Raw genomic sequence first — 56,431 nt, forward strand, 5'->3', positions numbered from 1 at the left:
CAGTCGAGCCGTCGTTCGATCGGCAGGCGTGACCGCGTGAGCAGACCGACGCCGAGCATGCCGACCAGCGGCACCACGGCCAGTGCACCGAGGACGGTCCACGGGACGACGATGGGGTACGGGTCTCCGCTGGGCCAGCTCCGCAGGTAGGTCTGGTTGATCGCGGTGAGGATGACGGCGCCTGCCATGAGCCCGACGGTCATGCCGAGCAGGGACCCGACGCCGGCGATCGTGCCGGACTGGCTCAGCGATAGCTTCCGGCGCACGATCGGGCTGGCGCCGACGGCGGCCAGGATCGACAGGTCCGGTCGGCTGTCGGCGGCGGTGAGCCCGGTCGCGATGCCGACCGCGCCGAGGGTGATCAGCCCGGCCGCCACCGTCAGGATGATCAGGACCGGGTCGTCCGACGTCGCGGGGCCCCGCTCCACCCTGACGTGCAGGCCCGGGGAGAGGGCGCTGACCTCGGCGCGGAACCTGTCCTCTGTCGCCGTGTCGGGAGTCGACGTGGCGATCACGAAGCCCCACTGGTGTGCGATGAGCCCGGAGCGGGCCAGCGCCGCCGGCGAGATGATCGTCCGGTCCGACGGGATTCCGGTGGTGAGGGCGTACCCCGGCAGCTTGAGAGCGGCTGGCTGTTTGGCCCCTTTCAACGGTCCTCCCGGCTTCGGCACCGCGGGTGGGCGCACCGTCACCGTTCCGTCCACCACGTAGCGGGCATCGGTGACGACCAGGCCGCCGGCCCGCAGCGTGGCGACGGCCCGGGAGAGGTCGTCGCCATGGGCTCCCGTGAGGGGCGCCACCGCGCTGCCGTCGTCGACGACAAGGGGAGCGTAGCTACGTGAGTACGTCGCCCGGGACAAGCGACAGCGGGCGTCGGCGCGGGCGTCGCGCTGCTCCTGGGAGGTGAGGGGCCGTTGTGTGCCGAGGAAGGGACACTCTCGCTGCGGCGGAAGCACCACCTCCACGGAGGGGTTGGGGCACTCGCCGGGCTCCCAGCCACGACAACCGGGGACCCGGATCTCGGTTACCTGGGAGGCGGGCAGGGCACGGTTGGCGATCGCCGCGAGCCGGTCGGCCCGGATCGACGGCTGATCCCGTCGGAGCGGATTCACCACGGTCACGTAACCGGCTGGCGTGTCCGGGCGATAGGTCGCCACTGACCGGGCGTCGCTGCTGTTCTGGTAGACGCCCAGGCAGATGGTTCCGGCCACCGCGGCCATCACGGCGGAGATCGCGGGGGCGGTCGCGGCCCGGTTGCGGCCGGCGTCGCGGAGCGCGAGCCGCGGCGTCAGCGGTAGGTGCTGGCCGAGCCGGGCGAGCAGGCCCACCAGGGCCGGGGTGCAGAGCACCAGGCCGAGTTGGGCCAGCACCAGCCCGGCCAGCAGCAGGTTCGTCGTCACGTGGACCGCGGCGTACGCCGCCAGCCCGACACCGCCGGCGGCGAGCGCCAGCCCGACGGCCACCCACCGCCGCCGAGACCGCGTCACGCCCCGACGTCCGCTCAGCGCGACGACCACGTTCTGCCGCGCCGCCACGATCGCGGGCACCAGCGCCGCCGCCACCCCGGTCAGTACGGCCAGCCCGGCGACAGCGAGTAGGGCGAGGGGGAAGAAGCGGTACCCGCCGGCCCGCGCGTGGGCCAGGTGCTCCTCCACGAGCGGACGCCCGGCGACCGCCAGGAGCGCGCCCAGCAGGATCCCGGCGGCGGCCCCGATCAGGCCCAGCACCACGCCGTCCGCGAGCACGATCCGGCGCAGGTGGGCGGGACTGCCGCCGTTGGCGGCGACCAGAGCGAGGTCGCGTTGGCGGCGCCGCGCACCGATGGCGAACGCCGGCCCGGCCAGCAGCACGATCTGCATGGCACCGAGCCCGCCGAGCAGTACGCCGACGCCGACCGACCGGGCATCCACCTCCGACTGGGAGTCCTGCGGCACCGACGGCGGGTCGAGCAGCACCACCCGGGAGATCACCGTGATGCCCTCGGTGTTCAGCTTCCTAACCTGGTCCCAGCCGATCGGGGCCGGGGCGTCGACCAGCCACGCGCTCGGGGGATCGCTGCGGGCGGCCGGGGGTAGCACGATGACCTCGCCGAGGTCGTCCGGAATCTCGACGACCCCGACCACAGTGAACCGCCGCGACCCCTCGGCCAGTTCGACCGTCCCGCCGAGGGCCACACCGAGCCGGCGCAAGGCGGCCTCGCTGGCGGTCACCTCGGTCGCGCTGGTTGGCGCACGTCCCGTCCGTAGGCGCGCCATCCCCTCGGTGACCGGGTCCGCCAGGTCCAGCCCGTACGACGGGATGGGGCCGAGGCCGTCGGCCGTGCGCCAGTCCCACTTCTGTTCGTTCCAGACCGGGACGACCCGGCTGCTGGACGGCAGGGCGGTGGTCACCTCGGCGGTGGTCGCCGGTTCGTGGTCGGCGGTGGCGCTGCGGTGGAAGCCGGTGGCGGCGAGGAGGTCGCCATCGGGACTCTGCTCGATGGCGCCGACGTAGTCCCAGGTCAGCCTGGCGTCGGCGGCGCCGAGTGTGCGTTGCAGCCGCTCGGCGGCGGTGAGCCGGAACATGTCGTAGGACGCGGCGGCGAAGCTGAGCGCCAGCACGGGCGTCGCGATCAGCGCCACCACCAGCGCGCTGCGTCCCTTGGCCCGGCGGCATTCGCGCCACGAGATGCGCAGCGCGGTACGCCAGGAGGTCAGGGCGTCCGACAGGCGGTTTGGTCGCCGGGTCATCGGGCCGTCCCGTCCAGCAGTCGCTCGGGCCGGTCCAGTGGCCCCGACCTGGCGGTGACCACGCCGTCCTGCATGAACACCACCCGATCGGCCCAGGCCGCGTGTCGCGCCTCGTGGGTGACCAGTATGGCGGCGGCCCCGGCGTCCACCCGGGCGCGGAGCACCCGCAACACCGCCTCGCCGGTCTGCGAGTCGAGCGCCCCGGTCGGCTCGTCGGCGAGGACCAGCCGGCGCCGGCCGATCAGGGCGCGCGCGATCGCCACCCGCTGCTGCTGGCCGCCGGAGAGTTCGTCGGGGAAGCGCTTGGCGAGGTCGGTCATGCCCACCTCGGAGAGGGCGGCGGCGGCGCGCCGGCGGGCCTGCCGTACGGAGCTGCCGTCCAACTCGAGTGGCAGCGCGACGTTCTCCACCGTGGTGAGGCCGGGCAGCAGGTTGAGGTGTTGGAACACGTAGCCGATCGAGCGTCGGCGCAGCGCGGCGAGCCGTCCACGGTCGAGCGTGTCCAGCCGTTCGCCCTCGACCCATACCTCGCCCTGGGTCGGGCGGTCCAGCCCGCCGGCGAGGTTGAGCAGGGTCGACTTACCGGAACCCGAGGGCCCCATGACGCCGACGAGTTCGCCGGGGCGTACGGCGATACTGACACCACCGAGCGCGGTCACCGCCGCGTCGCCCGTGCCGTGCCTCCGGAACGCGTTACGGATCTCCAGCACGTTCACCGGGCCGACTCCAACAGTGGGGTGGCGGGCGCGGCTTGCGCCAGCGTCGAAGCCGATGGGCGCAATCCGGGGACGTTCGGTCGGCGGGCGGACCGGGCATGAGGGCAGAGGTTCACACCTACTGAGTATGCATACCGGGTATGTAGAACGCAATGATGGAAGCCGGTGTGAACAGTGGCTCGATCCACCGAGCAGCCGAACGTCCAGATCAGACCTGAGCACTTCCATCGCGGCCAGCGCGCGCCCGCGCCAGTCCGCCATTTCCATAAACTATGAATATAAAGATGCTATGCTTCGAGCGTGAGTCGTCAAGACACCGCTCCTGCCGCGTCCGCCGCCATCGGGGCAGCCCTCTACGGCCTGGCCACCAGGGCCGCGAGACGCCTGCCCCGGGACATGAGCCTGACGTCCGCCGCCACCCTGGCCACCCTGGACCGGACCGGCCCGCGGCGCATCACCGATCTGGCCGCGGTCGAGGGCGTCACCCAGCCCGCGATGACCGCCCTGGTCCGGGTGATGGAGGAGTCGGGCCTGGTCGAGCGGCGGGGCGACGCGTCCGACAAGCGGGTCACGCTGGTGTGCCTGACCGAGGCCGGCGCCTCCTATGTCCGGACGCGGCGCCAGGCGGGCGTCCACGCGTTCGAGCGGTTGATCGGCGCGCTCACCGGCGACGAGGTCGAGGCGCTGGTGGCGGCCCTTCCGGCGCTGAAGCATCTGGCAGAGCTCGAAAGCCAGGACCGCGAAGGACCGAAGCAGTGACCGGGCAGCCGGTCGGCAGGTCGGTGAAGGCGTTCCCGGTGGCGCGTTCCGAGGCGCGGCTGCTGGTCCCCGCCCTGGTGTTCATCGCTCTGGTCGTGGCGGCGGTCGCCAGCCTCGGGACGCCGCTCATCACCAGCGTGGCGACCTCGTTCCACGTCTCGCTCGGCAGCGCGCAGTGGACGCTGACCGTCGCGCTGCTCAGCGGCGCCGTCGCCACGCCGGTCCTGGGCCGGCTCGGAGCAGGCCCGCACCGGCGGGCCACGATCCTCGCCACGCTGGCGGTCGTCGTCGCCGGCAGCGCGCTCACCGTGCTGCCGCTGCCGTTCGCGTGGCTGCTGGCCGGCAGGGCCGCCCAGGGCATCGGGCTCGGGCTGACGGCGCTGATGATGGGCGTGGCCCGGGACCACCTCCCCGAGGAGCGCAGCGCGGCCGTGATCGCCCTGATCTCGGTGGTCTCGATCATCGGGGCCGGCGTCGGCTACCCGCTGGCCGCACTGCTCGCCGAGCTCGGCGGGGTACGGGCCGCCTACGGCCTCGGCCTGGTCGTCACCGCCGCCGCCCTCCTGACCGCGTGGCGCTCCATGCCCGAAGCCCCCGAAGGCCGCTCCGCCCACGTGGACGTGGCAGGCGCGGTCGTCCTGGCCGCTGCGCTGCTCCTGGTGCTGTTCCTCGCGGGCGAACGGAACCTGTGGAGCCGGCACCTCGCCGTGGCGGCGGGCATCGCCGTCGTCGCGGTGGTGCTGCTGTGCGTCTGGGCCGTCATCGAGCTGCGCAGCACGACGCCCCTGGTCGATGTGCGGGCGGTGCGGCACCCGGCGGTCGCCGGGGCGAACCTCGCCATGTTCGTCGGCGGGATCGGCATGTACCTCCTGCTCACGCTCATCACCCGGTACGCGCAGACGCCGCACGGCGCCGGCTACGGCTTCGGGCTGACGACCTTCGTCGCCGGGCTGGTCCTCATCCCGTTCTCGGTGCTGGGGTTCGTCGCCGGCAAGCTCACGCCGCGGGTCCGGACGCGGATCGCCGACCCCCTGCTCCTGGCCGGCAGCGCCGTCGTGGTCGGCGGCGGGTTCGCCCTGTTCGCGGCGGCCCGGTCGGACCTGGCCGAACTGTTCGCGGCGATGGGCGTGCTCGGCTTCGGCGTCGGCGGCTTCTCGGCCGCGATGCCCGGCGTCATCCTGGCCGTCACCCCCAAGAGCGAGACGTCGAGCGCCATGAGCTTCAACTACGTCGTCCGCAGCGTCGGGTACTCCCTGGGCAGCGCCATCGGCGGCCTGATCCTCGCCGCTGGCACCGGGCCCGGCCACCTCTTCCCCGACGACAGCGCCTACACCACTGCGGCGCTCGTCGGCATCGGCGCGATGGCGATCACGACGCTGACAAGCCTCGCTCTCGCCCGCCGACGCTCGTCCGAGACCAACCCGTAGGTCAGATGCACTCATCCCGACACTGGAGGTTCCATGCCCAAGGGCTACTGGGTCAGCGTCTACCGCACCATTTCAGACCCTGAGAAGCTGGCTGCTTACAACAAGCTGGCCGGTCCGGCCGTCAAGGCCGGGGGCGGTCGGACCCTCGTCCGTGGCGGTCGGGTCGTGGCGCATGACGCCGGAATTGCCGAGCGCACCGTCCTGGTCGAGTTCGACAGCTTCGAGCAGGCCGTCGCGGCGCACGAGAGTGCGGCCTACCAGGAGGCGCTGGTCGCCCTCTCCGACGGCGTCGAGCGCGACTTCCGCATCGTCGAAGGCATCGACTGACCGAGGTCCAGAGAGTACGACAGCGGCCTGCCGCCGGTGTCCTGTCTCAGGACCTGCGTGACAGGTCGGTACCAGGACCTGGGTGACACTCCGCCAACCCGCTCGTGTCTCAGCTAGAGATGGGTTCGACCGCATCCCCTAGTGCGATACGACCAGGGCGTTCGACTGTGGCCCACACGCCAAAGGTCATGTCGTGGTGATCGGCGACAGTTCTCAGGAGATGCCCGTGCTCCGGGGCGTCCTCCTGAGCGAGGTCGATCATGACGCATCGAGTAAGCCGCTGGCGTGGTCTCAAGACGACATCGGAACCGATGCGAACAGCTCTTCCGAGCCATCCGTCTTCAGGGAAGTCGCTTCCCGGCACATCGACAAGCAGGTTGGCGCGGAACCGCAACGGCTCAACCGGCTCCCCCAGGAGATCATGGAGTCGTCGCAGGGCGGCGGTGCTGATCAGGCTTACCGGTCCCTCGTCGTGGTGCATGACCTCAGCCTGACGCTCGATCGTGACGCGACGGGCGAGCACCTTGCTGACAGCCTCATGCCCTGCTGCTGCATCGGCGGCGAAGCGGTGTCCGTCGGGCAGCTCGACGAGCGGCACCGGATCACCGAAATGCCCGCGGAGCGTGAACAGGCCCGGCATCCGTCGGAAGCGACGGGTGTTCTTCCCGCTGCCCAGCTTCCCGTCTGCGTCCCGCACGGCCCACAAACGGTCACCAACTAATCCCCGCTGGTCGACCTCCACGGCGGCGAGCTGCTCGCCGAGTAGCGACTTGATCGGATACCGGCGGATCTCGGCTAGCTCCATCGGCGTCACTGTAGGTGGCCGGACGAAGGACGGCTGGCCGCTGCCGGCCGATTGATTTCGTACAAGAGCGACAGCTGACGGTACGCCAATATGGGGGCATCCCAGAGCAGAGGAGCGCCCCATGGGCAAAGTAGTCATGTACAGCTCGGTGTCGGTGGACGGCTTCGTCGCGGACGAGAATGACCAGCCCGGACCGCTGTTCGACTGGTTGTCCAGCGGTGACGTGCCGTTGGACTCCAGCGGCGAGGTGACGGTGTCGCAGACGTCCTACGACTACACCCGGCCGTACTGGGACCAGATCGGCGCGACAATCGTCGGCCGCCACGTCTTCGACATGACGGACGGCTGGGACGGGAAGCCTCCGGGCGGGGTAGACCACGTGGTCGTCGTGACGCACCGGCCGAAGCCCGAGGGCTGGGACCCCGAGGCGCCGTTCCACTTCGTCGACGGCGTCGACGCAGCCGTGGCCAAGGCGCAGGAGCTTGCGGGTGACCGCATAGTCGAGGTCGCGGCTGGCGACGTCGGTGGCCAGGTACTTGCCGCAGGCCTGGTCGACGAGGTGCGCATGGACGTCGTACCCGTCGTGTTCGGGTCCGGCAAGCGCTACTTCGGGTCGGTCCACGCGCAGCACCTGTTGGAGGATCCGGACGTGGTGATTCCGGGCAACCGGGTGCTTCACCTGCGCTATCGGGTGCGCCGTTGACCGATCCGAGCGGGTACGCGAAGAAGTCCACTGCGAACGGTGACACGTCGGCTCTCCTGACCGCCAACTTGCTGCTTTACTATGGTACTAGGAAAGCAGAAAGGGCTACCGTGTTCGTCTTCCGGCTCGACACCCACTCCGGCGTGCCGCCGTACCTGCAACTCGTCCAGCAGGTCCGCCAGGCGGTGCTGCTGGGCTTTCTCCAACCCGGTGACCGCCTCCCGCTCATCCGCGAGGTGGTCGAGGACCTGGCGATCAATCCGAACACCGTCGCCAAGGCGTACCGGCAGATGGAGCAGGAGAGCCTGGTCACCGGCCGGCCCGGCCAGGGCACGTTCGTCACTGAACAGCAGTCGGCCGCGATGTCGGCATCGACGTACACGTCGCTGCGCCGCGGCCTGACGACCTGGCTGCGCCGCGCCTACGGGGCCGGCCTCGACGAGCAGGCGGTCAACGCGCTTTTTACCTCCGTCCACCAGCAGACGAGGAATGAGGACGTGGCGTGACAGCGACCGAGTTCGCGCTGCGCACCGACGGTGTGGGCAAGCGCTACCGGAAGGGCTGGGCGCTGCGCGACTGCAGCCTGGCCCTGCCGGCAGGCGGCGTGATCGCCCTGGTCGGGCCGAACGGCGCGGGCAAGACCACGCTGCTGCGCCTGGTCGTCGGGTTGCTGGCACCGAGCACCGGCACGGTGGAGGTCCTCGGCCACGACGTCACCGCCAGCACCCCGCAAACCCTGTCCCGGGTCGGGTTCCTGGCCCAGGACCACCCCCTGTACAAGCGCTTCACCGTCGCCGAGATGCTCCGCTTCGGCCGGGCCTGCAACCTGCGGTTCGACCAGGGGCTGGCCGAGCGCCGGCTGGCGAAGCTGGGCATCCCGCTCGACCGCAGGGCCGGTACGCTCTCCGGCGGGCAGCAGGCCCAGGTCGCGTTGGCTCTGGCCCTGGCGAAGCGGCCGGACCTGCTTGTCCTCGACGAGCCGGTGGCCAGCCTCGACCCGCTGGCCCGGCACGAGTTCCTGCAGGTCCTCATGGGCGCGGTGGCCGAAGGCGGGGTGACCGTCCTGTTCTCCTCCCACGTCGTGCACGAGCTGGAGCGCGTCTGCGACCACCTGGTCGTGCTCAACCACGGCCGGGTCACGCTCACCGGTGCCATCGACACCCTCCTCGCCGAGCACCGGCTGCTCGTCGGCCCGCGCACGGCCACCGACCTCGACCGGGCCGGCACCGTCGTGGAGGCCGTCCACAGCGACCGGCACACGACCCTGCTGGTACGCGACGGCGCGATCCCGGCCGCGCCTGGGTGGCAGGCCCAGCCGGTCGCGCTGGAGGACCTGGTGCTGGCGTACCTGCGCCGGCCGTCCGAGCCGAGCGCCGCGGTCACGTCGGGGGTGGCGGCATGGCGTGGTTGATCTGGCGCCAGCACCGGACCGAGGTCTGCGTCCTGGGTCTGCTTGTCGGCATGTTCGGCATTGCCCTGCTCGTGCTCGGGACGCAGGCCCACGACCTGTTCCCCGGCGGTCCCGCCCGGTGTGCGGGAGAGGCCGGTATCAACGAGGCCTGCGCGGCCTCCTTCCGCCGGCTCGACGAGGAGTACGGGTACGTCGAGAACCTCCTGGCGGGCTTCTATCTGGTCCCCGTCGTCATCGGTGCGTTCCTCGGTGCGCCACTGCTCGCGCGCGAACTGGAGGACGGCACCTGGCAGCTCGCCTGGACGCAGGCCGTGCCGCGGATGCGCTGGCTGGCGGCCAAGCTCGCGGCACTGGCCGGCGTCACCGTCACGCTCACCGGGATGTTCACCGCGGTGCTCACCTGGTTCCGGCAGCCATTCGACGCGTGGGAAGGGCGGTTCCAGTACGACGCCTTCGACCTGGAGGGACTTGTTCCGGTGGCGTACGCGCTGTTCGCGTTCGGCGTCGCCACCGCCGCGGGGGCGATCCTGCGGCGCAGCCTGCCCGCGTTCGGCGTCGCGTTCGGGGCGTTCCTCGCCGCCCGGATGTCGGTGGCGCTGTTGGCCCGTCCCGCGTACGCCACGCCGCTCACCACCATGGAGCCGGTCCCCGTCGGCGGCTCGAAGGACCAGGCGGGGCACTGGCCCGTGCCCAGCTTCGCTGACTGGATGATCGAACACGGCTACGCGGACGCCACCGGGCGCAGGCTGAGCTGGACCGAGTACTACGAGCTGGAGGGCGCCGCCAACCGGGCCGGCGCCAACCTCAACCAGTTCCTGCACGCGCGGGGCATCCAGCAGTTCGGGGTCTACCACCCGGCCGACCGGTTCTGGACGTTCCAGCTCATCGAGGCGGCCCTGTTCATCGCCGTCGCGGCGGTCCTGATCGGGGTGGTGGTGTGGCGGGTACGGCGCCGCATGATCTAGTGCCCTGACCACAAACGTTCACGGTGTTGGTTGACACGCTGTTCGGCTTGTCGGCCGGGCGGCGTGTCGACGTTCACGCTGTGTGGATGGCAGAGCTGGCCGTCTTGCCTTAGCGGTGATTTCCGTCGAGCGTCGGTAGCAGCGGGTAGCGGCACCTCAACCCGCCGTGACTGCTGTCGACCAATCAGGCTCGGCGCTGCTGGAGACGGATGTCATTGGCGGCCGACCACTGAACCACACCGGTGTTCCGTCGGCGAGCAGTGCGCCGAGTTCAGGACGGCTTCGGCGCCGGCGCTCCGCCCGGCTGTCGACGAGTTCGTCCGACAAATTCGCTACTCGGCGGCCGGAGCGCAGTGATACACAACCGAGGTGCAAAACATTGTGAAGTTCCCCGAGGTCCTGCGGATGATCGAAGACCGCTCGGCCGCGTTCCGCGCCGCGATCGCGTCCGCCCCCGACCTTGACGTCCAGGTCCCGACCTGCCCGGACTGGACGCTGCGCGAACTGGCGCAGCACCTCGGCGACGGCCGCCGCCGCCAGGCCGCCATCATCGCGGCGGGCCCGGGCGCTGAGCCCCCGGCGAGGACGGACCCGAAGGGCGCCCCGACCGCGCCCCGGGACCGCGAAGCCCTGGACGCCTGGCTCGCCGAGTCGACCGAGCTCATGCTCGACGTGATGCGCGAGGCCGGCCCGGACCGCGGCTGCTGGACCTGGTGGGGCCGCTCGCAGGCCCCGGAGACCAGCGGAGCCGTGGCCCGGCACCAGATCCAGGAGATCGCCGTCCACACCTACGACGCCCAGCTCACCCAGGGGGCCGCACAGCCGCTGCCGACGGACGTCGCGGTCGAGGGCGTCGACGAGTTCCTGACGACCGTCTCGGCGACGACCGTCCCCTGGCCGTTCAAGCCGGCGACCATCGACCTGCACACGACCGAGGGCCGCTCCTGGCGCCTGACCCTCAACGCCGACGGCGTCCGTTGCGACGACCTCGCCGCCGACGCGGAGCCGGGCGACATGGCGATGCGAGGCGCAGCGAGCGAACTGGTCCTCTACTTCTACGCGCGCGTCCCGCTCGACGGCCTGGAGACCACCGGCGACACCGAGCCGATGGAGCAGCTCGCAGACTGGGACCCGAACGCGTAAGACCCGCACGTGTGACGCATCTGTCGGTGGTGCGCGCGCTCCTGCGGGCGCCACTGGGCCCGGGGTTAGCGCAGGGCCTCGTGGCCGATGCGGATCACCCGGCCGTGCACCCCTGCGCTGGAACTCGGTTGCCGCCTGTGTTGGTGCTCCCCGGCGCACGATCCGTTGGTAACTGCTGGCCCTCCTGGTCGGTCAGCCTCCTGATCTCGACCAGCTCCGCCACGACGCCCCCACACCCGTCGGATGTCCGTCTCATCCAAACCGGTTCCGGCCCCGCCGCCAACCCGGTAAACGTTGCCGGTCAGAGCACTAGCCGGGTGGTGACGGCGGGTCGGGCGGGCGCCCGCGGGCGCGGGCTTCCTCGGATATGGCGATCCCGGTCAGGACGAGGGCAGCGGCGGCGGCGACCACGACTGGCTGCAGGGGGAGCATCGCCGGCGCCAGGGCGGCCAGCGCAAGGACGCCGATCGGCCGGGACCGGGACACGCGGCCGAATACCGCGTGCTCGAAGCGGGCGCGCCCGACCAGGTACAGCGCTGGTCCGCCGAGGATGACGGCGATCCAGGCCGGTGGGGTGTGCCCGAGTGGATGGGCGATGACAAGTTCGGCGCCGACGGCTGCGGCGGCCACGCCGGCCACCATGGCCAGGTGGGCGTACGACGCCCATCGGGCGAGGCGGACCGGGTCGGTCGACGCGGCAATCGCTTCCGCCAGGACCTGCCCGGCGCGGTAGATGTAGATCCGCCACAGCAGCACGGTGGTCGCGATCGACACTGCGAAGGCGGCAGCCGCGTCCGGCGCGAAGCCGCTGCTGCTCAGCGCCAGACCGGTAACCAGGATCAGCTCGCCGAGCGCGATGATGAAGAACTGCCGGTAGCGCTCGGACAGGTGCTCGCCCGAGATCACCAGGTCCTGGCTTGGCGTATGGCCCGCCCTCGGGGTGGGGAAGCCGATTCTGCCTGCCGTGTGGTCCAGGACCACCGCGAGGGCCCACAACGCGCCACGCGCCGTACCGTGCACGAGCGCCCCCGCGATCCACGGCAGTGCCGACAGGCTGTACCAGAACAGCCCCCGGGCGACGTGGCGCTGCAGTTCGTGGCCACGGAGAGCGACCATGAGGACGAGCCCGCGGCTGAGCTGGACGGCGACGTAGGCGCCCGCGAAGATCAGGCCCGTGTCGCCGAATGCCTCGGGCACCGCCGCCGCCATCACCAGGCTGCCGACCATGGTCGCGATGACGAGCGCCTGGATGACCGGTCGTTGCGGGTCCGTGCGGTCGGTCAGCCACGCGGTGCTGGACCAGACCCACCACATGGCCGCCAACAGCACCAGCGTCCGGAAGACGCCGCTCCAGCCGAGATCGTCGGCCAGGCCGCGCGAGAGCTGAGCGAGCGCGAGGACAAACACCAGGTCGAAGAAGAGTTCCAGGAACGTGGCGCGCTGTGGACCCCCGGGTCTCCGCAGCAGCTCGGCCGCCCTGCTCGTCGTCATCCGCTCGCCCGTTCTACCAGCCTTGCCCATCTTGTGGCATTTTGCCACTGCGTCAGCGGTCGTGGCCGCGGACGTGGTCAGCGTTCGCGAGGTCGGCCGGCCCGAGGACCGGGCTCCGTCCACGCCCGATCCCCGGGTCACCGCCCCGCGCCTCAGGTCAGGTCGATACGAGGACCCGCGTCGTCAACCGCGGCCACGCAACTCATGCGCCAACGTGCGGGTCTCCCTCGATCAGTCGCCGTCGGGATGTCACCATCGCCTGTCAGCCTGGCGGAGCATGTCGTCCTGTTCGGCGTCGGGCATGAGCTCCCTGACCTCCTGCGCGCAGCGGCACGTGACGGCGATCTTGGCAGCCCACGCCAACGCTTCCTCGCGGGAGGCCACGTCGACGACCGCGAACCCGCCGATGACCTCCTTGGTTTCCGGGTAAGGGCCGTCGGTGACCATCCCGTCCGTGGCCACAACGCTCGCCTGCTGCCTTTCCAGCCCGGCGCCGAACACCCACACGCCGGCGTTCACGGCCTCCTGGACCACCGCGTGCGAGGCCTTGGCCACGTCGGGCATCTCCTCGCCGGGGATGTGGTCCATCGCGCCGTCATTGAACGAGATCAGGTAACGCGTCATCCCATGACTCCCTTGTCCTGTCGGCCTTCTCCGGCCGCCTCTCACCTGTTCTACGAACGACTCGCTCCGGATCCGACGCTATGCCAGGAGAACTTTCCGCGTGACCCCCGCCGCTCGGCGCCTGCGCGGTAGGCCGCCCACTCGCCGGTCCACAGGGCGAGGTCGGGTACCCAGCTCTCGGTGCTCTGCCGGGCTTTGGCCGACCACTTCGCGCGTTCCTTGACCGAAGTCGTCCAAGACCTCGCGGTCGGTCACGCTCCACGCGGCGGACTGGGCCAGCCATTCTTCTGCCTCGCCGGCGCTGTGGCCACTGCCGATCAGCCCGGAGATGGGCAACGCGGCGGCCACGGAGTGGTCGATGTCGGCCGCGAGGGGAGCGAGGTTGCGCGCCTCCACCGCCGTGTATTCGGCCAGGGATCCGTTGCGGGTCCAGTCGGTCAGTCCGAACACCCGCTGGCCCACGGTGAGCGGGCCGCTGCTTGAGCCCACTTCACCAACCTCATCGGTACGCTGCTGAGCCCGCGTCGCGTCAGCTGGGCCAGGGCGAGCCGGCGATGCGCTGAACCGTCGTCACCCGCTGGAATCCGGGGATGAAGTGTTCGAGCACGTCGGAGTTCACGGTGCCGTTCGTTGTTTCGGGCCGGTTCTTCAGCCCGTCGACGTAGGTCCGCAGAAACTCGTTCTTGAAATCGCCTCGCGGATGGACGGCGAGGATGTCGTCCAGCTGATCCTGCTCCAGTCCGTCCAGGCCGAAGCCGAGCACGTCGGTCAGGACACCGAGGTACGTGGTCGCGATTTCCGGGGCCATCCGGTCGGGGATGCCCGGCGTGGTGTGCAGCGCGATCGCCGTCCACACGGTCTCCGCGGCGGCCGTCGAGAAACCCCGGTCCAGGAGGAACGAGCGCGCGTGGTCGGCCCCGTCGACTTCGAAGCGCTGCTCGACGTCGGAAAAGGGAGTCAGAAGGCCGGTGTCGTGGAACATGGCCGCCAGATAGAGCAGCTCCGGGTCCGGTTTCACGCCGAGCTTCCGGGCGTGGATCAGGCTGAAGAAGAAGACCCGTCGGGAGTGATGGTAGATGAGAGGACTGGTCGTTTCCTGGATGCGCCTGGTCGTTTCCGCGACCGCCGCCGTCTCGGGAACTTCCAGCCCCGCGATGACCTCTGGCATGATCTCTGACCTTCCCTGAAGAGTGTGGCCGGCGTCCATGCTGCCCACCGATCGTCGTACGGCGCCGCCTTCGTCCGGCCAGGAAACCCTCATATCTGGACAGGCCCAGCCGGGCTTGATCAGCTGAAGATCACGGAGTTCGCCTTCCTGCAACGGTGGCGTGCTACCAATAGGCGGTGCCCACACCTCCCGTTCCGGCGACCGGACGGCGGTCAGAGCCGGGGTCGGGCCAGACCGCGCGCCGGGGGAACCGGCGCGGTGAATGCCGGCCCTCATCGCGTCGCGGTCTTCGTCTACGACGGAGTGACATTGCTGGACGTCGCCGGTCCCGCGGAGGTGTTCAAGGAGGCGAACCGGTTCGGTGCCGACTACCGGATCGTGCTGCTGTCGCCGACCGGCGCGGACGTCACGTCGAACCTCGGGGTCCGGATCGCGGTCGACGGCGCCGTCTCCTCGGCGCCGGCGTCCGACACGTTGCTGGTGGCCGGGTCCGACCGCTATCCGCGCGCTGGTGTGCCGGCCGACCTGGCGGACGCCGCACGGATACCGGCGGCCGTGGCCGGTCGGGTCGCGTCGATCTGCACCGGCGCGTTCGTCCTCGCCGCCGCGGGCCTTCTCGACGGCAAGCGCGCGACCACCCACTGGCAGGTGGCGCACGAGCTTGCCGCCCGGCACCCGACGTGCCGCGTCGAGCCTGACGCGATCTACGTTCGCGACGGCACGACGTACACGTCGGCAGGGGTGACGGCCGGTATCGACCTGGCGCTCGCTCTCGTCGAAGAGGACCAGGGGCCCGGCGTGGCGCGCAGGTCGCCCGCGCCCTGGTGGTGTACATGCAGCGTGCGGGCGGGCAGTCGCAGTTCTCGGCACCGCTGCAGGGACCACCGCCCCGGTCGGCGGCTCTCCGTAAGATCACCGACCTGGTGACGGCGAACCCCCGCGGGGACCACTCGCTCGGCGAACTCGCGAGACACCTCAACGTGAGCACGCGGCACCTCAGCCGGCTCTTCCACGACGAGCTGTCCACGACACCGGCCCGCTACGTGGAGAGCATCCGATTCGACCTGGCCAGGGCGCTGCTCGACCAGGGACACAACGCGACTCAGGCCGCGACGCGCGCCGGGTTCCCCAGCTACGAGAGAGCCCTGATCGAGCTTGAACGACAGACCGTCGGGGTGGACTGAACGCGTATCGAGCTGTTTCCGCCGGCCTGCCCCAGGTCGTCCCGGCCGCGCGCTGTCTCCGGTTCCGGCTCCTGGCGGGCGGGCATAACGGCCGGTCCGGCGGGCACTCACCTGCGGAATGCCAGAAGTCGAAAGCGTGCACCACGCCAAGGCCGCACTGCAACGCGCATCTCGACAACTGACATCTGCGTCTGCGGGTCATCGGATGGCGCTCCTGCAACGGCGGCGACATGTGCTGTGACCGGGCGGGTGGAGCGGAAAGCTTCGCGGGCCCGGCGCGAGGGAGGAATCAGGGCATGACGGCAACCAACCAGAGCCGGCCTCCAGGCGGCGGCACGGGGGAGCAGGCCCGGCAGCAGGCGTCCCGGGTCGGGCAGCACGCCATGCAGACGGGTGGCCAGGTGGCGCACGCCGCCACCGAGCAGGGCGGGCAGGTGGCCGCCGAGGCGGCGCAGCAGGCGCGGAACCTGACCGGGCAGGCCACCACGCAACTGCGGGACCAGGCTCGGACGCAGCAGCACCGGGCCGCCGACGGTTTGCGCGACCTCGGCCGTGAGCTGGGCTCGATGGCCGAGCAGAGCGGCGAGTCCGGCATGGCCGGCGAGGCCGTCCGCCGGGCGGCCGACGCGGCGCAGCGCGCCGCCGGATGGCTCGACCAGCGGGAGCCGGGCGACGTCCTGGACGAGGTGCGAGGGTACGCCCGGCAGCATCCCGGAACGTTCCTCGCCGGCGCGGTGGTGGCGGGCCTGCTGGTCGGCCGGCTCACGAGAAACATGACCGGCTCCGACGGGTCGGGCTCCGGCGCCCAGCCGGCCCAGCCGGCGTCGCCGTCGTCCGAGCGGGCGGTCGAGGCGCCGCACATCGGAGACCAGCCCTACACCGGGGTGGCCCGGGCGCAGAACGTGTCGCCGGCCGGCCGGCCGGAGCCGGAAATCCCGGGCGGGGTGGCACCGTGAGCGCCCCGGAGAAGGAACGGACGCAGTCCTCCGTCGGCGAGCTGCTGGGCGACGTGACCCGGGATCTCTCCACACTGGTCCGCAAAGAGGTCGAGCTGGCCAAGGCGGAGCTGCGCGAGGAGGCGACCCAGGCCGGCAAGGCCGGCGGCATGTTCGGCGGGGCGGCGCTGGCCGGTTTCCTGGCCGTGCTGTTCGTGTCGTACGCGGTGTGGTGGGGTCTGTCGAACGTCATGGATGAGGGATGGGCCGCACTGATCGTGGCGGTCGTCTGGGCGGTTGCCGCCGCCATCCTGCTCGCCAACGCGCGGACCAAGATGCAGCAACTCCGTGCGGTCCTGCCCCGGACGAAACAGACCGCGCGGGAGATGCCGCAGGCCATGCGAGGACGGTGACCGAGCCAGAGGGGAGCGGATCATGTCCAACGATCCGGATCGGATCCGATCAGAGATCGAGAGCACCCGGAGCGACTTGAGCAGCGACGTGGATGCGCTGACCGACAAGATGAACCCGCGTCGGATCGCCGGTGAGCGTGTCGGGCAGGCTCGCGGCGCGCTGACCCGAGCCAGGGAGAAGGTGATGGGCGCGCAGACGGACGGGCACGGTGCCGGCCAGCGGATGTCGCAGGCTGCCGGTTCGGTCCGCGAGGGGACGCGATCGCTCGGGCACCAGTCCCGCGCGCAGGCGCAGAGCGCTGCCGGCATGGTCCGGGACGAGGCGCGGTCGCTCGGGCAGCAGTCCCGGGCGCAGACCCAGGGCAACCCGCTCGCGGCCGGCCTGATCGCCTTCGGCGCCGGACTGCTGGTGTCCTCCCTGATCCCGCCCAGCCGCCCGGAGCGGCAGTGGGCCGGACAGGCCCGGGGCATGGTCCAGGAGCACTCCGCCGGGCTGCGCGAGCAGGCGAGCCAGGTCGGTAACCAGCTCCGGGACGACCTGCGCGAGCCCGCGCAGCAGGCGGCCCAGTCGGTGCGGTCCACCGCCGCCGAGGGCGCGTCCGCCGTCCGCGACCAGGGCCGATCGGCCGCACACCAGGTTCAGGAGGACACCCGGAACGCCGCCGGGGAGGTCCGGCACCGCTAGATCGGCGTGGCCGTTCGGGCTCTGGCCCGCCGTCACCATGGTCTGCTGCCTGTCTGGCAGCAGACCATGCTCGTTTGGGGCGGGGAGGGGCCGACGGGTACGCAGGTTTTGCCGCACCAGGCCCTGGGTCAGAGGAGCCGCACATGCTATGGACGGGGGCGTGCTCGACCCTGCGCGGCGGGGCCGTCCGACCCGCGCGGGACCTCGCCGGCAGCCGCGGCGGCGTAGCTCAGGTCGGCCCCGGGCGGGGTTTTCTTACCGCCCGGGGCCTGACCGGGAACACTCTCGCGAACCGCGTCCCGGCTTCCTCCCGGTATGCCCACCCGGACCGCGTCGATGCGTCCCGTCACGTTCGTCGACGATCATCCGCGCTAGGGTCGGGCGCGCTGCCCTCCCGTCTCCGCGCGGGCACCTGATCGCGCCGGAGGACATCGTGAGGAAGGGAAACCCGTGCCGACCTACCGCCATCCGGGCACCGTCATCACCGACCACAGCTTCCGGGTACCGCTCGACCACGCGGACCCGGCCGGTGAGCGGATCGAGGTGTACGGCCGCGAGGTTGTGGCCGCCGGCCGGGAACGGGAGTCACTGCCCTGGCTGCTGTTCCTCCAGGGCGGGCCGGGCGGCCGGTCACCGCGCCCGGTGGGCCGCGACAGCTGGCTGGACCGGGCGTTGGACGACTACCGGGTGCTGCTGCTCGACCAGCGCGGCACCGGCCGCTCCACGCCCGTCGACCGGCACACGCTGCCGGAGCGGGGTGACGCGGCCGCGCAGGCCGGGTACCTGGCGCACTTCCGGGCCGATTCGATCGTCCGGGACTGCGAGCTGATCCGCCGGGATCTCCTCGGCGAGGCCGGGCGGTGGAGCCTGCTGGGCCAGAGCTACGGCGGCTTCTGCACCCTCACCTACCTGTCGTACGCGCCCGACGGTATCCGCGAGGCCTTCGTGACCGGGGGCCTCCCGGGCCTGCGCAGCACGCCCGAGGCCGTCTACCGAGCCGCCTATCCGCGGGTGCAGCGCAAGGTCGAGGCGCACTACGCCCGCTACCCGGACGACGTCGACACCGTCCGCGCCCTGGTGCGGCACCTGCGGGAGCAGGAGGTACGGCTGCCCGGCGGCGGGCTGCTGACCGCCGAGGCGTTCCAGGCGCTCGGCATCATGCTGGGCACCAGCTGCGGTTCGCACACGCTGCACTACCTGCTCGAGGACAGCGTCCTGCGCGGCGGCCGGCTCTCCGACCCGTTCCTCGCCCAGGTCGAGGGCCACCTGTCGTTCGCCGGCCGCCCGCTCTACGCCGTCCTGCACGAGTCGATCTACGGCCAGCGGTCGGCGTCTCCGCACGGCACGGGATGGGCGGCCCAGTCGGTACGCGCGGAGTTCCCGCGGTTCGACGCCGACCGGGCGCTGGCCGACGGCGTCCCCGTGCTGCTGACCGGCGAGATGATCTATCCGTGGATGTTCGCCACCGACCCGACGCTGGCCCCGCTCGACGAGGTGGCGGACCTGCTCGCCCACCGGGGGGACTGGCCGGACCTCTACGACCCCGCACAACTCGCGCGCAACGAGGTCCCGGTGGCCGCGGCCGTCTACCACGACGACATGTACGTCGACGCCGACGACTCGCTCACCACGGCCCGCGCGGTGCGCGGCCTGCGCACCTGGGTCACGAACGAGTACGAGCACGACGGCCTCCGGGTCAGCGGCGGGCCGGTCCTCGACCGGCTGATCCGGCTGGTCCGCGGCGAACTCTGACGCCGCGAGAGGACCGTCGGGCCGGGCTCGCCGGGCGCGCGTCCGCTGATGCCGACCTGTTGATGAGGCGGAGCCGGACGTGCTCGGGTTGCTCATCGGAAAACGCGGCGGTGTCGGCGAGCGCGGCGATCAGGGGCAGCGCGGCCTCCGGCGGTGGCTGAGCCGACACCGTGTTGGTGCTGCCCCGGTGTGCTCCCGCGGTGGCTCGGCCTCGGGGCGCTTAGGCTGTGGTGCGGATCGTCCGTGCTGGGAGGCTGTTGTGGATCTGCTGATGTCCGTCCGTGCGGGTCGGGGTTGGACCGTGGTCGAGGTGCGCGGCGAACTCGACATGGCGACCGCCCCGCAACTGCGCGATGGGCTGCAGCAGTTGGTCGATGCCGGTGACCGGCAGGTGGTGCTCGACATGGCCGGGGTGGGGTTCCTCGACTCCAGCGCGCTGGGCGCGCTGGTGCTGATCTTCAAGTCGCTGCGTGAGGTGGGCGGCCGGCTGGGTCTGGCGTCGGTGCAGCCCGCCGTGCGCAGTGTCCTGCGGGTCACCTCGGTGGATCGGGTGATCGACGTCTACGACACCGTGCAGGCGGCCGAAGCCGACGTGCAGTCCGTGGACGGTGCGACCGGCGGATAGTCAGTCGGACGCCCCGCTGGCTCGCTGCGGATCGGCGCCGGCGCTGGTACGCCGGCCCCGCCGGTGCCCGCCATACCAGTCGAGAATCAGCAGGGTCGCGTCGTCGGCCAGGGTCGGCCCGGCCACCTCGAGCACCGCGTCGGCCAACGCCCGGACCGCCTCGCGCGGGTGCAGATCGCCGAGCGACCGCAGCATGGCCAACAGGTCCAGGCTGGCGGCGGTGCGCTCGCGCATGCCGTCGGTGACCAGTACCAGGCGGTCGCCGGGTTGCAGTGTGATCTCCCCCTGGTGGTAGTCGGCCTCGGTGAACATGCCCAGCGGGAAGTTGCGCGGGAGCGGCAGCGGCTGGGCGTCCCCGCCGCGCACCAGCAGCGGCGGCACGTGCCCGGCATTCAGCAACGCGCACACACCGGTGCGCAGGTCGAGGCGGCCGAGCACCGCGGTGACGTAGCTGCCGCGCACGGCGGTGTGTTCGGCCACGGCGGCGTTCGCGGCGTCGGCCTGTTGCACCAGGCCGGCCGCGCGGCGGCGGGTGTTGCGCAGGCTGCCCACGCCAAGGGTGGCCGTCAGCGCGCTGGCCACCCCGTGGCCCATCGCGTCGGTGACGCTGAAGTGCAGCACGTCGCGGCCCAGGCTGTAGTCGAAGGTGTCCCCGCCGATGCTGGCGGCGGGCTCCAGCCAGCCGGACAGGGTGAATGCGCTGGCCTCACAGGTGAACGAAGCCGGCAGGAGGCGGCGCTGGATCTCCGCGGACAGAGTGAACGGGGTGGTGCGTTGCCCCCACTCGAACAGGTCGGTGTGCCGGCGGTTCGCGATGACCACGAACGCCAACGCGTGCGCCGTGCGCGCGATCTCCTCCAGCGTCCGCCCGGTCGGCTCCACGGGCAGCACCATCTCCAGCAGGCCGATCGCCTCACCGCGGTCGGTCACCGGCGCCAACACCGTCCAGGCGTCGGGCTGGGTGAGGACCTGCACGGTCTGGCTGCGCAGCGCCTGCTCGGCGGGGCCGCCGTCGAACGGCAGCACGGTGGCGACCTCGTCACCGTTGCGGCGGGCCCTACCCGCGTCGTCGAACGGCACGTGAGCCAGCCGAACCAGGGCCCGGCCGCCGAGGTCGGCGATCAGGAACGAGACGGTGTGCGCGGCGAGCGCCGCACCGAGCTCGCGGGTGACCGCCTCGACCGCATCCACCGGCGAGGCGTCCTCCGCCGCGTCCAGCATGCCCGCCAGGACCTGACCTTGACTGCTCTCCACCCCCGGAGTCTACGAGTGCCCCGCCGGCCGTCGCTGAACGCGCTCGGTCCGTCGAAGGCCCCCACCGGGGCCGGCCCGGACCGCCGTCGTGTTCAGCGCAGCCCGGCGAACAGGTCGTCCTCGCGCGCCGGCGCGCCGGTGGTGTCGCGGACCCGGACGAAGGTCTCCACCCCCATCAGCTCGGTGAACCGGTCCTGCCCCAGTTGCAGGAAGAAGATGTTCTCGGCCTGGCTGGCGTGCGCGGCCAGGGAGGCGAACTTCTGCGCCCCGTAGGCGCTCGTGTCCACCCAGGTGGTGATCTCGTCGTCGGGCAGGCCGAGCTGCGGCATGTCCTCCGACTGCGCGTCCGGCTCGGGGAACTCGACGCCGATCTCCTTCATGACGCGGCCGAACTCCTGGAAGGCGCTGCGCGGCACGGTGGTCCAGTAGACCTTCGCGGGGATGCCCGTCCGCTCGACGGCGGCCATGGTGATGCGGTGCGCCTGGATGTGGTCCGGGTGGCCGTAGAAGCCGTTCTCGTCGTAGGTGACGACGACGTCGGGCCGGTAGCGCCGGATCAACTCGGCCAGCCGGTCGGCCGCCTCCGTCACCGGCGTGTTCCAGAACGCGCCGGGCAGGTCGTTGGTGGCCCAACCCATCATCCCGGAGTCGGCATAGCCGAGCGTCTCCAGGTGCGTGACCTTCAACGCCTCGCAACTGGCCTCCAGCTCGGCCCGGCGCATCGCCGCCACGGCCTCCGCGTCGTGCCCCGGGTCGCCCGGCTTGATGCCGCCGGGGCCGTCGCCGCACCCGCCGTCCGTGCAGGTCACGAGAACGGTCGTGACCCCCTCCGCCGCATAGCGGGCGAGGATGCCGCCGGTGCTCGTCGCCTCGTCGTCGGGGTGCGCGTGCACCGCCATCAGGGTCAGGGTTCTGTCAGCCACCCCATCACCATACGAGGGCGGTCCGACGCATAGCATTGCCGCGGTCCGGGACGGCTCGGTTGAAACGAGGCGACATGCGGTGGCTCCAGCGGTTGCTGGGTGGCGGGCGGGTCCAGCTCGACCCGGAGCGGCAGCAGAGCCTGCTGGAGGAGGTCCGGCACCGCTACGGCGCCCGCGCGCGGATCCGGTTCGCTGACCAGGTCGACGGCGTCACCCGCATGCTGGACGGCGACGACGGCCTCGTGGTGGCGGCCCGGATCGTCGGCGAGGTCGCCGACGAGGCCCACGCCGACCTGCGGGCCCAGGCCCACGACGTGCACCGGCGGACGGGCCGGCGGCTCCTGGTGCACCGCCGGAACTACCGGCCGCTGTGGAAGGAGGCCGGCCCGGCGTTGCGGTGGCCGCTGTTCGCGCTGCCGTGCGGCTTTCACCCGTACGCGCAGGTGGCCGCCGCCGTCGCGGTGGTCGGCGGCGGGGCGTCCCGGCTCGACCGGGTGACCGACCCGATCCCGGTCGTGACCCGCGTGTTCGAGCTGCTCGACCTCACCACCGCCGGCTGGGAGTACGGCCGGGTGCGGGTGGACACCGACGCCGCCGCCCTGGCCACTCGCCTCATCTCGACCGCGGGGCAGGTCCTCGCGGCCATGGACGACCCGCCCCGGCTGCCACCGGCGATCCGCGAGCTGATGCGCCGCAACAACACCCTCGACGTGTACGACCCGACCGGTCCCCGGGTCGTCGACCGGATCAATCCGGGGGCGACGATGCGGGAGACGCTCCTGGCGTGAGGGCGCCCCGGGAGGTGGCCTCCCGCGTACGGCTGGCCGTGGGTGCCGGCTCGCGGTCGGGCCCGACCGGGCGATCCTGACGGCGGGGCAGCAGCACCGGGCTGGCGAGGATCAGCAGCCCCGCGACGGCGATAGCCGTGCGGGGGCTGGTGGCGTTGGCGAGCAGTCCGCCGAGCGCACTGAGGACGGCGATGGTGGCGCTGCTGCTGATCGACCAGGCCGAGAGGGTGCGGGCGACGCGGTCTCCGGGTGTGTGTTCGAGCCGGTAGGTGGCGAGCACCGGGTTGTACAGGCTCATGCTGATGATGATCGCGAGCTCGACGGCGATCACCGTCGCGAGGCCGGCGATGCCGGGCTGGACGAAGGCGAGGCCGATCAGCCAGACCGCGCGCAGCGTGCCGACGGTACGGAGGATCCGGTGCTGGCCGTACCGCGCCACGACGCGGCGGGCGAGGCGTGAGCCGATGAGTCCGCCGACGCAGGGTGCCGCGAAGGCGAGGCCGTACTGCCAGGGTGGGAATCCGAGCTGGCCGAGCAGGAGCACGGCCAGCAGCGGCTCGGTGGCCATGATCAGCCCGCCGACGAGCAACTGGTTGAGGTAGAGCGCCCGCAGGCCGCGGTGGGTCAGGAGGTGCCGCCAGCCGTCGAGCAGCTCGCCGGCCCGGACCGGCTGCCGGTCGTCGCGCCGCCGGTGTTCCTCCCGGCCGCGGATCGCCGTGATGCCCAGCGCGGACAGCAGGTAGCTGAGCGCGTCGACCACCACGGTGGTCACCGGCCCGACGAGGCCGACGGCCGCGCCGCCCAGCGGCGGCCCGACGGCGATGGCGCTCCACGTCGTCGACTCGAACCTCGCGTTGGCGACGAGCAGGTCGTCCGGCCGGACGAGGGCCTTGAGAAAGGCGCCGCCGGCCGCCTGGAAGGTGATCCTGGCGGCGGCGACCACGGCCGAGACGATCAGCAACTGGACGAACCCGAGCCGGCCGACGGCGTACGCGATCGGGATCGTCATGAGGACCGCGAAACGGGTCAGGTCCATTGCGATCATCACGGGTCGCTTGCGGCGGAACTCCACCCAGGGCCCGAGCGGCACCGCGACGAGGGCGCCGATCGCCGGCCCCACCGCGGACAGCGCGGACACCTGAGCGGGGCCGGCGTGCAACACCAGCAGGGCGATCAGCGGCATCGCGCCGAAACCCAGCGCGGAGCCGTAGGCGCTCACGGCGTAGGCCGCCCAGAGCCATCCGAACTGCCGGCCGAGGGACCGTCTGACCACCACGCTCCGCACCTTCCGCTCGGACGTGTGCCGTTGACGGCGGTGATCACAGCAAGGACGAGGAGGCGGGATCAAACAACCGCACTGGCGGCGAGCCACAACGGTTGGTTGCGCGACTAGGGTCGGCGGGTGGATCTCGACGCCGTGCGCACCTTCGTCGCCGCCGCCGACGCAGGCCAGTTCCAGGTGGCGGCCGGCGCGCTGTCGATCACCCAGCAGGCCGTCTCCAAGCGGGTCGCCGCGCTGGAGAAAGACCTGGACGTGCGCCTGTTCACCCGTACGCCCCGCGGGGTGCAGCTCACGGTCGACGGCCAGGCGTTCCTGCCGCACGCCCGGGAACTCCTCCGGGTGGCGGACCGGGCCGACGCCTCCGTGCGTCCCGGCCGGCGCGCCCTCCGCGTCGACGTCCACAGCCGGCGCACCGCGCCGGCGGTGCTTCTGCAGGACTTCCACCGGACGCATCCGCGGATCGAGTTGGACGTCGTGACCCTGGACGCCGACGTCCATGCCGCGATCGCCGCCGTCGAGGCGGGGACGGTCGACGCCACCTTCCACGCCGTCGCCGTCCCGGCGCGCCAACTACCCGCCGCGATCAGGACCGCCCGCGTGATCGACGAGCACCACGAGCTCCTCGTCGGGCCACGCCACGCGCTCGCCGACGCCCCCGCCGTCACGCCCGCACAACTCGCCGAACACCGCATCTGGATGCCCGGCATGGCCGCCGGCACCGAATGGGCCAGCTACTACGACGAACTCGCCGCCGCGTTCGGGCTCACCATCGACCGGGCCGGACCGGTCTTCGGGAACGAGGCGCTGCTCGCCGAGATCGCCGAGTCGCCGGACCTGGCGACGCTGGCCGGCGAACGCACCCGATATCTGTGGCCGGACAGCTATGACCTGCGGCGCATACCGGTGCGGGACCCCGCGCCGGTATACCCGATGTCCCTGATCTGGCGCGACGACAACCGGCATCCCGGGCTCACCACACTTCGCGACCACCTGGCGGCCAGGCGGGCGGACGCACCCCACACCGAGGTCTGGACGCCGACGAGGTACGAAGGTCAGGGCCTCAGACCGTGCCGGACAGGTACTCCCGGCGTCGCTGCGGTTCGAACTTCTCGATCGCGTACCGCAACATGACCCGCGGCATGGCCCGGTACCGCCGGGCCAGGAACTCCTCCTCCGCCGCCCGGTCACGGTTGCCCACCTCGCGCAGCATCCAGCCCACCGCCTTCTGGACGAGATCGTGCGGGTCGCCCAGGAGCCGTTCACTCAGGCGGAAGGTCCAGTGGAAGTCACCCGCCCTGATGAAGGCGAAGGTGGCCATGACGGCGATGCGCCGGTCCCACACCAGGCTCGACCCCGCCAACCGGTCCAGGACGCTCCGGTCCTTGTCGAGCAACCAAGGCCCGACGATGTACGGAGCGGACGAGTCCACCAGGTCCCAGTTGTTGATGCGGGCCGTGTTCGCCAGGACGAGGCGGAAGATCCGGCCCCGTTCCTCCTCGTCTCCCCTGGTGAACTTCCGCACCAGGATGAACAGCGACGTCAGCCGCTCCTCGTGCACGCCACCGGCCAGCAGGTCCGCCGTGTCGGCCAGGGAGAGGTCCCGCCAGTACCGGGCAGCCACCCTGCGCTGCTCCGGCACCGGCACGCCGATGGTCCGATCGCCCTCGCCGTACCCGCCCGGGGTCATCTGGAGGAACCGGCTCGACGCCTCCGCCCGCCGGGGATCGGCGAGGCGGGCGAGGTCGTGGCGGACATCGGCGGTCGTGGCCATGACTGTGCAACCTACCGCGACCGCCTCCGGCACCGCGGAAATCCCGGGGACGTGGGCGGCGCATCCGGCTAGCCTCCACGGACACCCCGCGCGGAGGAGGGCTCGAATTGGCCGGTGGCCAGATGCACAAGGACGAGGTACGGACGGACGCCGCCCTGGTCCGACGGCTGATCGCCGGGCAGTTCCCGCAGTGGGCGGACCGGCCGCTCACACCGGTGCCCTCCGCCGGCACGAACAACGCGATCTACCGGCTCGGCGACGAGCTCACGGTCCGGCTGCCGCGCATCGACGACGCGGTCGAGCAGGTCGAGTTCGAACACGAGTGGCTGCCGGTCCTCGCGAAGCACCTGCCGGTGGCGGTTCCGCAGCCGTGCGCCGTCGGCCGGCCGGCCGACGGCTATCCGTGGCCGTGGGCGGTCCACCACTGGGTCGACGGCGAACACCCGACCGAGGGCAACATCGATCCGCGGGGCTTCGCCGCCGACCTCGGCGAGTTGGTGGCCGGCCTGCGGCGGGCCGACACCGCCGGGGCCCGCACCGGATACCGCAGCGGTCCGCTCAGCGGCCGTGACGCCTACCTGCGGGAGTGGACCGAGGCCGCCCGCGGCATGGTCGACGTCGACGCTGTCCTGGCGGTCTGGGAGGACGCGCTGGCCGCGCCGGCCTGGGACGGCCCGCCCGTCTGGACCCACGGTGACCTGCTCGCCGGCAACGTGCTCGTCCGGGACGGCCGCCTCCGTGGCGTGCTCGACTTCGGCGCGGCGGGCGTCGGCGACCCGGCCTGCGACGCGATGGCGGCGTGGACCCTCCTCGACACCGACTCGCGAGATCTCTTCCGCGAGACGGCGGGGTTCGACGACGCGACCTGGGCGCGCGGCAAGGGCTGGGCGCTGACCTTCATCAGCGCGTTGACCTACTACCGGGAGACCAACCCCACGATGTACGCGCTCGCGAAGCGGGCGGTCGGCGCCGTCCTCGCCGACCGCAACTGACCGCGGAGCTACGTCTTCACCACGGCCGCCGGCTAGCCGCCCGAGCCCGGCGGGATTCCGTCGGTGGCGGTGCGGCTGCGCCCCAGGGCGTCGATCCGCCCCCATCGGCCGGGGATGTCGAGCAGTTCCAGCCGGCCCAGCCCGGGTGGGAGTGCCGGGTCGATGATGAGGTGCTCGCCGTGGGGTTGCAGGCCGAGGATCACCCGCAGCAGGAGCAGCGGGGTTCCCGCCGACCAGGCCTGGGGGCTGCACGCGGTCGGGTACTCCACGGGGTAGGTGGTGCGGGCCCGCGGGTAGCCGGCGAACGCCTCCGGCAGCCGGCCCTGGAAGTAGTCGGCGGCGTCGAAGACGGCCTGGCAGATGGTGGCGGCCTCGCGGCGGTAGCCGTAGCGCCAGAGCCCCCACGCGATGATCGAGTTGTCGAAGGGCCACACGGTGCCCACGTGGTAGCCGAGGGGGTTGTAGCGGGCGCAGTCGGTGGCGAGGGTGCGCACGCCCCAGCCGGAGAAGAGCCGGTCGCTGAGCAGCAGCTCGGCGATCCGACCGGCCCGGGACTCCTCGACGATGCCGCTCCACAGCAGGTGCCCGATGTTCGAGGAGAGCGCGTCGACCCGGCCTCCCTCCGCGTCCAACGCGAGGGCGTAGTAATCGCCGTCGGCGATCCAGAAGTCCTCGTTGAACCGGGCCTTCAGGTCGGCGGCCTCACGTTCGAGGCGGTCGGCGTAGGCGGGGTCGTTCCAGAACAGGCGGGCCAGCCGGGCGCCCCGGATCTTGGCATCGTAGGCGTAGCCCTGTTGTTCGCAGGTCGCGCGGGGAAACGGGGGCAGGCGCCCGTCGCGGTAGCAGATCGAGTCCGGCGAGTCCTTCCAGCAGTGGTTGACCAGGCCGTTGTCGCGGTTGCGGGTCTCGTACCAGATGTAGCCGGTGCCGAGCAGGTCGCCGTAGGTGTCGATCCAGTCGAGGGCGGCCCGGGCCTCGAACTCGTAGGCGCGCACCACGGCGCTGTCGCCGGTCCAGCGTTCGTACTCGTCGAGCAGGATGACGAAGAGGGGAGTGGTGTCGGCGGCGCCGTAGTACGGCGAGTGGGGTTGTTCCTCGAATCCGGCGGACTCGCCGTAGCGCAGCTCGTGCAGGATCTTGCCGGGTTCCTCGTCCCGGAAGTCGTCGAGGCGGCTGCCCTGGCCGTAGGCGAGCGTGCCGAGGGTGGCGGGCACGAGCTGCGGGGTGAACGGCAGGGCCTGCAGGCAGGTGAAGATGCTGTCCCGGCCGAACACGGTCATGAACCACGGCAGCCCGGCGGCGACCAGTTCCTCCGCCATCGCGATGGACGTGTAGCGCAGCGCGGCCAGGTCCACCAGGCTCCGCCGGTAGGCGGTGGTGATGGACGGGCTGTCGCACTTCAGCCGGGGCGCGGCCGCCGTCCACTGCCGCAACTGCTCGTCCAGCTCGGCCGGGGACCGGGCCTGGCGCAGCTCAAGGCTGTCGCGGAAGTCGCGCTCGTGTGCGCCCAGCACGAGCGTGCGTACGTGCAACCGGGTCTGCCACTCCGACTGCGGCGGTACGCGCACCTCGAACGTCATGCCCTCCGGGTCGACCCGGGCGGGTGCGGAGCTGGAGATCACGGTCTCGCGGTGGAAGCTGTCCCGCTGGTAGCGCAGCCGCAGCTGTCCCTCCTCGACGATCGCCTGGACCGGCGCCTTCTTGCCCTGCGGGTTCTTGATCTCGAAGATGTCGGCGAAGTCGGAGGCCATGTCGACGCGTACCGTCAGGGTCGTCTCCTCGTCGGTGTGGTTGAGCACCGCGAGGTTCTCGGTGAAGCTGCCGCCGATGCTGCGGTCGCGGATCACCGACACCGTCGCGTCGACGTAGTGGGTCGGTTCGCCCGGCACCAGGAAGAAGCGGCTCTCGAAGTAGCGGATGTCGTCCACCGACAACGCGTGCAGCCGTTCTCCGTTCACGCTCAACCGCCAGGTGGACAGGAAGCGGGTGTCGTAGGAGAACAGCCCGGTCGGCACGCTGGGCGACGGGTCCACGTCGCCACGGTCGTCGCAGACCAGGAACGTGTTCCCGTCCAGGATGTTGATCGACTTCCGCATCGCCATCCGGTCACCCCGTCCCGGTCCGCAGGCGCTCGCGCCACGCCTGCCCGTGGGGAGCCCGCCGCTGCGCGCCCTCCCGCGGATCGCCGGTGCCGTGCGGGTGCGGGAAGTAGCGCCGGAACGCCAGGACCAGTCGGGCGTCGCCGACCAGGGTGGCCTCGTTGCGCAGCAGCACGGCCGTGGCGGGGGACTCGCCGCGCACCAGCCGGGCGAACACCGCGGGCGTCGTCGTCAGGACGGCGTCGGCGGACCTGGTGTCCCGGTTCACCACCACCTGGTCCGTGGCGCGGAGGTCGACGTACCAGTGGTCGGTCGAGCCGTGGGTGACCAGGTCCACGCGCAACGTCCCGCGAACGCGCGGTGGCAGCATGGCACGCCCCCGCGCCGGTAGTGCCACGAAGAACGCCTCGATGTCATCGCTCATGCCTGCCCCCGCCCGATTGCAGCCTAAGGCCACGCCACCTGCGAGAACTGCGGTTTGCGTACGTTGCCGGGCGGGCGGTGGCGGGGCTTCGGTCTCCTCGATCCGGTGGGGCACGGCCACGGCGTCGGCGGCGTGTCCGGCCCGGGGGTACCAGGCGGCGAGCGCGGCGACGGCGACCAGGCCGCCGACGAGCTGGGCGGCGATGAAGCCGGGCACGGACGTGGGGGCGATGCCGGCGAAGCTGTCGGTGAAGGCTCGGCCGACGGTTACGGCCGGGTTGGCGAACGACGTGGAGGACGTGAACCAGTAGGCGGCGCCGATGTAGGCGCCCACGGCGGCCGGCGCGGCGGAGGTGCGGCCGGAGCGGGCGAGGGCGAAGACCAGGACGAGCAGGCCGGCGGTGGCGACAACCTCGGCCAGCCACAGCCTCCCGCCGCTGCGCTCGGTGTGGGACACGGCCGCGGCGGCGATCCCGGAACCGACGACCGCGGCCACCAGCAGGGCGGTGCCGGCGAACTCCGCGGAGGCCCGCCGAGGTAGACCGAGGTTCACTCGCCGCCGCCGCCGGCCGCGGTGGGGGTGCCGGGGATGTCCAGCAGCGCGCCGAGCTGGCGGAACGCCTCGGGTCGCGCCCGGTACCAGACCCAGGTCCCGCGCCGTTCCGAGTCGACCAGGCCCGCTTCGCGCAGCAGTTTCAGGTGGTGGGAGATGGTCGGGCCGGACAGGTCGAACGCCGGGGTCAGGTCGCACACGCAGATCTCGGGCACCGAGGCGATCATCGACATCAGCCGCAGCCGGACCGGGTCACCGAGGGCCTTGAACATCGGTGCGACCACGGCCGCCTGATCCGGGTCCATCGGCCGGACCGCGATCGGCGAGCAGCAGGCGACCCCGTTCAGGTCCACCACCGGCAGGGCTTGTTTCGACATGTCTCTAGGTTGACAGATTTCAAAACAGGGTGCAACGTGGGTCCTGCTTCGAAGTTCATCTAGGTAAGCAGGAGGAAGTCATGTCCCGTGTCCAGCTCGCCCTGCGCGTGTCCGACCTCGAAGGCTCCATCGCCTTCTACTCGACGTTGTTCGGTGTCGAGCCGGCCAAGCGCCGCCCCGGCTACGCCAACTTCGCCGTCGAGAACCCACCCCTGAAGCTCGTCCTCCTGGAGGGCGATGCCGGCCGGCCCACCGTCATGGACCACCTGGGCGTCGAGGTCTTCAGCACCGACGACGTCACCGCCGCGACCACTCGCCTCACCGACGCCGGCCTGATCACCCTCGAGGAGAACAACACCGAGTGCTGCTACGCCCTCCAGGACAAGGTCTGGGTACGCGGCCCCGGCGACGAGCCCTGGGAGGTCTACATGGTGAAGGCCGACTCGCCCCAGCTGGAGAAGGGCGCCGAGGGCGCCTGCTGCACGCCGGCCGCCGGGAAGGAGCCGGCGACCAGCGGGGCGACCGCGAGCTGCTGCTGACTGGCCCGCCGGTGCCGACCCATGACCTCGACGGGCCAGCCGGGGGCGCGGCAGGTGGGTGACACACGACGTCGACGTCACCCTTCGGAGCCCGTTTCGCCCCCCGCGCAGCGGGTAGTCGCGGCCTCTCATGGGCCGTGCCACCGGTCCGGCGGTGACGGGCAAGCGATGTTCGTGTCTACCGGCAGGCCAGAGGGGGTGCCCTGAGGATGTGTGGAATCAGCGGGGAGGCCCGATTCGACGGATCAGTGCCGGACGGCCACGCGGTGACCCGGATGAGCGAGGCGATGCGATCCCGGGGGCCCGACGGGGAGGGCCTGTGGAACGACGGGTGGATCACCCTCGGCCACCGTCGGCTGACCATCATCGATCTGTCCGATGCGGGGGCCCAGCCGATGGTCCGGGAGGATCTGGGCCTGGCGCTGGTGTTCAACGGGTGCGTCTACAACTACCCGCAGCTCCGCGACGAACTGCGCAGCGCCGGGCACACCTTCCACTCCACCAGCGACACCGAGGTCATCCTCGTGGCGTACGCGGAATGGGGTGAGGAGTTCGTCCACCACCTGGTCGGGATGTTCGCGGTCGTGCTGGTCGACCGGGAGCGGCGCCGGCTCGTGCTGGCCCGGGACCGGCTCGGCATCAAGCCCCTCTACCTCGCCGAGTCCCCGGGGCGGCTGCGGTTCGCCTCCACCCTGCCGGCGCTGCTGGCGGCCGGCGACGTCGACACCGGCATCGACCCGGTGGCGCTGCACCACTACCTGTCCTGGCACTCGATCGTGCCGGCGCCCCGGACCGTCCTGCGGGGGATACGCAAGCTGCCGCCGGCCACCGTGAGGGTGGTGGAGGCCGACGGGCGCAGCCGCGAGCACGTCTACTGGCGGCCCGACTACCAGCGGGACCCGGCGCACGCCGGCATGGACGCGCGGGACTGGCAGGCCGCGGTCGGCGACGCGCTGCGCACGGCGGTGCGGCGGCGGCTCGTGGCCGACGTGCCGGTCGGGGTGCTGCTCTCCGGCGGGCTGGACTCCAGCATGATCGTGGCCCTGCTCGCCGAGGCGGGGCAGCACCACCTGCAGACGTTCAGCATCGGCTTCGACAGCCGGGGCGGCGAGAGCGGCGACGAGTTCCACTACTCCGATCTGGTCGCCCGTGCCTTCGGCACCGACCACCACCGCATCCAGCTCTCGAACGACGACCTGGAGCCGGCGGTCCGGCGGACGATCCTGGCGATGACCGAGCCGATGGGCAGCCACGACGTGGTCGCCTTCCACCTGCTCTCCGAACAGGTGGCCCGGCACGTCAAGGTGGCGCAGTCCGGCCAGGGCGCCGACGAGGTGTTCGCCGGCTACGGCTACCACCAGCCCCTCACGGAGGTGCCCCGGGACGGCGCTGCCGAGGCGTTCGCCGAGGCGTTCTTCGACCGGAGCCACGCGGAGCTGGACCTGGTGGTCGAACCGGCGTCCGCCTGCGGCCACGACGCCAGCCGGGAGCTGCTCGCCGCGCACCTGGCCGCCCCCGGGGCGCACACCGCGCTCGACGCGGTGCTGCGCCTGGACACCCACCTGATGCTGCCCGACGACCCGGTGAAGCGGGTGGACAGCATGAGCATGGCGTGGGGGCTGGAGGTGCGCACCCCGTTCCTGGACCAGGACCTCGTCGCCCTCGCGGCCGCCTGCCCACCGGAACACAAGGTGGCGCAGGGTGGCAAGGGGATCCTCAAGGAGGTGGCCCGGGAGGCGCTGCCCGCGGAGGTGGTCGACCGGCCCAAGGGCTACTTTCCGGTGCCCGCCCTGCGCAACGTCGACGGGCCGGTGCGGCACCTCGTCACGGAGGCCCTTGCCGCCCCGGCCGCACGGGACCGGGGCCTGTTCCGGCCCGAATACGTCGCCGACCTGCTCGCCGAACCGGACCGGGCGCAGGCCGCCGCCGGCAGCAACAAGCTCTGGCAGCTCGGCCTGCTGGAACTCTGGCTCCAGTCCCACGGCATCCGCTGAACGCGGGGCGGGCCGCCGTCAGCAGTCGAAGTACAGGGCGAACTCGTGCGGGGTGGGGCGCAGGCGCACCGGGTCGACCTCGTTGGTCCGCTTGTAGGAGAGCCAGGTGGAGATGAGGTCTGGGGTGAACACGCCGCCGTCGAGCAGGTAGTCGTGGTCGGCCTCGAGCGCGTCGAGGACGGCGGGCAGGCTGCCGGGGACCTGCTTGACGTCGCCCCATTCCTCCGGGGGCAGGTCGTAGAGGTCCTTGTCGATCGGGGCCGGCGGCTCGGTCTTGTTCTTGATGCCGTCGAGGCCGGCCATCATCATCGCCGAGAACGCGAGGTACGGGTTGCTGGACGGATCGGGGACGCGGAACTCGACGCGCTTGGCCTTGGGGTTGGCCCCGGTGACCGGGATGCGGGTGCAGGCGGAGCGGTTGCGCTGGGAGTACACGAGGTTGACCGGGGCCTCGAAGCCGGGCACGAGCCGCCGGTAGGAGTTGACCGTGGGGTTGGTGAAGGCCAGCAGCGAGGGCGCGTGGTGCAGGAGGCCGCCGATGTACCAGCGGGCGGTGTCCGAGAGGCCGGCGTAGCCGGTCTCGTCGTAGAACAGCGGCTTACCGCCCCGCCAGAGACTCTGGTGGGTGTGCATGCCCGAGCCGTTGTCCCCGAACAGCGGCTTGGGCATGAAGGTGGCCGTCTTCCCGGCGGCCCATGCCTCGTTCTTGATCAGATACTTGAACAGCTGCAACTGGTCGGCCGAGTGCAGCAGGGTGGAGAACTTGTAGTTGATCTCCGACTGGCCGCCGGTGCCGACCTCGTGGTGCGAACGCTCCACGGTGAACCCGGCGTCGATGAGCCGGCGGACCATGGCGTCGCGCAGGTCGGCGTAGTGGTCCACCGGCGGGACGGGGAAGTAGCCGCCCTTGTAGGCGGTCTTGTAGCCCCGGTTGCCGCCTTCCTCCTCGCGGCCCGAGTTCCAGGCGCCCTCGATGGAGTCGATGTAGTAGAACGACTGGTGCGCGGAGGTCTCGTGGCGGATGGAGTCGAAGATGTAGAACTCCGCCTCGGCGCCGAAGTAGGCGGTGTCGGCGATGCCGCTGGCGGCGAGGAACGCCTCGGCCTTCTTGGCCACGTTGCGGGGGTCTCGGGAGTAGGCCTCGCGGGTGAACGGGTCGTGGATGAAGAAGTTCAACGCCAGCGTCTTCTGCGCGCGGAACGGGTCGATGAAGGCGGTCGCCACGTCGGGCAGCAGCAGCATGTCCGACTCGTGGATCGCCTGGAAGCCGCGGATCGACGAACCGTCGAAGGCCAGGCCGTCGGTGAACAGGCTGTCGTCGACGGATTCGACCGGCAGGTTGAAGTGCTGCATCACGCCGGGCAGGTCACAGAAACGTACGTCGACGAACTTCACGTCCTCGTTGGCGAGGTAGCGCAACAGTTCCTCGGGATTGGCGAACACACGTCCCCCTGACACTCGACACGGCGGTTGAGCGCCCGGGATTACCCGTTCTGAGCCCGCATACACCCGAATCGGGTGCTCCCGGCGGCCGGACCGCCGGGAGCACCCGGTCCGCTCAGGGCAGCTCGGGCGGGTCGAGCCACGTCCAGGTGACGCCGTCGGTGGAGAGCCAGGCGCCCCTGCTGTCCGGCCAGCCCGTCTGCACGTACCCGTCGGGCAGCGGGCGGGGGTCGGCGCCGGGCTCCAGTGGTGCGGGGCGCAGCGTCGCGCCGGCGTCGGAACTGGCGAACATCAGCGGGTTCTCCCGGGCGGAGATGCCGGCCTGCACCACCAGCACACCGTCGGGCCGCACCGCCGCGCGGATCGTGCGGTCGCCGACCGGGGCCGTCGAGGCGGTCCGCGTCCAGGTGCCTCCGCCGTCCGTGCTGCGCCAGACCACCAGGGCGCCGCGCACCCGGCCGAGCGCGTAGACGGTGCGGCCGTCCCGGGTGGCGACCGCCGGGCCGCCGACGTCGTCGGAGGCGCTCAGGTCGTCCGGGAACTCGTGCCGGGACCAGGTGCGACCGCCGTCGCGGCTCACCTCCACGGCGCCGCCGGTGCCGACGATCCGGCCGTCGTGCTCGGTGCGCTCACCGGTGAACCCGCTGACCCACAGACCGGCCGCGGCGGGCACGCTCTCGACCACCACCGCGTTGCGCAGGGCCGACCTACGGGTGAGCTGCGCCAGGTCGCCGGTGGCCGGGTCGGCGGCGATGATCGGGTCGTACGTGGGGCCGGGCTGCCGGCCGAGGACCCGCCAGCCGGCCGGTAGGGCGTCCACGGGCCGCACGGTCACCTCGCGCCAGGTGGTCCCGCCGTCGGCGCTGGCGATCCACCGCGCGGACCTGCCGTCCGGGGCGGACCGGGACAGGTAGCGGGCCACCACGGTGCGCGGTCCGGCCGCCCTCAGCTCCACCGTGGCGTCGGCCGCCACGGGCAGCGGACCGGTGCGCCAGTGCCGGCCGCCGTCGTCGGTGCCCGCCCACCTCGGGGGACAGCCCCGGCACTCGGTCCAGACCAGGTAGACGTGGGTCAGGTCGCCGGCGGCGGGCCGGCCGGTGGCGACCTGCGGGCCGGTGCCCGGGGTCGGTGTGCCACCCGGGGCGGGGATGAACTCCGGCGTACGGTCGGCGGCGAACCGGCCCACCGTCGGGCCGGAGTCGCCGGACCGGGCCGCCACGGCGGCCCCGGAGCCGGCGAGCAGCAGTGCGACCGTGGCGACGGTCACGATCTGCCGCCGGCGACGGCGCCGGCGGGCCGCGGCGACGACCTGCTCGAAGTGCGGCTTGAACCCGGCCTGGGCGGCCGCGTTGAGGCCGGCGAAGTTCAGCTCAGGCATGGCGGGCCTTCCGGTCGGGGCGGGTCGGGACACCAGCGGAGGCGGCCGGCGCCAGCGGGACGGGGTCGTCCTCGCCGAGCTGCTCGGCCAGCGCGCGGCGGGCCCGGACCAGCCGGGTCTTCACGGCCTCCACCGAGCAGCCCATGGCGAGGGCCACCTCGCTGACGGGCAGGTCGGCGAGGTGGTGCAGCACGACGGTCTCCCGGGCCGCCCGCGGCAGCTTCTGCAGCGCCGCCACCAGCGCGACGTGGTCCGGCGACAGCGCCGGTGCGCTGGGCTGCCCCGGGTCGAGGCGGCCGGAGCGGACGAGCCCGTGCAGCAGCATGCGGCGGCGGTGCCGGGACCGGGCGACGTTCAACGCCACCGTCCGCAGCCACGCCTCCGGGTTGGTCACCTCGCGGAACCGTCCCGGCCGGGCCAGCGCCCGGACGAACGCCTCCTGCACCACGTCCTGCGCCTCGGCGTAGTCACCGGTCATGGCGTACGCCTGCGCCACGAGGCGGGCCGCCGAGGTGGCGTACACCTGCTGATCTGTTGCTGTGGCTCCACATCGTCCCCTCCCGTGTCGGTCACTCCACCCGGTACGACCGGCGGGCGGGCCGCGCGGTGACATCACCGCCGGGCGGACACCCGTCCGGCGCTGGTGAGGATGACGAGCTGCTGGGTCGCCCGGGTCATCGCGACGTAACGGTCCACCGCTCCCTCGATGCCGCCGCCGAACGCCTCGGGGTCGACGAGGACGACCAGGTCGAACTCGAGCCCCTTCGACAGCTCCGGGGTCAGCGACCGGACCCGGGGCGTCTCCCGGAACGTCGGGTCGCCGATGACGCAGGCGACCCCCTCGGGGTGCGCGGCGAGCCAGGTGTCGAGGATCGAGTCCAGGTCGGAAACGGATCCGTGTACGACGGGAACGCCGCTGCCGCGGATGGAGGCCGGCACGTTGGCGTCCGGGAGCACGGCCCGGATGACCGGCTCGGCCTCCGCCATGACCTCCGTCGGCGTGCGGTAGTTGATGGTCAGGGTGGCCAGGCTGATCCGGTCGAGCCCGATCCGTTCGAGCCGTTCCTGCCACGACTCGGTGAACCCGTGCCGGGCCTGGGCGCGGTCCCCGACGATGGTGAAGCTCCGGGACGGGCAGCGGAGCAGGAGCATCTGCCACTCGGCGTCGGTCAGCTCCTGGGCCTCGTCCACGACGATGTGCGCGAACGGGCCGGCGAGCAGGTCCGGGTCGGCGCCGGGCAGCCCGGCCTCGTCGACCAGGGCGTCCTGGAGGTCCAGTTGACGCAGGCTCGACAGCACACCTTCACCGTCGTCGTAGGCGTGGGCCTCGATCAGCTCGTCGACGACCGTGGCCATGCGTGCGCGTTCGGCCGCCACCGTGGCGTCGTGCCGGCGCTGACGCCCGGACGCCTCGGGGTCGCCGAGCCGCTGCCGTGCCGCGTCCAGGAGCGGCAGGTCGGACACCGTCCAGGCCCGGGCGTCGGCACGCTGCAGCCGCCGGACCTCGTCCGGGCTGAGCCAGGGGGCGCACCTGCGCAGGTAGGCGGGGACCGACCACAGGTCTCCGACGAGGTCGGTCGCTTCGAGCAGCGGCCACGCCCGCTGGAAGGCCGTGCGCAGCTCCCGGTTCCGCAGCAGTGACCGGCGGAGCTGGTCGGCCGGTTCGTCGCCGTCGTGCTTGTCCATGAGGATCGTGAGCAGCTCCGCCCAGATCTGGTCGCGCGCCTCGTTGTGCGGGGTGCCGGGATCGGGTGCGTCGAACGCGGCGGCCCAGTCGTCGGCGCTCAGCCAGATGTCGGACTCGTCGGTCGTGACGGTCATCCCGGTGGCCGGCGGCTCCTCGTAGAACCGGACGGCCGCGTCGATCGCCGTCACCAGCCGCGCGGACGACTTCAGGAGTGCCACGTCCGGGTCGGTCTCGACCGTCGCGGCGGCGCCCTCGGGGACGAGGTCGCGCAGGGTGCAGGTCTGCACCTCCTCCTCGCCGAGGCTGGGCAGGACGTCGCCGACGTACGCGAGGTAGGGCTGGTGCGGCCCGACGAACAGCACGCCGCCCCGGCGGTGGCCGAGGTGCGGGTCGGCGTAGAGGAGGTAGGCGGTGCGGTGCAGGGCCACGACGGTCTTCCCGGTGCCCGGACCGCCGTCCACGACGAGGGCGCCGCGGGATCCGGCCCGGATGATGGCGTCCTGGTCGGCCTGGATGGTGCCGAGCACGTCCCGCATCCGGTTCGACCGGCTGCCGCCCAGGCTGGCGATGAAGGCGGACTGGTCGTCGAGCGCGGCGTGCCCGTCCCACCCGTCGGAGGTGAACACCTCGTCCCAGTAGTCCGTGATCCGGCCCTGCGTCCAGCGGTACCGGCGGCGGCTCGCCAGGCCCATCGGGTTGGCGTGGGTCGCGCCGAAGAACGGCTCGGCCGCGGGGGAGCGCCAGTCGAGCAGCAGGCGCCGACCCGCGCTGTCCGTGAGGCCGCGCCGTCCGATGTACACGGGCTCGCTGCCGTCGGCGCCGACCATGCGTCCCAGGCACAGGTCCACGCCGTAGCGGCGCAGGGTGCGCAGCCGGGCGGTCAGCCGGCGGACCTCCTCGTCCCGGTCGGACGCCTGCCGGCCCTTGCCGCCGGGCGCCCGGCGCGCGGCGTCGAGGCGGTCGGACAGGTCGGCGGCCAACCGCTCGATGCTCTCCGCCATGGCCGCGAAGTGCTCCTCGTCGCGGGCGATCAGGGTCGGGTCGGCCTTGGGCGAGAGACGGTCGGGAAGGTCGAACACGCTGCTGGTCAGGGGATTCAACGCACCATTTCCGATCTGGGGCCGCGGCGGCGCCGCCGGGTCACCGGCGCCGGTCCGCCACCCCGTTTCCGCAGGTGGACGGCTTCGGCCGGTGATTCTGCGGCACCACCGGGGTCTTGCCGCAAGCCCCCCGGTGCGGTATACGTTGGAGGTGGAAGGGAGCAGGTGCTCCCTTTTTTTCGTGTCGAGGCCGGCGCCCCGGGCCCGCTCGGTGCGACCCCTGGGGCGCCGGCGCGGTCAGGGCAGCGCCTTCAGGAACGGACCGTGCTGGAGACGGAACTCCCAGCCGTAGTACCGGTCCCAGTTGATCGACCACGTCATCAGGCCGCGGAAGCCCGGGTTGGTGCCGCTGCGCGGTGTGTAGCCGCCGCAGTTCTGGCCCCGGACCAGGCAGGTGACCGCCTGCTGCACGCCGGCCGGGGCGACGTAGCCGTTGCCGGCGCTGGTCGACGACGGCGCGCCGAAGGCGACCTGGTCCTCCCGTAGCGGCGGGAAGACGGCGCCGGCGTTCCCGGCGACCGGAAAACCGGCGAGCAGCATGTCGGTCATCGCGATGTGGAAGTCCGCGCCGCCCATGGTGTGGTACTGGTTGTCCAGCCCGACGATCGGGCCGGAGTTGTAGTCCTGCACGTGCAGCACCGTGAGGATGTCGCGCAGGGCGTGGATCACGGGCAGGTACGACCCGGCACGGGGATCCTGCCCGCCCCAGGGGCCCGGCCCGTAGAACTGGTAGCCGAGCTGCACGAAGAACGTCTCCGGCGCCATCGTGAGGACGAACCCGGCGCCGTAGCGCTGCTTCAGGGTCCGGATGGCCGCGATGAGGTTGACGACCACCGGGGTGGTGGGGTTGCGGAAGTCGGTGTCGCCTGCGTTCAGGTAGAGGGAGTGGCCCTCGAAGTCGATGTCGAGGCCGTTGAGGCCGTACCGGTCGATGATCGCGGACACGGACCGGACGAAGGTGTCCCGGGCGGCGGGCGTGGTGAGCTGGACCTGCCCGTTCTGGCCGCCGATGGACAGCAGCACCTTCTTGCCCTGCTGCTGCTTGGCCCGGATGGCGGCGGTGAACTCCGCCTCGCTCTCGACGGTGGGGCACTCGGCGACGGGGCAGAGCTGGAAGCGGATGTCGCCGGAGGAGACCGAGGTGGGCTCACCGAAGGCCAGGTTGACGATGTCCCAGTCGGCGGGCACGTCGGCCATCCGCAGGTAGCCGGAGCCGTTGGCGAAGCTGGCGTGCAGGTAGCCGATCAGCGCGTGCTTCGGCAGCCCGCCGGCCGGCGGCGGGGTCGTCGGCGGTGGCGTGGTGGGCGGGGTCGTGGTCGGCGGTGCGGTGGTCGTCGGCGGGGTGGTCGGGTTGCCGCCGCCGCACGGTGCGCCGTTGAGGGTGCAGTCGGTGGGCGAGCCGGACCCGGTGGCGAGGAAGCCGAACGACACCGAGGCGCCGGGGGCGACGGTGCCGTTCCAGGACCGGTTCGTGAACGTGTGCCGCTGGCCGACGCTGCTGACCGTGGCGTCCCAGTACGAGCCGAGGGTGGTGCCCGCCGGCAGGGTGAAGGCGACCTGCCAGCCGGTGATGGTGCTGGCGCCGCCGTTGGTGATCGTGTATTTGCCCTCCCAGCCGGTGCCCCAGTCGGAGGTCTTGGCGAAGGTGGCGGTGGGGCCGGCGGCCAGCGCCGGTGCGGCGAGCGCCACGGTCGCGGCGGCGGTGGCGAGCGCCGCGAGGGCGGCCAGGAACGGGGTACGGGCGGTGCGGTGCATCCGGTCCTCCCGGTACGGGGTGGGCCGTCGGACGTATCGACGGATGCACAATTATTAGGTTTGTTAACTGTAGCTGTCCAGGACCCTCTGTCGCCGTGGTCACTTCCGCCGGTGGATGGCGGCGCACCGTGGTTGGATGGCGGGATGGGTTTCACGGTGACGGACGTGCCCGAGCGGGAACGGTTCGAGGCGCGGGACGAGACGGGCGCGACGGCCGGCCTGGTCACCTACCAGCTGACCGGCACCATCATCGCCTACACCCACACCGAGGTCGCCCCGGAGTTCGAGGGGCAGGGCGTCGGCTCGCTCCTGGCCCGGGCCGTCATGGACGACGCGCGGGCCAACCGGCGGACCGTGGTGCCGATCTGCCCCTTCCTGAGCGGCTGGCTGGAGAAGCACCCCGAGTACGACGGCATCGTGGCCCGCTCGACCCGCAAGGTCAAATAGCGGACGGCCTCACTCCGCCGAGCGGGTGAGGACCGGCGACGCGCCGAGCGGCGGCGACGAGATCGCGGTCTCCGTGCCGTCGCCCCCGCGGACCGGAAGGGCGACCGCCGGGCTCTCTGCCACGGCGTGCCGGCGCCCGGCGCGGACCACCGCTGCCGCCGCCGCCACCGCGGTCAATGTGATCATCGCTGCCTGCAGCAGCGACCGCCGCCTGCTCCGTCGACGCTTCATTGTCGTTGCCTCCTGGCGCTCGCGTCCTGTCCCGTTGTCATGATGAGGGCGTCGGACCGGCCGTTCGGGACGTTTCGGAACTTCGCCACCGCCCGGGTGAAGTCCCGTCCGGCCGCCGCCGTCACACCGGATCCGCCCGGCCGCGCCGGGGGCCCGCGCGGCCGGTCTCGCCCCGGATCGGCAGCCAGTAGAAGGGGATGAACGCGGCGATCACCGCGACGCCGAGAGCGGGAACGAGGGCGCCCACGTGACGGCGTACCGGAAGGGGTTGGCGGGCCGGTCGCGGCCCGCCAACCCCCGACAACCGGTGCTACTTGCCGCCGCCGGCCCGGAACGCCACCCAGGCGTCACTCATCCGGTCCGCCTGTCCGGCCGTGAACATGTTCATGCAGGAGTCCTGCGTGTAGTCCATGAAGTTGTGGATCGGGTCCAGCCCGGGTGCGGTGCAGGTGTCCGCGCCGATCGGGCAGTCGAACTGCGGCCCCGCCTCCCGAGGGGTGTCCGCCACGAAGTCGCCCGAGGCGGAGCACCCGTGCGCGAACGTGTGTTCCAGCATCAGCCAGTGCCCGACCTCGTGCGTCAGCGTGTCGCCCAGGGCGTACTTGCCCGCCGTTCCGCCCGGCATCGACTCGTCGAGCATCACGACGCCGTCGATGTAGTCCCGGCCGTTGTTGTAACCCTTCGGGAAGTACGCCCAGCCGAGGAGGCCGCCGCCGATGTTGGCCGCGTACACGTTCAAGGTGCGGGCGTCGCCGGTGTACAACGCCTTCTTCATGTCGCGCTCGTTCTTGCCGGGCACGACCGTGTACCAGTCGCTGTTCACCGTCCACGTCGTCCCGACCAGCGAGAACCGGAACGGGGTGTCGGAGGCGTCCGCCGCCGTGCGGCCGGCGTACGAGTCGTTGAGCACCGTCATCTGCGCCGCGATCAGGGTCTTCCACCGGTTGGTCTCGGCCGCGCTGAGGGCGTGGTCGGAGACCATGTGGAAGACCGTGGGCACGGTGACGCTGCCGTTGGGCAGGCGGGGCGAATCCTTGATCACGCCATAGGCGTTCGCCTCGTTCTTGGCATACAGCTCGGGCTCCTGCGCGGTGGCGCCCTTGCTCACCCGCGCCGCGCCGTGCCCCTCGCCTGGGGCGCACGCCGTCACGCCTGCGGAGGCGGTCACGGACGCTGCCGTGCCCGCCGCCGCGGATGCTCCGCCGGCCCCCAGGAATGTCGCCGCGGTGGCGGTCAGGACCGCCAGTTGGAACGTTGGTCTTCTGTGCATCGTTGCACCTTTCGCCGGGATGGTGTCACCGGCCCGGATGGACGGAGGCGGCCGCCAGCCGGTCGGTGACATCGTCGTCCCGGTATGAGAACACGCCGTTGACCTCAGCAAAAGGCCCCATCAGGTCGCCTTCGCACCCGGCGGGTGACAGGCCGCCGCCGGCATGGGAACCTACCGGTCGGTAACGTTCTCGGCGGAAGGCAGTGACATGGCGGACCTGACAGCTCTCGCGGATCCGGGCGGGCAGCAGCCGGCGGCGCTCGACCCAGCCGTCGTGCGCCGCGCCTGGCGGGTGACCGAGCCCCTGCACGCGATGATCTACTTCGTGCCGGAGGCGCACGAGCGGTACGCCGCCCTCGGCCTCCCCGCCCCGGCCGGCTACTTCGCCTCCCGCGCGGCCGCCCTGGGACCGGTCGGCCCCGGCCCGGTGGTGGCCAGCTTCTTCAACTTCAGCCCGGACCTCGTGGCCCGGGTGCTGCCCGCCGCCTGGGAGCGGGCGACGCCGGCCGCCGTGCTGGCAGCCCGGTGGGATGCCGCCGACGCGGCCCTGACCCGGGCGCTCGGCGAGGCGGTGCGGGCCCCCGAGCTGGTCGAGGCCGCCGAGCTGGCCCGGCGCGCCGCCGAATCCGCCACGGCGCACCCCGAGGGGCGGCCGCTGTTCGCCGCCCACGCCGCGCTGCCCTGGCCGGACCGGCCGCACCTGATCCTCTGGCAGGCCCAGACCCTGCTGCGGGAGTTCCGCGGCGACGGGCACGTGGCCGCCCTGGTGCTCGCCGGCCTGACCGGGCTGGAGGCACTGGTGCTGCACGTCGCCTCCGGCGAGGTGCCGGTCCGCTTCCTGCGCCGCACGCGGGGCTGGACCGGCGAGCAGTGGGCGGGCGCGATCGAGCGGCTGCGCGGGCGCGGGCTGGTCGAGGGCGACGAGCCGATCCTGACCGACCGCGGACGGGCGCAGCGCGCCTGGATCGAGGCGGCCACGGACCGGCTCGCCACCCCCGCGTACGCGGTGCTCGGCGCCGACGGCTGCGCCCGCCTCGCCGACCTGACCCGGCCGCTGAGCCGGGCCGTCGTCGACGCCGGGCTGCTCGACGTCGACAACGCCGTGCCGCCCGCGCCCCGCGCGGGGTGAGCCGGGTCAGTTCAGGTCGAGCTGCACCGTGGCGATCTCCCAGGCGCGCAGGGGCAGCCGGACCAGCCCGTCACCGTCGACGGTGAGCTGCTCGCCGGGCCGGCCGAGCAGGTCGGCCCGCCAGGCCCCGCGGACCGTCGCGCCGCCGAGCACGGCGGTGGTGTCGACCGGGGCCTGCGCCACCAGGCGCACCTCGGTGCGGCCCGCCCGGTCCCGGACGCTGGTCACCGCGACGCCCGGACCGCCGACGGAGAGCCCGACCGCCGGCGCGGGCAGCGCGGTGGCCGGGTCGGCGGCGCCCGGGAACGCCAGCACCTCGTGCCGGTACGCCTCGGCCGCCGCCAGCACCCCCGCCTCGTGCCAGGCGCCCCGGTAGGGCAGCACCGCCAGCTCGACCGTGCGGAGGCCGCGGCACTGCGCCTGCGGCGTGGGCAACTGCGGGCCGGCGGGCTCGTCACGCAGCGCGTGCCGGTTGCGTGACAGCATCCCGATCGACCGCAGCACGGTGACCGCCAGCTCGCGGCCGGCGTCGGTCAGCTCGTACTCGGTGGGCTGGGTCAGCAGCACGGCGAGCGCGCCGTCCGGCCCGCCGGCCGCGACGAACCCGTTGGCCGGGAAGGTGGGCAGCGGCACCTCACCGCCACCACCCTCGGCCGTCAGGCCGCGCCCCACCACGGCGAACTGACCCTCGGCGTACGACGTGTCGGCCGGCGACGGCAGCGGCAGGTGCAGCCGCACCCGATGGTCGTCGCAGCGGTTGTCGAACTCGACGCGCAGCCGGACGAAGCCCTCGCCGCGCCGCAGCTCGACCCGGGTGGTCACGGCGATCGGCTCCCGGTCCACGGCGCGGGAGCCCGCGTCGACGTCCGCGGCCACCGGCCAGCGGTACTCGCGTACCACCTCCAGGACGGCCACCAGCGGCCCGTCGTGGCGCACCACGGTCCGCACGGCCCGCGGCTTGTCCACCAGCTCGTCGGCGGCCGGCGGGGCGTAGTTGTAGCTGTCGCCCACGTCGCCGCCGTCGACGATCCGGCCCACCCCCTCCACGGTCACCCCGTCCGGGGTGGACAGCGCCAGGGTGCCGTCCTCGGCGACGTCGACCCGGAGCAGGCCGTTGTCGAGGCTGCGGCCGGCCACCGTGACCGGGTCGGACGCAGGCGTCGCGGTCGCCGGCAGCGGCACCGGCCGGACCGCGGCCCGCCCCAGCGGCGGCACATCGACCAGGGCGGCGACGGTGGCCCGGGGCGCGGCGAGGATGCGTACCCGCCACCGGTCCGGCTGCGCGGCGGCGGCGAGCGCCAGCCGGACGTCCTCCACGTCGAAGGCCGGATCCCCGTGCCGGGCCACCTCGAAGGTGAGGGTGGCGTCGTCGGGCGACACCGACCAGGCCGTGACCTCCTGGCCGTACAGCTCCCGGCCGTGCACCCGGGTGAGCACGGCCGGCAGGTCGGCGGCCGGCACGACGTCGTCGGCGAGCAGCGTGCGGCCCCGGTCGAGGACCTGGGTGGCCACGCTGCGGCCGGCGGCGTCGGCGAGCGCCACGGCGCCGTCGGCCGGCGTCTCCACATCCAGGCACACCAGCGCGGTACGCGCCGCCGGGGTGGGGTTGAACAGCAGGTAGCCGTCCCGGGGCACGGCGGCCGACAGCCGCGCGCCGACCAGGTCGCAGACCGCCCGGCCGAGCTGGTCGGCCTCGGCGAGCCGGGCGGCGACCTGTTCGGCCGTCTCGTCACAGCCGCAACCGGTCACCGAGTCGTGGCAGCTCGCGTCGATCAGCCGGGTCCAGGCCATGTCGAGGAAGCGCTGCACGGACCCGTCGTGGGTGAGCGCGGCGAGCGGTTCGGCGTACCGTTCGACGCGCCGCTCGGCGCGGTTCATCGCCTGCTTCAGGTGCGCGCGGACGGAGATCACGCCGGGCAGGATGTTGGCCCGGGCGTGCGAGCGCAGTTCGCCACGCACCACGGGCAGGCCGTCGGCGGTGGCCGGTTGGGTGGCGAAGTACTCGGCGAGGGTGCCCAGCCGCAGCCGGGTGCCGGCGACGTCCGCGGTGGCCAGCAGGTCCGGGGCGTCCGGCGCCGGGGCGGCGTGGTCGGTGCCGTACATGGCAAGCACCGGGGTGTCGTCACCGTCCGGCCGCCATTCGGCGAGCCGGTCGGCGAGGTCACCGGCCCGGCGCGTGACCTGCCCGGCGTTCTCCATCAGCGCGGCCCCGTTGCCGTAGCCGCCGGGCAGGTACTGCGTGCGGATCGTGGTGCCGTCGGGCGCCTGCCAGGCGAACGCGTGACGGTGCACCCGCTCGGGCACGCCGCGGAACACGCAGGCGTGGGCCAGCCCGGCGCCGGCCAGGATCTGCGGCATCTGCGCGATGTGGCCGAACATGTCGGGCAGGTAGCCGACCGGCATGGCGCCGCCCAGCTCGGCGCTGCGGGTCAGCCCGCGTTCGAGGTTGCGGACGATGTTCTCCCCGGAGCAGAGGAACTCGTCGAGCAGGATCTGCCAGGGGCCCACCGACAGCCGGCCGGCCCGGACCAGGTCGATCACCTGCTCCCGCCGCTCCGGGCGGACCTCCAGGTAGTCGTCGACCGCGGCGAGCTGCCCGTCGAGGGTGAACCGCTGCCGCGGGTCACGCTCCATCCGGTCGAACACGTCGTCCAGCAGCGCCACGAGCCGCAGCCGGAACCGCTGGAACGGCTCGTACCACTCCCGGTCCCAGTGGGTGTGGGGCACCACGATGATCTCGGTCGGTCGCGTCATCAGCTCGCCGCCTCTCCGCCGATCGCGGCCCCGGTCAGCTCACCGTAGCGGCGTACCACCTGCTGGCTGGTCCGTACGTCGGCCGCGCCCTCGGCGATGCCGGTCAGCGGCGCGGCGCCCGCGGTGACCATCGCGTGGAACGCGACCAGCTCCTGCTCGAACGCCTCGGTCACCGACCGGTACGCGGCCCGCCGCTCGCCGCCGCCGTGCTCGTCCACCACGGTCAGCGTGGTCGGCGCGTTGAGCAGGTACGGCGAGGGGAACACCAGCTCCAGCGAGCCGCGGGCGTGGTGCAGGGTGACCGTCTCCCGGTAGGCGGGGTAGTCCGGCAGGTTGAGCCACCGGATGCCGTAGCGGGCGCCGTCCGGCAGCCGCCCGCTGATCTCCACCGAGGGCTCGGCCGGGCCGTCCGGGAGCGGCCACGTGGCGACCTGCTCCACGGTGGCCGGCGCCCCGGTGAACAGCCGCAGCAGGGACAGGTCGTGCGAGATGCTGTTGATCAGGATCTGGTAGAGGGTGCGGGCGCCCGGGTCGGCGCCGACGGCGGCGTCGAGCAGCGCCCGGTCGGCGGCGGACAGCCGGGCCGCCTCCCCGGCCGGCACGTCGCCGGCGGCCGGGGGCAGGTTGGCGAAGCGCAGCTGGCGGTCGCCGCCGGCGTGCAGCACGGTCACCTCCACGGCGTGCACCCGCTCCGCGCCGCCGAGTTCCGCGAGCAGTCGCGCGGCCTCGGCCACCGCCGGGTCGTACTGCTTCATGTAGCCGACCATCAGCGCCGGGCCGCGGGTGTCCAGCTCGGCCAGCCGGGCCGTCTCGGCGAGGGTGTAGGCCAGCGGCTTCTCGCACAGCACCGGCAGGCCGGCGCGCAGCGCCAGCGCGGCCAGGTCGCCGTGCGAGCCGGAGGTGGCCAGCAGCACCGCGTCGCAGCCGCCGTCGGTGACCATCCGGGCCGCGTCGGCGTAGCGGCGGGCGGGCTCGACGCCGTACCGCTCGCCCAGCTCGGTCATCCGGGACGGGGACAGGTCGGCCAGGGCGACGATCTCGAACAGGTCGCCGCGGCGTTGCAGCAGCGGCAGGTGCACGGTGCGGGCGATGATGCCCAGCCCGGCCACCGCGATCCGGATCCGCTTGCCGGGCTCGGTCATCGCAGCGCCTCCTCGAGCCACCGCCGGTTGGCGTACTGGTCGGCGCGGATCCAGTCGAGGTCCCCGTCCTCGGGGGCGTCCTGCTCGACCACCAGCCAGCCGGTGTAGCCGATGTCGTCGAGCGCGGCGAAGACCCCGGCGAGGTCGACGTCGCCGCGGCCCAGGGCGCAGAAACCGCCGGCCGCGACCATGTCCATGAGACCGCCGCCGGCCGCCCGGGTCCGGGCGTGGGCGGCGAGGTCGGCGTCCTTCAGGTGCACCTGGCCGATGCGGCCGGCCCAGCGGCGTGCGGCGGCCACCGGGTCGCCGCCGGCCAGCGCGAGGTGCCCGGTGTCCAGGCAGATGGCGATGTCGGTCAGCTCGAGCAGCCGGTCGGCCTCCGCCTCGGTCTCCACGTCGGTGCCGAGGTGGTAGTGGAACACCGGCTCCAGGCCGCGGTCGCGGCACCGGTCGGCGGCCTGCTGCACCCGGGCGGCGAAGTCCGGCCAGGCCGCGGCGGGCAGCGCCGACGCCAGGTCGGTCGGCATGCCCGGCCGGGCCATCCGGCCCGGGTTGCCGGGGCAGGCCAGGGTCGGCCGGGGCGCGAACCGGGGGTCGTCGACCGGCGCGGCGGTGAACACGTCGAGCGCGGCGTCGAGCTGGGTCAGGTCCTCGGCGAAGCCGGCCGGGTCGGCGAACCGCAGGTCGACCCAGCCGCCGGCCAGCCCGATGCCGGACGCGGCCAGCCGCCGGGCGAGGGTCTCGCCGGTGCCGAGGTAGCCGATCGGGCCGGAGTCCACCCCGGTGTAGCCGTCGCGGGCCAGTGCCGCGAGCAGGTCGTCGGGGCCGACGGGCGCCCCGGTGGGCTGGTAGATGCCGTAGTTGACGGGGGCGCCGGCCACCCGCGTGCGTGCGGTCAGCTGCACAGTGCGATCACCTCCATGCGGTGGGACTCCAGGACGTGCAGCCCGTCGCCGGCCGGCAGCAGGCACCGGTCGCCGCGGACCAGCCGGTGCTTGCCGTCCGGGTAGGCCAGCAGCGCGCCGTCGGCGTCGAGCGCCAGCAGTTCGTCACCGAGGCGCAGCAGCAGCGGCCCGCCGGGGTCGGCGGAGATCGCGGTACGGCCGCCGCGCAGCGCGTCCAGCACGGCGTCGCCGGGCGCGCGGTCGGGGTCGGCGAGCACCCAGGTGGTGGGGGAGCCGGGCGGCGCGTCGTCGCCGGGGCGGTGGAAGTCGCTGCCACCGATCGCCACGACGTCCGGCCGCCAGGCCCGCGCCCAGGCCAGCGGGGCACCCCAGGTGCGGTCCCACCAGCCGGAGTGCCACACCTCGACCAGTGGGGTGCGGTCGGCCAGCGGCTGGCGCCAGGCGCAGTCACCGCCGAGGGGGTGGTTGACCGACATGAGCCCGCCGTCGCGCCGGGCGGCGGCGAGCCACTCGTCCGGCGGGCGGCGGAAGTCGATCCAGCCCACCGGCCCGAACACGTTGGCGTGTCCCCGGTCGGTGGTCACCTCCTGGCCGGGCAGCAGGCTGATGCCGTAGCGGGTGGAGGCGTCCGGCAGCCACGGGTGGTGGCTGACGGTGTTGTGGTCGGTGACGGCGAGGAAGTCCAGGCCGCGGGCGGCGGCGAGCGCGGCCAGCTCGTCGATGGTCTGGCTGCCGTCGCTGTGCACGGTGTGCGCGTGCAGGTCGCCGGCGAGCCAGCGCCGGCCGTCGACGGCGGGCAGGTCCCGGCGGGGCGGGCGGTCCGGGCACGGCGGCGCCGCCGGTGCGGCGGGCGCGGGCGGCGGCCTGGTGCTGGTGGTGGCGGTGACCTCGTAGTCCAGCCCGTCCGGTGGGATGCGGTGCAACCGCAGCAGCACCTGCCACTCGCCGGGTTCCAGCTCGCCCGGCAGGTAGCCGGGGGTGGCCCAGCCGGCGGCCACGGTGTAACCGTCGCGGGCGCCGCCCGACCAGCCGCGGAAGCCGTCCGGCCCGACGCAGCCCAAATCGAGCACCCCGGCGCCGCGGGGATAGTCCAGCCGGACGGTGAGCGCGGCGGTGCCGGGTGCGACGCTGACCGGCAGCGCCCGCAGCAGGTCGTCGGCCCGGTCCTGCAGGGTCCACCTGCCGCGGTGCACGACCACGGTCAGCTCCGGACGGCGGCGTCGGTGCGGGGGGCCGGTACGCCGGCCGTGGCGGCGGCGGTGACCAGGTTCCCGTCGCGGTAGAGCAGGGACCGGCCGGGGCGGGGCACCGCCCAGCCGGTGTCGCCCGGTTCGGGTTCGCCGCCCTCGGCCACGACGACCTGCACGCTGGTCCGCCCCGGGCCGGTCTCCTCGGTGTCCTCGCCGGGCACGTCCAGCGAGACCAGGGAGACGCTGCCCAGGTTCTCCACGACGACGACCTCGCCGGTCAGCGCGCCGGGGACCGCCGTGGGGGAGTAGTCGAGATATTCGGGTCGGATGCCGTAGACCAGCCGCTCGCCGTCGGTGACCTGGCCCCGGGCGTCGTCGGGCAGCGGCAGCCCGGCCCGGGCCACCGACAGCTCGTCGCCCCGCACCCGCGCGTCGATCAGGTTCATGGGGGTGGAGCCGATGAAGCCGGCCACGAAGGTGTTGGCGGGGCGGCGGAAGACCTCGGTGGGGGTGCCGACCTGGCGGATCCGGCCGCCCTCCATGACCGCGATCCGGTCCGCCAGGGCCAGCGCCTCGGCCTGGTCGTGGGTCACGAAGACGGTGGTGACGCCCAGCTCCCGCTGGAGGCGCTTCAGGAAGGTCCGGGCCTCCAGCCGCAGCCGGGCGTCGAGGTTGGACAGCGGCTCGTCGAGCAGGAACACCTGCGGGTGGCAGGCCATCGCGCGGGCCAGGGCGACGCGCTGCTGCTGGCCGCCGGAGAGCTGCCCCGGACGGCGTTCCAGCAGCCCGGACAGGCCCAGCTCGTCGGCGGTGTCGGCGGCCTTGCTGCCCCGGCTGCGCCGGTCGACCTTCTTGATCCGCAGCGGATAGGCGATGTTGTCCCGCACGGTCATGTGCGGGAAGAGGGCGTAGTCCTGGAAGACCATGGCCACGTCCCGCTTGCCCGGCGGCAGGTTGGTGACGTCGCGCTCGCCGATGCGCACGCTACCGCCGGAGGCGACCTCCAGGCCGGCGATGGTGCGCAGCAGGGTCGTCTTGCCGCAACCGGACGGGCCGAGCAGGGCGAAGAACTCGCCGTCGGCGATCTCCAGGTCGAGGGCGTCCAGGGCGCGTACCCCGCCGGGGTAGACCTTGGTCAGCTCGCGCATGGTGATGGCGGACATCAGCGCTTGATCCCTCCGTGGAAGCGGAACCCGTATCGGCTGCTGACGAAGACGAACATGAGCGCCACCGGCAGCGAGTAGAGCAGCGAGAAGGTGGAGAGCAGCCGCAGGTCGGCCTGCCCGCCCTCGGTGTAGAGCGTGTACATGATCACCGCGGCGGGGGCCTTGTCCGGCCCGCGCAGCAGCAGGAACGGCACCAGGAAGTTGCCCCAGACGTTGGCCACGGCCCAGACGCCGACGGTGGCCAGGCCGGGGCGGACCAGCGGCACCACGATGTGCCGCATGATCTGCAACGGGCTCGCGCCGAAGACCCGGGCGGACTCCTCATAGGACGTCGGGGTGGAGTCCATGAAGTCCTTCAGGATGAAGATGGCCGCCGGCAGCAGCCCGCCGCTGAGGATCAGGATGACGCCCAGCCGGGAATCGATCAGGTTGAGCCGGAAGGCCAGCTCGAACAGCGGCACCATGGTGGCGGTGCCGGTGACGATCGAGGACAGCAGCAGCAGCCCGTAGAGCAGCGCGTCGCGGCCGGGCACCCGGACCCGGCTCAGCGCGTACGCGGCCAGCGCCGCGAACGTCACCACCAGCGCCGCGGTGCCGGCCGCCAGGTAGACCGAGTTGAGCAGCGAACTCAGCGCGTACGGGTTGTCCAGCAGCGCGCGGAAGTTGTCCAGGGTGAACCGCGGCAGCGAGGCGGTGACCGTCGGGGTGTCGTCGAACGGGGCGGTGGCCAGCCACAGCAGCGGCAGCGCGAAGAAGGCCAGCACGGCGCAGAGGAACGTGTAGCGGCCGATCTGGGCGAGCAGGTGGCGTACGGCCACGGTGGGCCCCGTCGGCTCGGTGGTGGGTGCGGGCGCCGTGCCGGTGGTCACGCCGACTCCTTCCGCCGGCCCAGCATGCGCAGGTAGACCAGCGCGATGACCAGGTTGATCAGCAGCATGACGAACGAGATGGCGGCGCCGAAGCCGAGTTCGCCGCCGGAGAGCGCCACCTTGTAGACGTAGACCGGCAGGATCTCCGAGCGCTGCTCGGGCCCGCCGGCGGTGATCAGGAACGGCGCGAAGTCGTTGAACGTCCAGAGGCTGATCAGCAGCAGGTTGGTGAGCACGTGCCCGCGGATGCGGGGGAAGACCACGTCGCGCAGCTGCTGCCAGGTCGAGGCGCCGGCCAGCCGGGCGGTCTCCAGGTGCGAGCGGGGGACGTTCTCCAGCGCGGCGGCGTAGAGCATCATCGAGAACGCGGTGCCGCGCCAGGTGTTGAAGACGATGATCGACAACATCGGGTGGTCCAGCAGCCACGCCGTCCCGGGGATGCCGAGCAGCGCGTTGAGCGTGCCGGCGTCCCGGTCGAGCAGGGCGATCCACAGGAAGGCGACCACCGAGCTGGGCAGGATCCAGGAGAGCAGGACGAACCCCTCGACCACCCGGCGCAGCGGGCCGCGGCGGTCGCGCAGCGCGAACGCGATGGCGAAGCCGAGACCGGCCTGGCCGATCACCGCCGAGCCGAGGACGAACTGCAGGGTCAGCAGCAGGGAGGTGCGGAACCGCTCGTCACCCAGGGCCCGGGTGTAGTTGTCCAGGCCGACGACCTCGGGGTGGGCGGCGGCCAGGCCGGTCAGCCGGTAGTTGGTCACGCCCAGGTAGATCGTCCAGGCGGCCGGCACCACGAGGAAGACCAGGATGAGCACCATGGCCGGGACGAGGAAACCGGTGGCCCGGGCCCGGCCGAGCCCGGCGGCGTCGGGGGCCGGGGAGGCGCCCGTGACCGGGCGCGCTCCCTCGACCACCTCGTCAGGAGGTGACGTTACCTGGACCACCGACGAACCCTTCGACCTTCTTCTGGTACGCGGCGGCCGCCTCGTCGGCGCTCTTGCCCGCCGTGGCGGCGGCGGTCGCCTCCTGCAGCGCCACCGACACCTGCGGGTACACCGCCAGCGGCGGCCGGTACGCGGTCACCGGCAGCACCTTCTCGGTGATGAAGCTCAGCATCGGGTCGCCCGCGAGGACCTCCTTGTTGACGTCCTGGCGCGCGGTGATGCGCGCCTCGCCGGCGAGTTCGGCCTTGACCGCCTCGGCCGAGTGCATGAACGACAGCAGTTCCCACGCCTGCGAGGGGAACTTGGAGTTGGGGTTGAGCGTCCGCACACCGCCACCGGACATGCTGACGAAGTCCTGGCCGCGGATGCCGGCGCCGGGCTGCTTGGCGGGGATCATCGCGTAGCCGACGGTGGTGTCCCGGTCGGCCATCTTGGCGATGCCGGTGGTCGGGTTGACCACGCTGCGCCAGAAGTAGTCGCCCTCGGCGAGGATGCCGATCTTGCCGGCGGCGAACTCGGCGAACGACTTGTCGCGCCCCTTGGCCTCCTGCTGGAGCTTCGGGTCGCCCAGGCCGCCACCGTAGACCTTGGTGTAGAAGTCGAGCATGTCCTTGACCGGCTGGGTGGCGCCGGACCACTTGCCGTCCTTCCAGATCTCGCCGCCCGCGCCGGCCAGCAGCGGCAGCGCGCCCTGCATGGAGGTGGCCTCGCCCATCGCGGTGCCGGCGTTGATCTGGATGGGCGTCACCCCGGGCAGCGCCTTGAGCTTGGCGCCGGCGTCGAGGATCTCCTGCCAGCTCTTCGGCTGCCAGTCGGCGGGCAGGCCGGCCCGGGCGAAGAGCTTCTTGTTGTAGTAGAGGACCCGGCCGTCGGTGCCGAGCGGGATGGCGTAGCGCTTGTCCTCGAACGAGCCGAGGCCCTGCACGGTCTCCGGGATCTGGGACCAGCCCTCCCAGGAGTCGACCTGGTCCCCGGCGACCTCGGACAGCGGCTTGAGGTAGCCGGCCTGGACGAACTCGCCGACCCAGATGCCGTCCACGGCGATCACGTCGGCGCCGCCCTTGGACCGCAGGTCGAGGGCCAGCTTGGTCTTGTACTGCTCGTCGTCGACGCCGCTGGGCACGAACGTCACCTTGGCGGTGACGCCCTTGGCCTTTTGCGCCTCGACGAACTTGGGGATGACCCATTTCTCGATCCACTCCGCGCCGGCGGAGTTCTTGCCCCCGACGATGGAGTTGGCGGAGATGGTGAGGGTGATGTTCTTGGCGTCCTTACCGGCGGGCTCGTCCGAGCCGCCGCAGGCCGTGGCGGTGAGGGCGACGGCGGTGAACGCGGCGAGCACGCCGGCGGCGCGTCTCGGCTTGGCTGACATGGGCTGTTTCCCTTCGCAAGGAGGAACTTCGAAGAGACTCGCGGGGTCGCCCCACCGGCCGCATGTCCGCCGCCGGCGGTGCTTGCGGCCACAATGTCATGACAGCTTGACGACGTAAATACCTGTCACTGAAATGAGCGCGAAACATCCACCGTCACCGCTCGGCGACGGTCACCTCGAGGGAGTAGCGGCTGGCCCGGTAGATGTGGGCGCCGTGCTCGACGTAGCGGCCCTGGTCGTCGTACGCGGTGCGGGTCATGGTGAGCACGGGCGCGCCGCGCCGCTCGCCCAGCATCTGCGCCTCGGCGGCCGTGGCGGCGCGCGCCCCGATCCGCTGCTGGGCGCCCCGGATCCGCCGCCCGCCGGCACGCAGGATCGCGTAGAGGCCGTCGGCCTGCAGGGCCGCCATGGTGAGCCGCGGCTGGTCGACCGGGAGCCAGTTCTCCATGAGGGCAAGGGGTTCCCCGTCGGAGAACCGCAGCCGGCGCAGGTGCTGCACCTCGCCGCCGGGTGGCACGCCGAGGGCGGCGGCGACCGCCGGCGGGCAGGCCACGGTGGCCAGCTCCAGCACCGAGGTGGACGGCCGCTGGCCGGCCCGGACCAGGTCGTCGTGCAGGCTGGTCAGCTCGACGGCCCGGCGGACCTCGCCCCGCACCACCTGGGTGCCCACGCCGCGCCGGCGGATGATCAGTCCCTTGTCGACGAGGTGCTGGATGGCCTGCCGCACGGTGGGCCGGGACAGCCCCAGCCGGTCGGCCAGTTGCAACTCGCTGTCCAGGCGATCCCCCGGGGCCAGCTCACCGCGCTGGATCGCCGCGGCGAACTGCTGCGCGACCTGGAAGTAGAGCGGGACCGGGCTGCTGCGGTCGACCGCGATCTCGGGGCCGGTCACGGAATCCTCCTCGCTGCGGCTGCGCGGGATCGGCGTGCTGATGCGCGCCACTGTACCGAAGCGATCACGGAGCGCAGAGCACGGTTGTCATGACAACACATTGACACAACTCGTAGAGCACTGTTACCAATCAGGGACGGAATCGAGCTGGCGGACACGCCGACGCCGGCCGGGACGGAGGGCGCCGCATGCTCGATGTGCTCACCATCGGCCGGGTCGGGGTGGACATCTATCCGTTGCAGATCGGCACGCCGCTGGCCGAGGTCGAGACGTTCGGCAGGTTCCTCGGCGGCAGCCCCACCAACGTGGCGGTCGCGGCCAGCCGGCAGGGCCTGCGCGCCGGGCTGATCACCCGCACCGGCGCCGACGCCTTCGCCGGTTACGTGCACCGGGCGCTGCGCGAGTTCGGTGTGGACGACAGCCAGGTCCACCCGGTCGACGGGCTGCCCACCCCCATCACCTTCTGCGAGATCTTCCCACCGGACCACTTCCCGCTGTGGTTCTACCGCACCCCCACGGCCCCCGACCTCCAGATCCGCCCCGAGGAGCTGGACCTCGACGCGATCACCTCGGCCCGCGTCTTCTGGCTCACCGGCACCGGCCTGTGCCAGCAGCCCAGCCGGGACGCGCACCTCGCCGCGCTCGCCGCCCGGGCCGGCCGCCCGCACACCGTGCTGGACCTGGACCACCGGCCGATGTTCTGGCCCGACCCGGCCGCCGCGACGGCGGCCGTCGCCGAGGCGCTGCCCCGGGTCACCGTCGCTGTCGGCAACCTCGACGAGGTGGAGGTCGCGGTCGGCACCCGCGACCCGGACCGGGCCGCCGACCTGCTGCTCGAACGGGGGCCCCGGCTCGCCGTGGTCAAGCTCGGCCCGGCCGGCGTGCTGGCCCGCACCGCGGAGCAGAGCGTACGGGTGCCGCCGGTCCCGGTGGACGTGGTCAACGGGCTGGGCGCCGGCGACGCCTTCGGCGGCGCGCTCTGCCTGGGGCTGCTGCGCGGCTGGCCGCTGGAGCGGACCATGCGCTTCGCCAACGCCGCCGGCGCGATCGTCGCCTCCCGCCTGGCCTGCTCCGCCGCCATGCCCGACTACGCCGAGACGGCGGCGCTGGCTGGGGACGCCGCGCCGTCGACGGCCGTCCTGACAGGAGAAGACCGGTGAGCACCGAGTACGACGCGCTGACCCGCACCCGGGCGCACCGGCCGCAGGCGATCGCCGAAGCCGCCGCCCGCCGTACCCGCCGGCCCTGGCCCGAACCGGGCCGGCCGCTGTTCGTCATCGCCGCCGACCACCCGGCCCGCGGCGCCCTCGGGGTACGCGACCGGCCGATGGCCATGGCCGGGCGGGCGGACCTGCTCGACCGGTTGCGGGTGGCGCTGTCCCGGCCCGGCGTCGACGGGGTGCTCGGCACCCCCGACATCCTGGAGGACCTGCTGCTGCTCGGGGCGCTGGAGAACCGCCTGGCCATCGGCTCGATGAACCGGGGCGGCCTGTCCGGAGCCGCCTTCGAACTCGACGACCGGTTCACCGCCTACGACGCCGACAGCATCGCCGCGATGCGCTACGACGGCGGCAAGATGCTCTGCCGGATCGACCCGGACGACCCGGCCACCGCCTCCACCCTCCAGGCCTGCGCCCGGGCGGTCACCGCCCTCGCCGCGCACCGCACCGTGGCCCTCGTCGAACCGCTCTGGGTGGCCCGCGACGGCGGCCGGGTCAGCGCCGACCTGCGCCCGGAGGCGGTCATCAAGGGCGTCAGCGTCGGGCAGGCGCTCGGCGCGACCAGCGCGTACACCTGGTTGAAGCTGCCGGCCGTCGACGAGATGGAGCGGGTGATGGCCGCGACCACGCTGCCGGTCCTGCTCCTCGGCGGCGACCCGGTGGAGGCGCCCGACGTGGTG

General features: G+C 72.6%; 55 protein-coding genes and 1 pseudogene (2 of these 56 only partly in view). 24 read left to right on the forward strand and 32 right to left on the reverse strand.

Translation table 11 applies throughout. The features are described from left to right. Together ABZS80_RS13205 and ABZS80_RS13210 are read right to left on the reverse strand one after the other, a co-directional pair. On the reverse strand, positions 1-2,729 hold the 5' portion of the coding sequence (locus ABZS80_RS13205) for an ABC transporter permease (RefSeq protein WP_355055918.1). 1 nt of this gene lie to the left of the window's left edge; 2,729 of the gene's 2,730 nt are visible here — the first part of the coding sequence; its start codon is at positions 2,727-2,729; the stop codon is cut by the window's left edge — 2 of its three bases fall inside, at positions 1-2. Then, positions 2,726-3,445: an ABC transporter ATP-binding protein gene (locus ABZS80_RS13210; protein ID WP_355055919.1), complete on the reverse strand. Its 720-nt coding sequence runs from the start codon at positions 3,443-3,445 to the stop codon at positions 2,726-2,728. The genes ABZS80_RS13205 and ABZS80_RS13210 overlap by 4 nt, the downstream gene beginning before the upstream one ends. A gap of 300 nt (positions 3,446-3,745) precedes the next feature. Here ABZS80_RS13210 and ABZS80_RS13215 point away from each other — a divergent pair, with 300 nt between their 5' ends. The 3 genes from ABZS80_RS13215 to ABZS80_RS13225 are packed head-to-tail and all read left to right on the forward strand — an operon-like array spanning position 3,746 to position 5,958. Next, positions 3,746-4,204 (forward strand): MarR family transcriptional regulator, encoded by a 459-nt coding sequence (locus ABZS80_RS13215; protein WP_355055920.1) that lies wholly within the window; start codon positions 3,746-3,748, stop codon positions 4,202-4,204. Then, positions 4,201-5,631, forward strand: coding sequence for an MFS transporter (locus ABZS80_RS13220; RefSeq protein WP_355055921.1), 1,431 nt, complete (start codon positions 4,201-4,203; stop codon positions 5,629-5,631). Before ABZS80_RS13215 ends, ABZS80_RS13220 begins: the two co-directional genes overlap by 4 nt. Before the next feature lie 33 nt (positions 5,632-5,664). Then, positions 5,665-5,958 (forward strand): DUF1330 domain-containing protein, encoded by a 294-nt coding sequence (locus ABZS80_RS13225; RefSeq protein WP_091261879.1) that lies wholly within the window; start codon positions 5,665-5,667, stop codon positions 5,956-5,958. 109 nt (positions 5,959-6,067) lie between these two features. Here the strand turns inward: ABZS80_RS13225 and ABZS80_RS13230 are convergent, their stop codons facing one another. Then, positions 6,068-6,763 carry an MOSC domain-containing protein gene (locus ABZS80_RS13230; RefSeq protein WP_355055922.1) on the reverse strand — a complete coding sequence of 232 codons (696 nt, stop codon included), beginning with the start codon at positions 6,761-6,763 and terminating at the stop codon, positions 6,068-6,070. 121 nt (positions 6,764-6,884) lie between these two features. Between ABZS80_RS13230 and ABZS80_RS13235 the strand changes: the two genes are divergently transcribed. The 5 genes from ABZS80_RS13235 to ABZS80_RS13255 all read left to right on the forward strand — a co-directional run bounded on the left by ABZS80_RS13235 (position 6,885) and on the right by ABZS80_RS13255 (position 10,985). Beyond that, on the forward strand, positions 6,885-7,466 hold the full coding sequence (locus ABZS80_RS13235; RefSeq protein ID WP_355055923.1) for a dihydrofolate reductase family protein: 582 nt from the start codon (positions 6,885-6,887) through the stop codon (positions 7,464-7,466). 110 nt (positions 7,467-7,576) lie between these two features. After that, positions 7,577-7,972: a GntR family transcriptional regulator gene (locus ABZS80_RS13240; protein WP_355056041.1), complete on the forward strand. Its 396-nt coding sequence runs from the start codon at positions 7,577-7,579 to the stop codon at positions 7,970-7,972. After that, the gene (locus tag ABZS80_RS13245; RefSeq protein WP_355055924.1) at positions 7,969-8,877 is read left to right on the forward strand and encodes an ABC transporter ATP-binding protein; all 909 of its coding nucleotides are present in this window, start codon (positions 7,969-7,971) and stop codon (positions 8,875-8,877) included. The genes ABZS80_RS13240 and ABZS80_RS13245 overlap by 4 nt, the downstream gene beginning before the upstream one ends. Then, positions 8,865-9,842: an ABC transporter permease subunit gene (locus tag ABZS80_RS13250; RefSeq protein WP_355055925.1), complete on the forward strand. Its 978-nt coding sequence runs from the start codon at positions 8,865-8,867 to the stop codon at positions 9,840-9,842. Before ABZS80_RS13245 ends, ABZS80_RS13250 begins: the two co-directional genes overlap by 13 nt. A 369-nt stretch (positions 9,843-10,211) precedes the next feature. Further along, positions 10,212-10,985 carry a maleylpyruvate isomerase N-terminal domain-containing protein gene (locus tag ABZS80_RS13255; RefSeq protein ID WP_355055926.1) on the forward strand — a complete coding sequence of 258 codons (774 nt, stop codon included), beginning with the start codon at positions 10,212-10,214 and terminating at the stop codon, positions 10,983-10,985. A gap of 309 nt (positions 10,986-11,294) precedes the next feature. Here ABZS80_RS13255 and ABZS80_RS13260 read toward each other — a convergent pair whose 3' ends face one another. The 4 genes from ABZS80_RS13260 to ABZS80_RS13275 all read right to left on the reverse strand — a co-directional run bounded on the left by ABZS80_RS13260 (position 11,295) and on the right by ABZS80_RS13275 (position 14,268). Further along, the gene (locus tag ABZS80_RS13260; RefSeq protein WP_355055927.1) at positions 11,295-12,506 is read right to left on the reverse strand and encodes a low temperature requirement protein A; all 1,212 of its coding nucleotides are present in this window, start codon (positions 12,504-12,506) and stop codon (positions 11,295-11,297) included. Positions 12,507-12,725: 219 nt separating this feature from the next. Continuing rightward, positions 12,726-13,100 carry a YciI family protein gene (locus ABZS80_RS13265; RefSeq protein WP_355055928.1) on the reverse strand — a complete coding sequence of 125 codons (375 nt, stop codon included), beginning with the start codon at positions 13,098-13,100 and terminating at the stop codon, positions 12,726-12,728. Between the two features lie 78 nt (positions 13,101-13,178). After that, entirely contained in the window at positions 13,179-13,550 is a 372-nt protein-coding gene (locus ABZS80_RS13270; RefSeq protein WP_355055929.1) for a hypothetical protein, read from the reverse strand. Positions 13,551-13,629: 79 nt separating this feature from the next. Further along, on the reverse strand, positions 13,630-14,268 hold the full coding sequence (locus tag ABZS80_RS13275) for an HD domain-containing protein (protein WP_355055930.1): 639 nt from the start codon (positions 14,266-14,268) through the stop codon (positions 13,630-13,632). A gap of 309 nt (positions 14,269-14,577) precedes the next feature. Here ABZS80_RS13275 and ABZS80_RS13280 point away from each other — a divergent pair, with 309 nt between their 5' ends. The 7 genes from ABZS80_RS13280 (at position 14,578) to ABZS80_RS13310 (ending at position 19,862) form a co-directional block, all read left to right on the forward strand. Beyond that, the gene (locus ABZS80_RS13280; RefSeq protein WP_355055931.1) at positions 14,578-15,195 is read left to right on the forward strand and encodes an AraC family transcriptional regulator; all 618 of its coding nucleotides are present in this window, start codon (positions 14,578-14,580) and stop codon (positions 15,193-15,195) included. Between the two features lie 53 nt (positions 15,196-15,248). Beyond that, entirely contained in the window at positions 15,249-15,452 is a 204-nt protein-coding gene (locus ABZS80_RS13285) for a helix-turn-helix domain-containing protein (RefSeq protein ID WP_355055932.1), read from the forward strand. 296 nt (positions 15,453-15,748) lie between these two features. Beyond that, a complete protein-coding gene (locus ABZS80_RS13290; protein ID WP_355055933.1) occupies positions 15,749-16,408 on the forward strand; it encodes a hypothetical protein in 660 nt (219 codons plus the stop codon). Then, positions 16,405-16,800 (forward strand): phage holin family protein, encoded by a 396-nt coding sequence (locus ABZS80_RS13295; protein WP_151460409.1) that lies wholly within the window; start codon positions 16,405-16,407, stop codon positions 16,798-16,800. Before ABZS80_RS13290 ends, ABZS80_RS13295 begins: the two co-directional genes overlap by 4 nt. Before the next feature lie 22 nt (positions 16,801-16,822). After that, positions 16,823-17,485, forward strand: coding sequence for a DUF3618 domain-containing protein (locus ABZS80_RS13300; RefSeq protein ID WP_355055934.1), 663 nt, complete (start codon positions 16,823-16,825; stop codon positions 17,483-17,485). A 450-nt stretch (positions 17,486-17,935) separates the two neighbouring features. After that, complete coding sequence (locus ABZS80_RS13305; RefSeq protein WP_355055935.1) at positions 17,936-19,237, forward strand: alpha/beta fold hydrolase; 1,302 nt, start codon at positions 17,936-17,938, stop codon at positions 19,235-19,237. 271 nt (positions 19,238-19,508) lie between these two features. Further along, a complete protein-coding gene (locus ABZS80_RS13310) occupies positions 19,509-19,862 on the forward strand; it encodes an STAS domain-containing protein (protein ID WP_355055936.1) in 354 nt (117 codons plus the stop codon). On the opposite strand, the gene ABZS80_RS13315 is transcribed toward ABZS80_RS13310, so the two are convergent. Both ABZS80_RS13315 and ABZS80_RS13320 read right to left on the reverse strand, forming a co-directional pair. Continuing rightward, a complete protein-coding gene (locus ABZS80_RS13315; RefSeq protein WP_355055937.1) occupies positions 19,863-21,116 on the reverse strand; it encodes a PP2C family protein-serine/threonine phosphatase in 1,254 nt (417 codons plus the stop codon). Positions 21,117-21,208: 92 nt separating this feature from the next. Then, positions 21,209-22,039 (reverse strand): PIG-L family deacetylase, encoded by an 831-nt coding sequence (locus ABZS80_RS13320; protein ID WP_355055938.1) that lies wholly within the window; start codon positions 22,037-22,039, stop codon positions 21,209-21,211. Between the two features lie 74 nt (positions 22,040-22,113). Here ABZS80_RS13320 and ABZS80_RS13325 point away from each other — a divergent pair, with 74 nt between their 5' ends. Beyond that, positions 22,114-22,827, forward strand: coding sequence for a hypothetical protein (locus tag ABZS80_RS13325; RefSeq protein ID WP_355055939.1), 714 nt, complete (start codon positions 22,114-22,116; stop codon positions 22,825-22,827). Here ABZS80_RS13325 and ABZS80_RS13330 read toward each other — a convergent pair. Continuing rightward, on the reverse strand, positions 22,787-24,103 hold the full coding sequence (locus ABZS80_RS13330; protein ID WP_355055940.1) for an MFS transporter: 1,317 nt from the start codon (positions 24,101-24,103) through the stop codon (positions 22,787-22,789). The genes ABZS80_RS13325 and ABZS80_RS13330 overlap by 41 nt on opposite strands. 126 nt (positions 24,104-24,229) lie before the next feature. Here ABZS80_RS13330 and ABZS80_RS13335 point away from each other — a divergent pair, with 126 nt between their 5' ends. Then, on the forward strand, positions 24,230-25,240 hold the full coding sequence (locus ABZS80_RS13335) for a LysR family transcriptional regulator (protein WP_355055941.1): 1,011 nt from the start codon (positions 24,230-24,232) through the stop codon (positions 25,238-25,240). Here the strand turns inward: ABZS80_RS13335 and ABZS80_RS13340 are convergent. Further along, complete coding sequence (locus tag ABZS80_RS13340) at positions 25,170-25,880, reverse strand: DNA alkylation repair protein (protein WP_355055942.1); 711 nt, start codon at positions 25,878-25,880, stop codon at positions 25,170-25,172. The genes ABZS80_RS13335 and ABZS80_RS13340 overlap by 71 nt on opposite strands. A gap of 122 nt (positions 25,881-26,002) precedes the next feature. Between ABZS80_RS13340 and ABZS80_RS13345 the strand changes: the two genes are divergently transcribed. Further along, positions 26,003-26,872, forward strand: a complete 870-nt coding sequence (locus tag ABZS80_RS13345) for an aminoglycoside phosphotransferase family protein (protein WP_355055943.1) — start codon at positions 26,003-26,005, stop codon at positions 26,870-26,872. 32 nt (positions 26,873-26,904) lie between these two features. Here ABZS80_RS13345 and ABZS80_RS13350 read toward each other — a convergent pair whose 3' ends face one another. From ABZS80_RS13350 to ABZS80_RS13365, 4 genes and pseudogenes are all read right to left on the reverse strand, one after another. Beyond that, entirely contained in the window at positions 26,905-28,968 is a 2,064-nt protein-coding gene (locus tag ABZS80_RS13350; protein ID WP_355056042.1) for a glycogen debranching N-terminal domain-containing protein, read from the reverse strand. Between the two features lie 10 nt (positions 28,969-28,978). After that, a complete protein-coding gene (locus ABZS80_RS13355; RefSeq protein WP_355056043.1) occupies positions 28,979-29,395 on the reverse strand; it encodes an SCP2 sterol-binding domain-containing protein in 417 nt (138 codons plus the stop codon). 108 nt (positions 29,396-29,503) lie between these two features. After that, positions 29,504-29,947 (reverse strand): annotated as a pseudogene (locus ABZS80_RS13360) (aquaporin); the annotation flags it as partial. Next, a complete protein-coding gene (locus ABZS80_RS13365; RefSeq protein ID WP_355055944.1) occupies positions 29,944-30,324 on the reverse strand; it encodes a metalloregulator ArsR/SmtB family transcription factor in 381 nt (126 codons plus the stop codon). The pseudogene ABZS80_RS13360 and the gene ABZS80_RS13365, both read right to left, overlap by 4 nt. A gap of 80 nt (positions 30,325-30,404) precedes the next feature. Between ABZS80_RS13365 and ABZS80_RS13370 the strand changes: the two genes are divergently transcribed. Continuing rightward, positions 30,405-30,863: an ArsI/CadI family heavy metal resistance metalloenzyme gene (locus ABZS80_RS13370; protein WP_355055945.1), complete on the forward strand. Its 459-nt coding sequence runs from the start codon at positions 30,405-30,407 to the stop codon at positions 30,861-30,863. A 209-nt stretch (positions 30,864-31,072) separates the two neighbouring features. After that, positions 31,073-32,857 (forward strand): N-acetylglutaminylglutamine amidotransferase, encoded by a 1,785-nt coding sequence (locus ABZS80_RS13375; protein WP_355055946.1) that lies wholly within the window; start codon positions 31,073-31,075, stop codon positions 32,855-32,857. 18 nt (positions 32,858-32,875) lie between these two features. Here the strand turns inward: ABZS80_RS13375 and glnA are convergent, their stop codons facing one another. The 5 genes from glnA to ABZS80_RS13400 all read right to left on the reverse strand — a co-directional run bounded on the left by glnA (position 32,876) and on the right by ABZS80_RS13400 (position 40,220). Further along, on the reverse strand, positions 32,876-34,300 hold the full coding sequence (gene glnA, locus ABZS80_RS13380; RefSeq protein WP_355055947.1) for a type I glutamate--ammonia ligase: 1,425 nt from the start codon (positions 34,298-34,300) through the stop codon (positions 32,876-32,878). Between the two features lie 115 nt (positions 34,301-34,415). Next, on the reverse strand, positions 34,416-35,678 hold the full coding sequence (locus tag ABZS80_RS13385; RefSeq protein WP_355055948.1) for a sialidase family protein: 1,263 nt from the start codon (positions 35,676-35,678) through the stop codon (positions 34,416-34,418). Next, positions 35,671-36,201, reverse strand: a complete 531-nt coding sequence (locus tag ABZS80_RS13390; protein ID WP_355055949.1) for a sigma-70 family RNA polymerase sigma factor — start codon at positions 36,199-36,201, stop codon at positions 35,671-35,673. The genes ABZS80_RS13385 and ABZS80_RS13390 overlap by 8 nt, the downstream gene beginning before the upstream one ends. Positions 36,202-36,290: 89 nt before the next feature. Beyond that, positions 36,291-38,444: an RNA polymerase recycling motor ATPase HelR gene (helR, locus tag ABZS80_RS13395; protein WP_355055950.1), complete on the reverse strand. Its 2,154-nt coding sequence runs from the start codon at positions 38,442-38,444 to the stop codon at positions 36,291-36,293. 258 nt (positions 38,445-38,702) lie between these two features. Beyond that, on the reverse strand, positions 38,703-40,220 hold the full coding sequence (locus tag ABZS80_RS13400; RefSeq protein ID WP_355055951.1) for a cellulose binding domain-containing protein: 1,518 nt from the start codon (positions 40,218-40,220) through the stop codon (positions 38,703-38,705). Between the two features lie 144 nt (positions 40,221-40,364). Between ABZS80_RS13400 and ABZS80_RS13405 the strand changes: the two genes are divergently transcribed. Next, entirely contained in the window at positions 40,365-40,667 is a 303-nt protein-coding gene (locus ABZS80_RS13405) for a GNAT family N-acetyltransferase (RefSeq protein ID WP_355055952.1), read from the forward strand. Between the two features lie 9 nt (positions 40,668-40,676). On the opposite strand, the gene ABZS80_RS13410 is transcribed toward ABZS80_RS13405, so the two are convergent. The 3 genes from ABZS80_RS13410 to ABZS80_RS13420 all read right to left on the reverse strand — a co-directional run bounded on the left by ABZS80_RS13410 (position 40,677) and on the right by ABZS80_RS13420 (position 42,066). Beyond that, positions 40,677-40,853, reverse strand: coding sequence for a hypothetical protein (locus tag ABZS80_RS13410; protein WP_355055953.1), 177 nt, complete (start codon positions 40,851-40,853; stop codon positions 40,677-40,679). A gap of 166 nt (positions 40,854-41,019) precedes the next feature. Beyond that, positions 41,020-41,145, reverse strand: a complete 126-nt coding sequence (locus ABZS80_RS13415) for a hypothetical protein (protein ID WP_355055954.1) — start codon at positions 41,143-41,145, stop codon at positions 41,020-41,022. Between the two features lie 63 nt (positions 41,146-41,208). Further along, positions 41,209-42,066, reverse strand: a complete 858-nt coding sequence (locus tag ABZS80_RS13420; protein WP_355055955.1) for a zinc metalloprotease — start codon at positions 42,064-42,066, stop codon at positions 41,209-41,211. A gap of 310 nt (positions 42,067-42,376) precedes the next feature. Between ABZS80_RS13420 and ABZS80_RS13425 the strand changes: the two genes are divergently transcribed. Continuing rightward, positions 42,377-43,297, forward strand: a complete 921-nt coding sequence (locus ABZS80_RS13425; protein ID WP_355055956.1) for a hypothetical protein — start codon at positions 42,377-42,379, stop codon at positions 43,295-43,297. Between the two features lie 6 nt (positions 43,298-43,303). Here ABZS80_RS13425 and ABZS80_RS13430 read toward each other — a convergent pair whose 3' ends face one another. The 9 genes from ABZS80_RS13430 to ABZS80_RS13470 form a co-directional block, all read right to left on the reverse strand. Then, on the reverse strand, positions 43,304-46,051 hold the full coding sequence (locus ABZS80_RS13430) for a hypothetical protein (protein ID WP_355055957.1): 2,748 nt from the start codon (positions 46,049-46,051) through the stop codon (positions 43,304-43,306). Then, a complete protein-coding gene (locus ABZS80_RS13435) occupies positions 46,051-47,193 on the reverse strand; it encodes a Gfo/Idh/MocA family oxidoreductase (protein WP_355055958.1) in 1,143 nt (380 codons plus the stop codon). Before ABZS80_RS13435 ends, ABZS80_RS13430 begins: the two co-directional genes overlap by 1 nt. Next, positions 47,190-48,098: a sugar phosphate isomerase/epimerase gene (locus tag ABZS80_RS13440; RefSeq protein ID WP_355055959.1), complete on the reverse strand. Its 909-nt coding sequence runs from the start codon at positions 48,096-48,098 to the stop codon at positions 47,190-47,192. The genes ABZS80_RS13435 and ABZS80_RS13440 overlap by 4 nt, the downstream gene beginning before the upstream one ends. Beyond that, the gene (locus ABZS80_RS13445; protein ID WP_355055960.1) at positions 48,089-49,297 is read right to left on the reverse strand and encodes a CehA/McbA family metallohydrolase; all 1,209 of its coding nucleotides are present in this window, start codon (positions 49,295-49,297) and stop codon (positions 48,089-48,091) included. The genes ABZS80_RS13440 and ABZS80_RS13445 overlap by 10 nt, the downstream gene beginning before the upstream one ends. A 2-nt stretch (positions 49,298-49,299) precedes the next feature. Then, positions 49,300-50,451 (reverse strand): ABC transporter ATP-binding protein, encoded by a 1,152-nt coding sequence (locus ABZS80_RS13450; RefSeq protein ID WP_355055961.1) that lies wholly within the window; start codon positions 50,449-50,451, stop codon positions 49,300-49,302. Further along, a complete protein-coding gene (locus ABZS80_RS13455) occupies positions 50,451-51,323 on the reverse strand; it encodes a carbohydrate ABC transporter permease (RefSeq protein WP_225853523.1) in 873 nt (290 codons plus the stop codon). The genes ABZS80_RS13450 and ABZS80_RS13455 overlap by 1 nt, the downstream gene beginning before the upstream one ends. Then, on the reverse strand, positions 51,320-52,267 hold the full coding sequence (locus ABZS80_RS13460) for a sugar ABC transporter permease (protein ID WP_225853522.1): 948 nt from the start codon (positions 52,265-52,267) through the stop codon (positions 51,320-51,322). The genes ABZS80_RS13455 and ABZS80_RS13460 overlap by 4 nt, the downstream gene beginning before the upstream one ends. Then, positions 52,242-53,639 carry an extracellular solute-binding protein gene (locus tag ABZS80_RS13465; protein ID WP_355055962.1) on the reverse strand — a complete coding sequence of 466 codons (1,398 nt, stop codon included), beginning with the start codon at positions 53,637-53,639 and terminating at the stop codon, positions 52,242-52,244. The genes ABZS80_RS13460 and ABZS80_RS13465 overlap by 26 nt, the downstream gene beginning before the upstream one ends. A gap of 154 nt (positions 53,640-53,793) precedes the next feature. Next, the gene (locus ABZS80_RS13470; RefSeq protein WP_355055963.1) at positions 53,794-54,531 is read right to left on the reverse strand and encodes a GntR family transcriptional regulator; all 738 of its coding nucleotides are present in this window, start codon (positions 54,529-54,531) and stop codon (positions 53,794-53,796) included. A gap of 188 nt (positions 54,532-54,719) precedes the next feature. On the opposite strand from ABZS80_RS13470, the gene iolC reads away from it, so the two are divergent. Then, on the forward strand, positions 54,720-55,691 hold the full coding sequence (iolC, locus tag ABZS80_RS13475) for a 5-dehydro-2-deoxygluconokinase (protein ID WP_355055964.1): 972 nt from the start codon (positions 54,720-54,722) through the stop codon (positions 55,689-55,691). Further along, positions 55,688-56,431, forward strand: the 5' portion of a protein-coding gene (locus ABZS80_RS13480) for an aldolase (RefSeq protein WP_355055965.1). 144 nt of this gene lie beyond the right edge of the window; 744 of the gene's 888 nt are visible here — the first part of the coding sequence; its start codon is at positions 55,688-55,690; its stop codon lies beyond the right edge, outside the window. The genes iolC and ABZS80_RS13480 overlap by 4 nt, the downstream gene beginning before the upstream one ends.

This window comes from Micromonospora sp. NPDC005305 (assembly GCF_040607315.1).
Taxonomy (GTDB): domain Bacteria; phylum Actinomycetota; class Actinomycetes; order Mycobacteriales; family Micromonosporaceae; genus Micromonospora.

Coding starts and splice junctions, on each gene's coding strand:
- ABZS80_RS13225 (WP_091261879.1), top strand. CDS start 5,665: ATGCCCAAGGGCTACTGGGTCAGCGTCTACCGCACCATTTCAGACCCT.
- ABZS80_RS13230 (WP_355055922.1), bottom strand. CDS start 6,763: ATGGAGCTAGCCGAGATCCGCCGGTATCCGATCAAGTCGCTACTCGGC.
- ABZS80_RS13235 (WP_355055923.1), top strand. CDS start 6,885: ATGGGCAAAGTAGTCATGTACAGCTCGGTGTCGGTGGACGGCTTCGTC.
- ABZS80_RS13250 (WP_355055925.1), top strand. CDS start 8,865: ATGGCGTGGTTGATCTGGCGCCAGCACCGGACCGAGGTCTGCGTCCTG.
- ABZS80_RS13260 (WP_355055927.1), bottom strand. CDS start 12,506: ATGGGCAAGGCTGGTAGAACGGGCGAGCGGATGACGACGAGCAGGGCG.
- ABZS80_RS13265 (WP_355055928.1), bottom strand. CDS start 13,100: ATGACGCGTTACCTGATCTCGTTCAATGACGGCGCGATGGACCACATC.
- ABZS80_RS13275 (WP_355055930.1), bottom strand. CDS start 14,268: ATGCCAGAGGTCATCGCGGGGCTGGAAGTTCCCGAGACGGCGGCGGTC.
- ABZS80_RS13290 (WP_355055933.1), top strand. CDS start 15,749: ATGACGGCAACCAACCAGAGCCGGCCTCCAGGCGGCGGCACGGGGGAG.
- ABZS80_RS13300 (WP_355055934.1), top strand. CDS start 16,823: ATGTCCAACGATCCGGATCGGATCCGATCAGAGATCGAGAGCACCCGG.
- ABZS80_RS13310 (WP_355055936.1), top strand. CDS start 19,509: ATGTCCGTCCGTGCGGGTCGGGGTTGGACCGTGGTCGAGGTGCGCGGC.
- ABZS80_RS13325 (WP_355055939.1), top strand. CDS start 22,114: ATGCGGTGGCTCCAGCGGTTGCTGGGTGGCGGGCGGGTCCAGCTCGAC.
- ABZS80_RS13340 (WP_355055942.1), bottom strand. CDS start 25,880: ATGGCCACGACCGCCGATGTCCGCCACGACCTCGCCCGCCTCGCCGAT.
- ABZS80_RS13345 (WP_355055943.1), top strand. CDS start 26,003: ATGCACAAGGACGAGGTACGGACGGACGCCGCCCTGGTCCGACGGCTG.
- ABZS80_RS13350 (WP_355056042.1), bottom strand. CDS start 28,968: ATGCGGAAGTCGATCAACATCCTGGACGGGAACACGTTCCTGGTCTGC.
- ABZS80_RS13355 (WP_355056043.1), bottom strand. CDS start 29,395: ATGAGCGATGACATCGAGGCGTTCTTCGTGGCACTACCGGCGCGGGGG.
- ABZS80_RS13365 (WP_355055944.1), bottom strand. CDS start 30,324: ATGTCGAAACAAGCCCTGCCGGTGGTGGACCTGAACGGGGTCGCCTGC.
- ABZS80_RS13370 (WP_355055945.1), top strand. CDS start 30,405: ATGTCCCGTGTCCAGCTCGCCCTGCGCGTGTCCGACCTCGAAGGCTCC.
- ABZS80_RS13375 (WP_355055946.1), top strand. CDS start 31,073: ATGTGTGGAATCAGCGGGGAGGCCCGATTCGACGGATCAGTGCCGGAC.
- ABZS80_RS13385 (WP_355055948.1), bottom strand. CDS start 35,678: ATGCCTGAGCTGAACTTCGCCGGCCTCAACGCGGCCGCCCAGGCCGGG.
- ABZS80_RS13400 (WP_355055951.1), bottom strand. CDS start 40,220: ATGCACCGCACCGCCCGTACCCCGTTCCTGGCCGCCCTCGCGGCGCTC.
- ABZS80_RS13405 (WP_355055952.1), top strand. CDS start 40,365: ATGGGTTTCACGGTGACGGACGTGCCCGAGCGGGAACGGTTCGAGGCG.
- ABZS80_RS13410 (WP_355055953.1), bottom strand. CDS start 40,853: ATGATCACATTGACCGCGGTGGCGGCGGCGGCAGCGGTGGTCCGCGCC.
- ABZS80_RS13425 (WP_355055956.1), top strand. CDS start 42,377: ATGGCGGACCTGACAGCTCTCGCGGATCCGGGCGGGCAGCAGCCGGCG.
- ABZS80_RS13430 (WP_355055957.1), bottom strand. CDS start 46,051: ATGACGCGACCGACCGAGATCATCGTGGTGCCCCACACCCACTGGGAC.
- ABZS80_RS13435 (WP_355055958.1), bottom strand. CDS start 47,193: ATGACCGAGCCCGGCAAGCGGATCCGGATCGCGGTGGCCGGGCTGGGC.
- ABZS80_RS13450 (WP_355055961.1), bottom strand. CDS start 50,451: ATGTCCGCCATCACCATGCGCGAGCTGACCAAGGTCTACCCCGGCGGG.
- ABZS80_RS13465 (WP_355055962.1), bottom strand. CDS start 53,639: ATGTCAGCCAAGCCGAGACGCGCCGCCGGCGTGCTCGCCGCGTTCACC.
- iolC (WP_355055964.1), top strand. CDS start 54,720: ATGCTCGATGTGCTCACCATCGGCCGGGTCGGGGTGGACATCTATCCG.